This is a genomic window from Streptomyces sp. NPDC057474, from assembly GCF_042802555.1.
Lineage (GTDB): Bacteria > Actinomycetota > Actinomycetes > Streptomycetales > Streptomycetaceae > Streptomyces.
Genome location: NZ_JBHVDX010000065.1, coordinates 1 through 42,809, shown reverse-complemented (window position 1 = coordinate 42,809; position 42,809 = coordinate 1). Strand labels below are relative to the sequence as shown.

41 protein-coding genes and 2 pseudogenes are annotated in these 42,809 nt (G+C 70.3%); 31 read left to right on the top strand and 12 right to left on the bottom strand.

What is annotated here, in order from left to right:
* Positions 1–186: 186 nt before the first annotated feature.
* The 4 genes from ACFU53_RS20110 to ACFU53_RS20095 form a co-directional block, all read right to left on the bottom strand.
* Complete coding sequence (locus ACFU53_RS20110; protein ID WP_383993878.1) at positions 187–1,476, bottom strand: citrate synthase; 1,290 nt, start codon at positions 1,474–1,476, stop codon at positions 187–189.
* 263 nt (positions 1,477–1,739) lie between these two features.
* The gene (locus ACFU53_RS20105; RefSeq protein ID WP_383993875.1) at positions 1,740–4,004 is read right to left on the bottom strand and encodes an ATP-dependent RecD-like DNA helicase; all 2,265 of its coding nucleotides are present in this window, start codon (positions 4,002–4,004) and stop codon (positions 1,740–1,742) included.
* A gap of 39 nt (positions 4,005–4,043) precedes the next feature.
* The gene (locus tag ACFU53_RS20100; protein WP_383993872.1) at positions 4,044–4,238 is read right to left on the bottom strand and encodes a DUF397 domain-containing protein; all 195 of its coding nucleotides are present in this window, start codon (positions 4,236–4,238) and stop codon (positions 4,044–4,046) included.
* A gap of 8 nt (positions 4,239–4,246) precedes the next feature.
* On the bottom strand, positions 4,247–5,098 hold the full coding sequence (locus tag ACFU53_RS20095) for a helix-turn-helix domain-containing protein (RefSeq protein ID WP_383993869.1): 852 nt from the start codon (positions 5,096–5,098) through the stop codon (positions 4,247–4,249).
* A gap of 202 nt (positions 5,099–5,300) precedes the next feature.
* Between ACFU53_RS20095 and ACFU53_RS20090 the strand changes: the two genes are divergently transcribed.
* From ACFU53_RS20090 to ACFU53_RS20080, 3 genes are read left to right on the top strand one after another with little or no spacing between them, the layout of a single operon-like run.
* Positions 5,301–5,705: an ATP-binding protein gene (locus ACFU53_RS20090; protein ID WP_383993866.1), complete on the top strand. Its 405-nt coding sequence runs from the start codon at positions 5,301–5,303 to the stop codon at positions 5,703–5,705.
* A gap of 56 nt (positions 5,706–5,761) precedes the next feature.
* A complete protein-coding gene (locus ACFU53_RS20085; RefSeq protein ID WP_383993863.1) occupies positions 5,762–6,502 on the top strand; it encodes a VOC family protein in 741 nt (246 codons plus the stop codon).
* A 34-nt stretch (positions 6,503–6,536) separates the two neighbouring features.
* A complete protein-coding gene (locus ACFU53_RS20080) occupies positions 6,537–6,701 on the top strand; it encodes a hypothetical protein (RefSeq protein WP_383993884.1) in 165 nt (54 codons plus the stop codon).
* Here ACFU53_RS20080 and ACFU53_RS20075 read toward each other — a convergent pair.
* Positions 6,694–7,185, bottom strand: a complete 492-nt coding sequence (locus tag ACFU53_RS20075; RefSeq protein ID WP_383993860.1) for a hypothetical protein — start codon at positions 7,183–7,185, stop codon at positions 6,694–6,696. The two genes, ACFU53_RS20080 and ACFU53_RS20075, sit on opposite strands and share 8 nt — an antisense overlap.
* A gap of 218 nt (positions 7,186–7,403) precedes the next feature.
* On the opposite strand from ACFU53_RS20075, the gene ACFU53_RS20070 reads away from it, so the two are divergent.
* The 15 genes from ACFU53_RS20070 to ACFU53_RS20000 all read left to right on the top strand — a co-directional run bounded on the left by ACFU53_RS20070 (position 7,404) and on the right by ACFU53_RS20000 (position 27,401).
* Positions 7,404–8,444, top strand: a complete 1,041-nt coding sequence (locus tag ACFU53_RS20070; RefSeq protein ID WP_383993857.1) for a LacI family DNA-binding transcriptional regulator — start codon at positions 7,404–7,406, stop codon at positions 8,442–8,444.
* Entirely contained in the window at positions 8,441–9,982 is a 1,542-nt protein-coding gene (locus tag ACFU53_RS20065) for a sugar ABC transporter ATP-binding protein (RefSeq protein ID WP_383993854.1), read from the top strand. The genes ACFU53_RS20070 and ACFU53_RS20065 overlap by 4 nt, the downstream gene beginning before the upstream one ends.
* Positions 9,972–11,924, top strand: coding sequence for a substrate-binding domain-containing protein (locus ACFU53_RS20060; protein WP_383993851.1), 1,953 nt, complete (start codon positions 9,972–9,974; stop codon positions 11,922–11,924). The genes ACFU53_RS20065 and ACFU53_RS20060 overlap by 11 nt, the downstream gene beginning before the upstream one ends.
* A gap of 152 nt (positions 11,925–12,076) precedes the next feature.
* Entirely contained in the window at positions 12,077–12,976 is a 900-nt protein-coding gene (locus ACFU53_RS20055) for a ribokinase (RefSeq protein WP_383993848.1), read from the top strand.
* Positions 12,973–13,362 (top strand): D-ribose pyranase, encoded by a 390-nt coding sequence (gene rbsD / locus ACFU53_RS20050; RefSeq protein ID WP_383993845.1) that lies wholly within the window; start codon positions 12,973–12,975, stop codon positions 13,360–13,362. The genes ACFU53_RS20055 and rbsD overlap by 4 nt, the downstream gene beginning before the upstream one ends.
* Positions 13,363–13,783: 421 nt before the next feature.
* Entirely contained in the window at positions 13,784–14,116 is a 333-nt protein-coding gene (locus ACFU53_RS20045) for a hypothetical protein (RefSeq protein ID WP_383993842.1), read from the top strand.
* Between the two features lie 32 nt (positions 14,117–14,148).
* Positions 14,149–14,460: a pore-forming ESAT-6 family protein gene (locus ACFU53_RS20040; RefSeq protein WP_086763262.1), complete on the top strand. Its 312-nt coding sequence runs from the start codon at positions 14,149–14,151 to the stop codon at positions 14,458–14,460.
* Between the two features lie 80 nt (positions 14,461–14,540).
* Positions 14,541–14,846 carry a hypothetical protein gene (locus tag ACFU53_RS20035; protein WP_078935760.1) on the top strand — a complete coding sequence of 102 codons (306 nt, stop codon included), beginning with the start codon at positions 14,541–14,543 and terminating at the stop codon, positions 14,844–14,846.
* A 16-nt stretch (positions 14,847–14,862) separates the two neighbouring features.
* Complete coding sequence (eccD, locus tag ACFU53_RS20030; RefSeq protein WP_383993837.1) at positions 14,863–16,251, top strand: type VII secretion integral membrane protein EccD; 1,389 nt, start codon at positions 14,863–14,865, stop codon at positions 16,249–16,251.
* A 16-nt stretch (positions 16,252–16,267) separates the two neighbouring features.
* Positions 16,268–17,614, top strand: a complete 1,347-nt coding sequence (locus ACFU53_RS20025) for a hypothetical protein (protein ID WP_383993834.1) — start codon at positions 16,268–16,270, stop codon at positions 17,612–17,614.
* 64 nt (positions 17,615–17,678) lie between these two features.
* On the top strand, positions 17,679–21,707 hold the full coding sequence (gene eccCa, locus ACFU53_RS20020) for a type VII secretion protein EccCa (protein WP_383993831.1): 4,029 nt from the start codon (positions 17,679–17,681) through the stop codon (positions 21,705–21,707).
* Positions 21,704–23,125, top strand: coding sequence for a DUF6177 family protein (locus ACFU53_RS20015; RefSeq protein ID WP_383993829.1), 1,422 nt, complete (start codon positions 21,704–21,706; stop codon positions 23,123–23,125). The genes eccCa and ACFU53_RS20015 overlap by 4 nt, the downstream gene beginning before the upstream one ends.
* Before the next feature lie 128 nt (positions 23,126–23,253).
* On the top strand, positions 23,254–24,465 hold the full coding sequence (locus tag ACFU53_RS20010; protein ID WP_383993826.1) for an ABC transporter substrate-binding protein: 1,212 nt from the start codon (positions 23,254–23,256) through the stop codon (positions 24,463–24,465).
* 43 nt (positions 24,466–24,508) lie between these two features.
* On the top strand, positions 24,509–26,281 hold the full coding sequence (locus ACFU53_RS20005) for an ABC transporter permease (RefSeq protein WP_383993823.1): 1,773 nt from the start codon (positions 24,509–24,511) through the stop codon (positions 26,279–26,281).
* The gene (locus tag ACFU53_RS20000) at positions 26,274–27,401 is read left to right on the top strand and encodes an ABC transporter ATP-binding protein (protein ID WP_383993820.1); all 1,128 of its coding nucleotides are present in this window, start codon (positions 26,274–26,276) and stop codon (positions 27,399–27,401) included. The genes ACFU53_RS20005 and ACFU53_RS20000 overlap by 8 nt, the downstream gene beginning before the upstream one ends.
* A gap of 90 nt (positions 27,402–27,491) precedes the next feature.
* On the opposite strand, the gene ACFU53_RS19995 is transcribed toward ACFU53_RS20000, so the two are convergent.
* Positions 27,492–27,911: a helix-turn-helix transcriptional regulator gene (locus ACFU53_RS19995; protein ID WP_383993817.1), complete on the bottom strand. Its 420-nt coding sequence runs from the start codon at positions 27,909–27,911 to the stop codon at positions 27,492–27,494.
* 115 nt (positions 27,912–28,026) lie between these two features.
* A pseudogene (locus ACFU53_RS19990) lies at positions 28,027–28,197 on the bottom strand (ATP-binding protein); the annotation flags it as partial.
* 15 nt (positions 28,198–28,212) lie between these two features.
* On the opposite strand from ACFU53_RS19990, the pseudogene ACFU53_RS19985 reads away from it, so the two are divergent.
* From ACFU53_RS19985 to ACFU53_RS19970, 4 genes and pseudogenes are all read left to right on the top strand, one after another.
* Positions 28,213–28,509, top strand: a pseudogene (locus ACFU53_RS19985) (Scr1 family TA system antitoxin-like transcriptional regulator); the annotation flags it as partial.
* Positions 28,506–28,706, top strand: a complete 201-nt coding sequence (locus ACFU53_RS19980) for a DUF397 domain-containing protein (protein ID WP_383993814.1) — start codon at positions 28,506–28,508, stop codon at positions 28,704–28,706. The pseudogene ACFU53_RS19985 and the gene ACFU53_RS19980, both read left to right, overlap by 4 nt.
* 7 nt (positions 28,707–28,713) lie before the next feature.
* A complete protein-coding gene (locus ACFU53_RS19975) occupies positions 28,714–29,709 on the top strand; it encodes a helix-turn-helix domain-containing protein (protein WP_383993811.1) in 996 nt (331 codons plus the stop codon).
* A gap of 131 nt (positions 29,710–29,840) precedes the next feature.
* Positions 29,841–30,221 carry a hypothetical protein gene (locus tag ACFU53_RS19970; RefSeq protein ID WP_383993808.1) on the top strand — a complete coding sequence of 127 codons (381 nt, stop codon included), beginning with the start codon at positions 29,841–29,843 and terminating at the stop codon, positions 30,219–30,221.
* Between the two features lie 51 nt (positions 30,222–30,272).
* Here the strand turns inward: ACFU53_RS19970 and ACFU53_RS19965 are convergent, their stop codons facing one another.
* The 5 genes from ACFU53_RS19965 to ACFU53_RS19945 all read right to left on the bottom strand — a co-directional run bounded on the left by ACFU53_RS19965 (position 30,273) and on the right by ACFU53_RS19945 (position 34,235).
* Positions 30,273–30,665 (bottom strand): hypothetical protein, encoded by a 393-nt coding sequence (locus tag ACFU53_RS19965; protein ID WP_383993805.1) that lies wholly within the window; start codon positions 30,663–30,665, stop codon positions 30,273–30,275.
* Positions 30,662–30,943 carry an Arc family DNA-binding protein gene (locus tag ACFU53_RS19960; RefSeq protein ID WP_383993802.1) on the bottom strand — a complete coding sequence of 94 codons (282 nt, stop codon included), beginning with the start codon at positions 30,941–30,943 and terminating at the stop codon, positions 30,662–30,664. The genes ACFU53_RS19965 and ACFU53_RS19960 overlap by 4 nt, the downstream gene beginning before the upstream one ends.
* A gap of 141 nt (positions 30,944–31,084) precedes the next feature.
* Entirely contained in the window at positions 31,085–31,882 is a 798-nt protein-coding gene (locus ACFU53_RS19955; protein WP_383993881.1) for a sugar phosphate isomerase/epimerase family protein, read from the bottom strand.
* A gap of 38 nt (positions 31,883–31,920) precedes the next feature.
* Complete coding sequence (locus tag ACFU53_RS19950) at positions 31,921–33,081, bottom strand: dihydrodipicolinate synthase family protein (RefSeq protein WP_383993799.1); 1,161 nt, start codon at positions 33,079–33,081, stop codon at positions 31,921–31,923.
* Positions 33,078–34,235 carry a Gfo/Idh/MocA family protein gene (locus tag ACFU53_RS19945; RefSeq protein ID WP_383993796.1) on the bottom strand — a complete coding sequence of 386 codons (1,158 nt, stop codon included), beginning with the start codon at positions 34,233–34,235 and terminating at the stop codon, positions 33,078–33,080. The genes ACFU53_RS19950 and ACFU53_RS19945 overlap by 4 nt, the downstream gene beginning before the upstream one ends.
* Before the next feature lie 235 nt (positions 34,236–34,470).
* Here ACFU53_RS19945 and ACFU53_RS19940 point away from each other — a divergent pair, with 235 nt between their 5' ends.
* From ACFU53_RS19940 to ACFU53_RS19900, 9 genes are all read left to right on the top strand, one after another.
* The gene (locus ACFU53_RS19940; protein ID WP_383993794.1) at positions 34,471–35,514 is read left to right on the top strand and encodes a LacI family DNA-binding transcriptional regulator; all 1,044 of its coding nucleotides are present in this window, start codon (positions 34,471–34,473) and stop codon (positions 35,512–35,514) included.
* A gap of 422 nt (positions 35,515–35,936) precedes the next feature.
* Positions 35,937–36,134, top strand: a complete 198-nt coding sequence (locus ACFU53_RS19935) for a CsbD family protein (protein WP_383993791.1) — start codon at positions 35,937–35,939, stop codon at positions 36,132–36,134.
* 296 nt (positions 36,135–36,430) lie between these two features.
* Positions 36,431–37,426 carry an iron-containing redox enzyme family protein gene (locus ACFU53_RS19930; protein WP_383993788.1) on the top strand — a complete coding sequence of 332 codons (996 nt, stop codon included), beginning with the start codon at positions 36,431–36,433 and terminating at the stop codon, positions 37,424–37,426.
* A 210-nt stretch (positions 37,427–37,636) separates the two neighbouring features.
* On the top strand, positions 37,637–38,407 hold the full coding sequence (locus ACFU53_RS19925; protein ID WP_383993785.1) for a methyltransferase: 771 nt from the start codon (positions 37,637–37,639) through the stop codon (positions 38,405–38,407).
* A complete protein-coding gene (locus tag ACFU53_RS19920; RefSeq protein ID WP_383993782.1) occupies positions 38,388–38,621 on the top strand; it encodes a CDGSH iron-sulfur domain-containing protein in 234 nt (77 codons plus the stop codon). Before ACFU53_RS19925 ends, ACFU53_RS19920 begins: the two co-directional genes overlap by 20 nt.
* 15 nt (positions 38,622–38,636) lie before the next feature.
* The gene (locus ACFU53_RS19915) at positions 38,637–40,181 is read left to right on the top strand and encodes an FAD-dependent oxidoreductase (RefSeq protein ID WP_383993780.1); all 1,545 of its coding nucleotides are present in this window, start codon (positions 38,637–38,639) and stop codon (positions 40,179–40,181) included.
* Between the two features lie 180 nt (positions 40,182–40,361).
* A complete protein-coding gene (locus ACFU53_RS19910) occupies positions 40,362–41,168 on the top strand; it encodes a sugar phosphate isomerase/epimerase family protein (protein ID WP_383993777.1) in 807 nt (268 codons plus the stop codon).
* Between the two features lie 211 nt (positions 41,169–41,379).
* Entirely contained in the window at positions 41,380–42,312 is a 933-nt protein-coding gene (locus tag ACFU53_RS19905) for an MHYT domain-containing protein (protein WP_383993774.1), read from the top strand.
* A 148-nt stretch (positions 42,313–42,460) separates the two neighbouring features.
* Entirely contained in the window at positions 42,461–42,622 is a 162-nt protein-coding gene (locus tag ACFU53_RS19900; protein ID WP_383993772.1) for a hypothetical protein, read from the top strand.
* The last annotated feature ends 187 nt before the right edge of the window (positions 42,623–42,809 follow it).

Sequence of the window (42,809 nt, the reverse complement as noted above, 5' to 3'; positions counted from 1 at the left end):
GTGCTCGACCCTGCGGGCCTCCGCGCGTTCGCCCTCTCGACACAGGCGCGCCCCTTCGGCTCACTCGCCGTAGGGCGCCCTCTTCTGCCGTGGGACAAAGCAGTGGGCCTCAGTGGGACAGCAGTGGGCCCGTACGGACGGCTTTCCGTACGGGCCCCTTGACTACAAGTACTCAGCGCGCAGTGGTCAGCGGGCCTCGACCGGCACGAAGTCGCGCTCGACGACGCCCGTGTAGATCTGGCGCGGGCGGCCGATGCGGGAGCCCGGCTCCTTGATCATCTCGTGCCACTGGGCGATCCAGCCCGGCAGGCGGCCGAGGGCGAAGAGAACCGTGAACATCTCGGTCGGGAAGCCCATGGCGCGGTAGATCAGACCCGTGTAGAAGTCCACGTTCGGGTAGAGGTTGCGCGAGACGAAGTAGTCGTCGGAGAGCGCGTGCTCCTCCAGCTTCAGCGCGATGTCCAGCAGCTCGTCGGACTTGCCGAGCGCGGAGAGGACGTCGTGCGCTGCGGCCTTGATGATCTTGGCGCGCGGGTCGAAGGACTTGTACACCCGGTGGCCGAAGCCCATCAGGCGGACGCCGTCCTCCTTGTTCTTCACCTTGCGGATGAAGGAGTCGACATCGCCGCCGTTCGCCTGGATGCCCTCCAGCATCTCCAGGACGGACTGGTTGGCGCCGCCGTGCAGCGGGCCCCAGAGCGCGGAGATACCGGCGGAGATCGAGGCGAACATGTTCGCCTGCGAGGAGCCGACCAGGCGGACCGTGGAGGTCGAACAGTTCTGCTCGTGATCCGCGTGCAGGATGAGCAGCTTGTCGAGCGCGGAGACGACGACCGGGTCGAGGTCGTACTCCTGGGCCGGAACCGAGAAGGTCATGCGCAGGAAGTTCTCGACGTAACCGAGGTCGTTGCGCGGGTAGACGAACGGGTGTCCGATCGACTTCTTGTACGCGTACGCCGCGATGGTCGGCAGCTTGGCGAGCAGGCGGATCGTGGAGAGGTTGCGCTGCCGCTCGTCGAACGGGTTGTGGCTGTCCTGGTAGAACGTCGACAGGGCGCTGACCACGGAGGACAGCATCGCCATCGGGTGGGCGTCGCGCGGGAAGCCCCGGTAGAAGTTCTTGACGTCCTCGTGCAGCAGGGTGTGCTGCGTGATCTCGCCCTGGAAAGTGGCGAGCTCGTCGACGGTCGGAAGCTCACCGTTGATCAGCAGGTACGCCACCTCAAGGAAGGTGGAGCGCTCGGCCAGCTGCTCGATCGGGTAGCCGCGGTACCGCAGGATGCCCTGCTCGCCGTCGAGATAGGTGACGGCGGATTTATAGGCAGCGGTGTTGCCGTAGCCGCTGTCCAGGGTGACCAGACCGGTCTGGGCCCGGAGCTTCCCGATGTCGAAGCCCTTGTCGCCGACGGTGCTGTCGATCACCGGGTAGGTGTACTCGCCGTCGCCGTACCGCAGTACTACAGAGTTGTCGCTCACGTCATCCCTCACCGACGTAGTGCCTCATCTTCGAGGTGCCCTGACTGTCTCTACCATCCCCCAATTGGCTCTGGAGAGTGCACTCGGGGTCGACCATCGGGCCCATCGGCGGCACTGAGTGCCGCCAACTTGCTCATCCTGCCCCCTCCGTCCGACATCTGGAAGAGCTGTGTGACCTTTACGACTCATTTGATCGATCAAATTTCACTCACGGGGCGACGGGCCTTCACGAGAGATCCGCACAGGGCCCCGTCGAGACGTCCTCACAGGGCCCGTGGAGCGAGCCGGAAGTCCAGCGCCGTGCACCGCCGGCCGGCGGAGACCGTGCGGACCGCCTGGCCGATCGCCTTGCGGGAGCCGACGAGGACGACCAGCTTCTTCGCCCTGGTCACCGCCGTGTAGAGGAGGTTGCGCTGGAGCATCATCCAGGCTCCGGTGGTGACCGGGATCACCACGGCCGGGTACTCGCTGCCCTGGGACCGGTGGATCGTCACCGCGTAGGCGTGCGCCAGCTCGTCCAGTTCGTCGAACTCGTACGCCACCTCCTCGTCCTCGTCCGTCAGGACCGTCAGCCGCTGGTCGACCGGGTCGAGCGCGGTGACGACGCCGACGGTGCCGTTGAAGACGCCGTTCTCGCCCTTCTCGTAATTGTTGCGAATCTGGGTGACCTTGTCGCCGACGCGGAAGACCCGGCCGCCGAACCGCTTCTCGGGCAGGTCGGGGCGGGCGGGGGTGATGGCCTGCTGGAGCAGCCCGTTGAGGTTGCCCGCGCCCGCCGGCCCCCGGTGCATGGGCGCCAGCACCTGCACGTCCCGGCGCGGGTCGAGCCCGAACTTGGCCGGAATACGACGGGCCGCCACATCCACCGTGAGCCGCCCGGCCTCCTCCGTGTCGTCCTCGACGAAGAGGAAGAAGTCCTTCATGTTGTCGGTGACCGGGTGCTGTCCGGAGTTGATCCGGTGCGCGTTGGTCACCACGCCCGACTGCTGGGCCTGGCGGAAGACCTTGGTGAGCCGGACGGCCGGGATCGGGCTGCCGTCGGCCAGCAGGTCACGGAGGACCTCGCCCGCGCCGACGCTGGGGAGTTGGTCGACGTCTCCGACGAAGAGGATGTGCGCCCCCGGAGGCACCGCCTTCACCAGCTTGTTGGCCAGCAGGAGGTCCAACATGGAGGCCTCGTCGACCACCACCAGGTCGGCGTCCAGAGGGCGGTCCTTGTCGTACGCCGCGTCGCCGCCGGGCTTCAGCTCCAGCAGGCGGTGGACGGTGGAGGCGTCGGCGCCGGTCAGCTCGGCGAGGCGTTTGGCGGCGCGGCCGGTGGGGGCGGCCAGCACGACCTTCGCCTTCTTGGCGCGGGCGAGTTCCACGATCGAGCGCACGGTGAAGGACTTGCCGCAGCCGGGACCGCCGGTGAGCACGGCCACCTTCTCGGTCAGCGCGAGGCGTACGGCCGCCTCCTGCTCGGGGGCCAACTCCGTGCCCGTACGCCCCCTCAGCCAGGCCAGCGCCTTGTCCCAGGCGACGTCGTGGAAGCCGGGCATACGGTCCTGGTCCGTGCGCAGGAGGCGCAGCAGCTGGGCGGAGAGGGAGAGTTCGGCGCGGTGGAAGGGGACGAGGTAGATCGCGGTGACCGGGTCGTCGTGCTCGCCGTTCTGGCCGGGGACCTTCTCCCGTACGACGCCGGGGTCGCCGGAGTCCTCGTCCGGCAGGGCGAGTTCGGCCAGGCACTCGATGACCAGGCCGGTGTCGACCTGGAGGAGCTTGACCGCGTCGGCGATCAGCCGCTCCTCCGGGAGGTAACAGTTGCCCTGGTCGGTCGCCTGCGAAAGGGCGTACTGCAGGCCCGCCTTGACGCGCTCCGGGCTGTCGTGGGGGATGCCGACGGACTGGGCAATCTTGTCGGCGGTGAGGAAGCCGATGCCCCAGACGTCGGAGGCGAGGCGGTACGGCTGGTTCTTCACGACGCCGATCGAGGCGTCGCCGTACTTCTTGTAGATGCGCACGGCGATGGACGTGGACACCTCCACCGTCTGGAGGAAGAGCATGACCTCCTTGATCGCCTTCTGTTCCTCCCAGGCGTCGGCGATCTTCTTGGTGCGCTTGGGACCGAGGCCGGGGACCTCGATGAGGCGCTTGGGCTCCTCCTCGATGATCTGGAGGGTGTCCAGGCCGAAGTGCTGGGTGATGCGGTCGGCGAAGACCGGCCCGATGCCCTTGACCAGGCCCGAGCCGAGGTAACGGCGGATGCCCTGGATCGTGGCCGGGAGGACCGTCGTGTAGTTCTCGACCGTGAACTGTTTCCCGTACTGCGGGTGGGAGCCCCAGCGGCCCTCCATGCGCAGGGACTCGCCGGCCTGGGCACCGAGGAGGGCGCCGACGACGGTGAGGAGGTCGCCGCCGCCCCGGCCGGTGTCCACGCGCGCGACGGTGTAGCCGTTGTCCTCGTTCGCGTACGTGATGCGTTCGAGGACGCCTTCGAGTACGGCGAGCTGCCGTTCGCCCGGGGGGTTCCCCGCCTGTTGCGCCATGATCCGACGGTACAGCCAGGGGCTGACAGGGGTGGTGGATCAGTGGCGGGGGTGTGCCTTCAGGGCTTCGAGGAAGCTGGTGAAGGCGGGGGTGGGGAAGGTGAGGGTGGCCCGCGCTGGGGCCTTGGAGTCTCGGACTGCTGTGTGGGTGGGGGTGGGGGCTACTTCCACGCAGTTGTCGCCGTCGCCGTCGCCGGAGTAGGACGACTTTCGCCAGTTTCTGGGGACAGTCATGAAGTGCCTCACAGCTCCTTTGCCAGACGCCTGATGAATTCGCGCGACTGCTCAGGGGCGAGCGCCCTCGCTCTCACTTGTCGGAAGCGAGCGCGATATGTGGCCAGTTGGTCCTCTGCATCAATGTAGAGCGCACCCGTGGGGCCGTCTCGGATCACAGTGTCCAGTCTGGTCACGCTGCCGCCCACGTAGGTCATCGAGCTGCTGGCCCAGGAGAAGCCCTCCATGTCGAAGGGGACAACCCGCACATCGATGTGCTCCGCTTCGGAAACTTCCAGGAGGTGGGTGAGCTGCCCTCGTGCGGCGGCCCGGGTGCCGACCATGATGCGGAGCGCCGCTTCATGGATCACGGCGTCGAGGCGGATCGGCAGGGCTCCTTCGAGGACCGCACGACGCGCCATGCGATGGCGCACGCGCAACTCCAGTGCCTCTTCAGTCAGTTCGGGGACTCGTGTGGCGTGTACGGCACGGGCGTAGGCCTCGGTCTGCAGCAGACCCGGCACATACAGGATCTCGAGGCAGGACTGGAACCGAGAGTGATGGTCCAGCTCGGCCAGGTCCAGGAACGGCGCAGGAAGCAGCCCCCGGTACTCCTCCCACCATCCACGTGTCCGCTCCGTGGCCATCTTGACCAGGGCGTCGACGAACTCGATGTCCGTGCAGGCGTAGTGGCTTGTGAGGCGCCGGAGTCGTTGCTCACTGACACCCGTGAGTCCGGATTCGATATGGCTCATCTGGACGCGGCTCACCCCAAGCAGCGCCGCCGCCTCGGTCGCGTTCAGTCCAGCCGCGTCACGGAGTCTGCGCAGCTCCGTCGCCAGGCGCATCTGACGTGCGGTTGGCTCGCGCCTCAGAACCACTACTCACTCCTTGGTCCAACACTTCCGCCGACAGGCTCGTTCGGGGTCAGATTACGCGACCAGCTTGCTAGGGATGAATTGTTAGGTCTACCTTCAGTGATGCAACGCACACGCTACGGAAGCGCACCGCCCCGTCCTGCCATGACGTCTGCGGCAATGCCACCGTGCGCGGAACCCCCCTCGCCACCGGAGTTGATGACCCATGCCCGAAAACTGGGACTACACCCTCCAGATCCCCAACGACCTCAGAGCGGTGCCCATCTGCCGTCGCACCCTGCGGTTGATCCTCACCATGCACGGTCTCGTCGGGCTGGTGGACACGGCGGAGTTGCTCGCGACCGAGCTCGTGTCCAACGCCGTACTGCACACGAAGGGGCCCGCCGCACTCCGGGTGCGGCGGTCGGCGGAGGGCACGGTGTGGATCGGGGCGTGGGACGCCGATCCCGAACCGCCGCGACCGCCGGAGCCGTTGGAGCGGGTGGGCGAGCAGGAGGACGGGCGGGGGCTGGGTCTCGTCGTGGCCTGCGCGACGTACTGGGGCTGGATGCCGTCGGCCAGGTTCGGCGAACGGGGCAAGTACGTGTGGTGCGAGCTGGCGGCGGCGTAGGACCCACTTGGAGATGCGCAAGCGTCGTCGTAAAGCGGGTGCATAGGATCGCCGGCATGGCGCTGCGACCTGTTCATGTGAACGTAAAGGCTCTTGATGCCTCGGCGGTCGGCCGGTTCTGGGCGGAGGCGCTCGGCTGGAGTGCTTACAGCCCCGGAGTGACCACCTACGTCGGACCCGTCGGCGGCCTCGTGTGGCCGGACCCGGTCGCCGTCGGCATCGACGTCGTGCCCGTCCCGGAACGCAAGTCGACAACAAAGAACCGTGTGCACCTCGATCTCGCCACCACCTCTGCGGCCCATCAGGCGGAGTTGGTCGCGCGCCTTGAGGCTCTCGGTGCGACGCCCGCCCACGTGGGCCAGGGCGAAGTGCCGTGGACGGTCCTCGCCGACCCGGAGGGCAACGAGTTCTGTGTGCTGGAGCCCCGGGAGATCTACCGGGACACCGGGCCGATCGCCGCGGTGGTGGTCGACTGCGTGGATCCGCGGGCCATGGCCCGGTTCTGGGGTGAGGCGATGGACTGGTCCCTGCACGAGGTGACTGACGATCATGCGTCGCTGCGCTCCACCAAGGGTGGCGGCCCGTATCTCGAGTTCCTCCGCACGCCCGGCGTGAAGACCGTGCCGGACCGTGTCCATCTTGACCTGCTGCCGTACACCGGTGACGACAAAGCAGCGGAGGTGGCCCGACTGCGGGCCCTCGGCGCCACCGACCTCGACCTCGGCCAGGGCGACGTCCCGTGGACGTGCCTGGCCGATCCGGAGGGCCATGAGTTCTGCGTCCTCGCCCCGTCCTGACGCGGAGCCTCAACAAGACCCCGACACATGAGCCTTGTGTGCTCATGCGCCACACTCCGGAGGCTCCCGCCTGATCGCCCAGGGCAAGCACCACACCCAGGCCGTCCTCTGCCTCGCCGGACGCCGAGCCGACGTCCTCTTCGCGATGCTCCGCGACGGCACCTTCTACGCATCACGTCCGGCGGCCACGGTCAGCTGATCCGCGGTTCCGCCAGCAGCACCACCCGGTCGGACTCGACATCGAATCCCAGCACCGGATGGCTCTGGTCCCAGTCACCTTCGGGCGTCATCACCACCGGCTTGCCCAGTCGGCACCCGATCGCACGAAGAAATCCGCACAGCATGTCCAGCCGCTCCTGCCCCTGCAACTCCCTCAGGTCCACGTCGAAACCGATCTCGTCAGCCGACTCCAACCGAAAGATCGCCAACACATCCGATGCCGGCCAGACCCGCAGGTCCGCGCACTCGGCATCAGCAGGCCGCGACAGCACCTCCCCAGCACGCGGCAGCGGAACGACCACGCCACCTTCGGAGAACTCACTCCGCCAGCCACTCGCAACGACCAGATCTAGGACCGCTTGCCAATCCTGGACCGTAGTTCCCGTGACCCACACATCCGGAAGGCACCCCTCCCACTCAAGGTCGAAGAAGCCCTTGACGTCATCCCACAGCAGCTCGGACACCAGGCCATGCTGACCTCAGCCCGAACACAAACGCACCCGGATTTCCTTGACCAAACCCATAGGGGCACCACCGGTTGAGCGCCTGACCGAGGCCGGGCCCCCGTTACGAGTGCTCGGTCACGATTGGATTTCAGCCACTGTCGCCCTCTTGCCGCATCCACGTGTAATCGATTCCAATCCTCCTCGTGTAATCGATTCCACGAGGAGGTGGAGCGGTGATGGCCGGCATCAAGGATGTCGCGGCCGAGGCGGGGGTGTCGGCCGCGACGGTGTCGCGCGTGCTGAATGATCATCCTTCGGTCAGCGCGGAGGCGCGTGCGCGGGTGTTGGCCGCCGTCGCGGCGCTGGGGTATCGGCCGAACGCCGTGGCCCGGTCGTTGCGGACGGACCAGACGCACACTCTCGGGCTGGTGATCAGCGATGTGATGAACCCTTACTTCACGGAGCTGGCACGGTCCGTGGAGGAGGAGGCGCGGGCGCTCGGGTACAGCGTGATCATCGGGAACGCCGACGAGCGGCCCGAGCTTCAGGATCATCACGTACGGAACCTGCTCGACCGGCGGATCGACGGGCTGCTCGTCTCCCCCACCGACGGCGGCTCCCCGCTGATGCTGGACGCCGTTCGGGCCGGGACACCGATGGTGTTCGTGGACCGGTGGATCCCGGGGGTCGACGTGCCGGTGGTGCGTGCGGACGGGCGGGGGGCCGTACGGGATCTCGTCTCGCATCTGTACGGGCTCGGGCATCGGCGGCTCGCGATCATCGCGGGGCCGGCGGCCACCACGACCGGACGGGAGCGCGTCGAGGTTTTCAGGGAGGCTTTGGGCGAGCTCGGGCTGCCGCTGCCGGACGACTACATCGGGCAGGGCGACTTCCAGGCGGAGAGCGGGCGGCGGGTCACCGAGGGGTTTCTTGATCTGGCCGAGCCGCCCGAGGTCGTGTTCGCGGCCGACAACCTGATGGCGCTGGGCGCACTCGACGCTATCCGCGCGCGTGGAATGCGGGTTCCCGAGGACGTCGGGCTGGCCGCCTTCGACGACATTCCGTGGTTCGTGCACACCGATCCGCCGATCACGGCGGTCGCCCAGCCGACGGGCGAGCTGGGGCGGGCCGCCGTACGCGCCCTGGTCGACCGTATCGAGGGGCGGCCTCCGCAGTCCGTCACCCTCCCGGCACGTCTCGTCGTACGCCTCTCGTGCGGCGAGTCCCCCGCCCAGACCCCCATCGAGTCCCCCGTAACGAACAGGAGCGCGTCGTGAGCGACCCGGACGAGTTGCTGCGCATCGAAGGCATACGCAAGACCTTCCCCGGTGTGGTCGCGCTGGACGGCGTCGACTTCGATCTGCGCCGGGGCGAGGTGCACGTCCTGCTCGGTGAGAACGGCGCGGGCAAGAGCACGCTCATCAAGATGCTCTCCGGCGCCTACACCCCCGACGCGGGACGGATCCTGGCCGGTGGCGAGGAGGTGCGCATCCACGGTGCGCAGGACTCCGAGCGGCTCGGGATCGCCACCATCTACCAGGAGTTCAATCTCGTACCGGATCTGACCGTCGCCGAGAACATCTTCCTGGGGCGGCAGCCTCGCCGCTACGGGATGATCGACCGGAAGCGGATGGAGGCCGAGGCCGCCGAGCTGCTGGAGCGGGTCGGCGTGAAGGTGTCGCCACGCGCGCGCGTGCGTGAACTCGGTATCGCGCGGCTGCAGATGGTCGAGATCGCGAAGGCGTTGAGTCTCGATGCCCGCGTGTTGATCATGGATGAGCCGACCGCCGTGCTGACGACCGAGGAGGTCGAGAAGCTTTTCGCGATCGTGCGCCGGCTGCGTGAGGACGGGGTGGGCGTCGTCTTCATCACGCACCACCTGGAGGAGATCGCCGCTCTGGGGGATCGGGTGACCGTCATTCGCGACGGGAAGAGCGTCGGGCAGGTGCCCGCGACCACGCCCCAGGACGAGCTCGTACGGCTCATGGTCGGGCGGTCGATCGAGCAGCAGTATCCGCGGCAGCAGGGTGACGCCGACGCCGACTCCGGAGAGGCGTTGCTCGTTGTCGAGGGGCTCACGCGGGACGGGGTGTTCCATGACGTGAGCTTCGAGGTGCGGGCCGGTGAGGTCGTCGGCATCGCGGGGCTCGTGGGGGCCGGGCGTACGGAGGTCGTGCGGGCCGTGTTCGGCGCCGATCCGTACGACAAGGGGGCCGTGAAGGTCGCCGGGGCCCGGGTTCCCAAGGACGACGTCAGCGCGGCGATGACGGCCGGGATCGGGCTCGTGCCCGAGGACCGCAAGGGCCAGGGCCTGCTGCTGGACGCATCCGTCGAGGAGAACCTCGGTCTGGTGACCCTGCGGGGCGCCACCAAGGGCGGGTTCGTCGATCTCAAGGGGCAGCGGGAGAACGCGGCCCGGGTCGCCGAGCGGCTCGGGGTCCGGATGGCGGGGCTGCACCAGCACGTCCGCACCCTGTCCGGCGGCAACCAGCAGAAGGTCGTCATCGGCAAGTGGCTGCTGGCGGACACCAGGGTGCTGATCCTCGACGAGCCGACGCGTGGGATCGACGTCGGCGCGAAGGTCGAGATCTACGAGCTGATCAACGAGCTGACGGCCGCCGGTGCCGCCGTACTGATGATCTCCAGTGACCTGCCCGAGGTGCTCGGTATGAGCGACCGGGTGCTGGTCATGGCCCAGGGGCGGATCGCGGGCGAACTGGCTGCCGCCGAGGCCACCCAGGACGCCGTGATGGCGCTCGCCGTCTCCAACCCCATCAACCGCACCAGTGAAACGGAGGCCCCCCGTGGCCGCTGACACGCTCAAGAGCACTACGGGCGCGAGTGGCGCCTCGGGGCTTCGCCGGCTCCTGCTCGACAACGGCGCGCTGACCGCGCTCATCGTCCTCGTCGTCGCGATGTCGGTGCTGTCCGGCGACTTCCTGACGGCCGACAACCTGCTCAACATCGGTGTCCAGGCCGCCGTCACCGCGATCCTCGCGTTCGGTGTGACCTTCGTGATCGTCTCGGCGGGCATCGACCTGTCGGTGGGCTCGGTCGCGGCGCTGTCGGCCACCGTGCTTGCCTGGAGCGCCACTTCGGAGGGCGTACCGGTCTGGATAGCCGTGATCCTCGCGATCGGCACCGGTATCGCGTGCGGTCTCGTCAACGGCTTCCTCATCTCGTACGGGAAGCTCCCGCCGTTCATCGCGACGCTCGCCATGCTGTCGGTGGGGCGCGGTCTGTCGCTGGTGATCTCGCAGGGCAGCCCGATCGCGTTCCCGGAGTCGGTGTCGCACCTCGGTGACAACCTGGGCGGCTGGCTGCCGGTGCCGGTCCTGGTGATGGTGGTCCTGGGTGTCGTGACGGCCGTGATCCTCGGGCGTACGTACATCGGGCGTGCCATGTACGCGATCGGCGGCAACGAGGAGGCTGCCCGGCTCTCCGGCCTGCGGGTGAAGCGGCAGAAGCTGGCGATCTACGCGCTGTCCGGTCTGTTCGCCGCCGCCGCGGGCATCGTGCTCGCCTCCCGGCTCTCCTCCGCGCAGCCGCAGGCCGCGCAGGGCTATGAGCTGGACGCGATCGCGGCGGTCGTCATCGGCGGCGCCTCGCTGGCCGGTGGTACGGGCAAGGCGTCGGGGACGCTGATCGGCGCGCTGATCCTGGCGGTGCTTCGGAACGGGCTGAATCTGATGTCCGTTTCCGCCTTCTGGCAGCAGGTCGTCATCGGTGTGGTGATCGCGCTGGCGGTGCTCCTCGACACCGTGCGGCGGAAGGCGGGGGCGACTCCGGTTCCGGCGGGAGCCGGGGGTTCCGGGGACCGGCGGAAGCAGGCGGTGACGTATGTGCTGGCCGCGGTGGTCGCGGCGGCTGTCGTGGGCGCGACCTCCTTCCTGCACAGCGGGTCGTCGGCGGCGAAGAGCGAGAAGATCGGGCTGTCGCTGTCGACGCTCAACAACCCGTTCTTCGTGCAGATCCGGGCCGGTGCGCAGGACGAGGCGAAGAAGCTGGGCGTGGACCTGTCCGTCACCGACGCGCAGAACGACGCCTCGCAGCAGGCCAACCAGCTGCAGAACTTCACCAGCGAGGGTCTCGGCACGATCATCGTCAACCCGGTGGACTCCGACGCGGTGACCCCGGCGGCGAAGGCCGTGAACAAGGCGGACATCCCGCTGGTGGCCGTCGACCGCGCGGTCAACGGCGCGAACACGGCCGCGCTCGTCGCCTCCGACAACGTCAGCGGCGGCAGGCTCGCCGCCAAGTCGCTCGCCGAGAAGCTGGGCGGCAAGGGCGAGATCGTCATCCTCCAGGGCCAGGCGGGCACCTCCGCCAGCCGGGAGCGCGGCGCCGGCTTCGCCGAGGGTCTGAAGGCCTACCCGGGCATCAAGGTCCTCGCCAAGCAGCCCGCCGACTGGGACCGCACCAAGGGCCTCGACGTGATGACGAACCTCCTCCAGGCCAACTCCGACGTCGACGGTGTCTTCGCCGAGAACGACGAGATGGCCCTCGGTGCGATCAAGGCGCTCGGCTCCAGGGCCGGCAAGTCCGTCCAGGTCATCGGCTTCGACGGAACGGCGGACGGTCTGAAGGCCGTCGAGGCGGGCACGCTGTACGCGTCGGTCGCGCAGCAGCCCGCGGAACTCGGCAGGATCGCGGTGCGCAACGCGGTGAAGGCCGCCGGAGGCGAGAAGGTCGAGAAGTCGGTGATGGTGCCGGTGAAGGTGGTCACGTCGGAGAACGTGGCCGAGTTCAGCGGCTGACACGATGCGGTGGCCGGGCGGGGAGACCCGTCCGGCCACATCGGGCTTTTCGCCTGGGGCTTCGGGCTTTCCGCCCGTCGCATCGGGCTTTCCGCCCGTCGGCGTGACCGGCCACCGGGCGGTCTCAATCCACCTGCACAGGGAGATGGATCATGTACGACTACGACCTCCTGGTCGTGGGATCGGCCAACGCCGACCTGGTGATCGGTGTCGAGCGGCGGCCGGGGGCCGGCGAGACCGTGCTCGGCTCAGACCTGGCCGTGCATCCGGGCGGCAAGGGCGCCAACCAGGCGGTGGCGGCGGCCCGGCTCGGGGCGCGTACGGCGCTGCTGGCGCGGGTCGGCGACGACGGCAACGGACGGCTGTTGCTGGACTCGCAGCGCGCGGCCGGAGTCGACACGGCCGGGGTGCTGGTCGGCGGGGCGCCCACCGGGGTCGCGCTGATCACGGTGGACCCGTCGGGCGACAACAGCATCGTCGTGTCACCCGGCGCCAACGGGAAGCTGACCCCCGAGGACGTGCGGGCGGCCGAGGCGCTGCTGCGGGCGTCCCGGGTGGTCTCGGCGCAGTTGGAGATCCCGTTGGAGACGGTGGAGGAGGTCGTACGGCGGCTGCCGCAGGGGGCTCGTTTCGTGCTGAACCCGTCGCCGCCGAGGGAGTTGCCCGCCGAGGTGCTGGCCGCCTGTGATCCGCTGATCGTCAACGAGCACGAGGCGCAGGTCATCGTCGGGGGCGAGCTGGCGGGTTCGCCGGAGGACTGGGCGCGGGCGCTGCTGGCGCTCGGGCCGCGTTCGGTGGTCGTCACGCTGGGCGCGGAGGGTGCGCTGGTCGCGACCGCCGACGGCAGTGCGCGGGTGCCCGCCGTGAAGGTGGACGCCGTGGACACCACAGGGGCCGGGGACGCGTTCACCGCGGCGCTGGCGTGGAAGCTGGGGGCGGGCTCGGAGCCGGCCGAGGCCGCCGCGTACGCGGCCCGGGTCGGGGCCGCCGCCGTCACCAAAGCCGGGGCGCAGGTGTCCTTCCCGACCGCCGAGGAGGTCGCGGCGCTGTGAAGCGGGCCGGGATACTCAATCGTCATCTGGCGGGCGCCCTCGCCGAGTTGGGGCACGGGCACGGGGTGTTGGTGTGCGACGCGGGGATGCCGGTGCCGGAGGGGCCGCGCGTGGTCGACCTGGCGTTCCGGGCCGGGGTGCCGTCCTTCGCGGAGGTGCTGGACGGGCTGCTCGACGAGATCGTGGTCGAGGGCGCGACCGCCGCGCGCGAGGTCCGGGGCGCGAACCCGGAGGCGACGGTGCTGCTGGAGGACCGCTTCCCCGACCTGGAACTGGTCTCCCACGAGAAGCTGAAGGAGCTGTCGGGGGGCGCGCGACTGATCGTACGGACCGGGGAGGCGCGGCCGTACGCGAATGTGCTGTTGCGGTGCGGAGTGTTCTTCTAGCGGCGGGGTGTTCTTCCGGCGGGCGCTCCGGGGGTGCCCGGAACGTTTCGAGGGGCCCGGTCCAGTGGACCGGGCCCCTCGGCTTTCCCCTCCGTATCAGAACCCCCGCGATCCCCCCAGATCCCCCTCCGAGAAGTCCTGATGCCAAGTACGACCCGCGGAGTGCGGGGAGGGTTGCACGGTGTCTTGGAAGTTTTTTGGTATGCCAATTCCGGTCAGGGATTGAGCAGGGCGTCGATTCGGCCGAGTACCCGCAGGGCGGCCCGGCGTCATCCGTAACCTCTGGTGGCGGTCGGCCACAAGGCTGTTCGAATTATGTCCCGATGATGTCACTTCGCAGGCAAGTGCGTTGCGGGTGCAACGCGTTGTGGGAGAGCATGTTCGGGACGTAGGTGACCGGACACACGGGGGTGGACACGACGTGAAGTTCGACATGGGGTCGACGACCCTGGCGGACCTCGGGAAGAGCACGCTCGGATCGAGCGACGACCTCGGGACGCTGATCCAGCTGCTGATCAGCGCGGCGGAACCGCTGGAGGGCAAGTTCAACGGCTCGGGCAAGGTGGCGTTCGACTCGTTCAAGAACCGCGCGGACGAGATCACCGCCGATCTGAACGGCTCGCTCGCCGCGATCCTGGGCGGTCAGTCGGGCATGGACGACGCGTTCGGCACGGGTGACGTGGAGTCCCAGGACAACGCCAACCAGAACATGGGCCTGGCCAACTTCGACGCGGCCCGCTTCGGCGCCCGATAAGCCATCGAGAGCATCAGTAGGGGGACATCCACATGGCGCAGAACCAGGACCGCCGTTCGTACGACACCGGCGCCTCGGGCGAGGTGCAGACCGCGCTCGGCACGATCGTGGGGCAGTTGGAGCGGGTGCTCGGCGACCGTGACGCCGCCGTCAAGGCCGCGATGACCGAGTTCCAGGCCGACGGTGTCTCGGACGACTACCACGGCAAGGAAGAGCGCTGGAAGAAGGCCGCGGGTGAGGTCCGCGAGATCATCCGCCTGGTGCGCACCACGCTCGAACAGAACGACGGCACCGCGCAGTCCACGCTGTCCAAGGCGCGCGCGGCGGTCGACCAGATCGGCTGACGGAACGGATCGAGTGACAGAGCGCGGATCGGCTGACAGAGCGGATCGGCTGAGAGAGAAGTGATCGGGGTTCCGTAGCCGTGGCAGCGCAGGATTACGACAGCCAGTTGCTGGAGTCGGTGTCGGTGCGGCGTCGACGGCTGCGGGACGCCCTGTTGTTCGGGGCGCAGCGGCAGCGGCGCTCGGTGGACGAACGGATCGGGAAGATCTTCGCCGGGATCGTCATCGCGGCGGTGTTGTGCGCGGGATGTGTGGGGTGGTCTTTCGTGTCGAACCGCATCATCGGCAAGAGTCCGTACGGGGGTTCCGTGCAGCCGTCGGTCACGCCGTCCCCCTCTGTTTCCACAGCGGTTTCCACAGCCCCGACCAGCACTTCTACCCGGTGATAGGTTCGATCGCGTGATGTCTACGGGGACGTTGGGGCAGGCCACGGGCGGGGCGCGGACGGCGCTCAGCCGGGTCACGCTGGTGGGTGAGCGGCGGCGGGTGGACCTCGTGCTGCCGTCGCGGGAACCGGTCGGACTGCTGCTGCCGGAGATCATGCGGCTGCTCGACGACCAGGTCGGCGGGCGGCCCGAGTTGCGGCATCTCGTCACCGCGGACGGTTCCGCGCTGGCGCACGACAGCACGCTGGAGTCGGCCGGGGTTCCGGACGGCGCCGTGCTGCGGCTCGTCCGGGCCGAGGACGCGCCGTCGGCGCCCGTCGTGCACGATGTCACGGACGAGGCGGCCGAGGACCTCGACGCCCGCGGTCTGCGCTGGCGGCCGGCCACGCGCCGGATCACCGCCGGACTCGCCACGGTCGGCTGGGCGCTGGCCGCCGGGATGTTCGCACGGGCCGCGTACGAGCCCGGGGTCGTCGCCGGTGCGCTGCTCGGTGTCGCGCTGGTGGCCGCGGTCGTGGGTGCGCTGCTGGGGCGGGCCGGGAAGCGGGGCCTGGCGACGACGCTGATCGCGACGGCCGGTGCGCTGGGGCTGCTCGGCGCCTCGACGGTGGCGGAAGCACAGGAGTGGTCCGGGACGCCGCAGGTCGCGGCCCTGGCCACGGCCGGGGTGGTCACGCTCGCCCTGCTCGGGCTGTTCACCCCGCTCGGGCGGGGTGGGCTGGTCGGGGCGGGGGCGTTGGCCGGGGCCTCGGTGTGCTGGCTGGGGGTCGCCGGGGCCGTGTCGGGCGCGGTGTCGTTGTCGGTGCCGGAGCAGGCCGAGGTGGGGGCCGTTCTCGCGGTGGTCTCCGTGGTCGTGCTCGGGCTGCTGCCCCGGCTGGCGCTGATGGCGTCGGGGCTCTCCGGCCTCGACGACCGGCGTTCGGGCGGTGCCTCCGTGAGCCGCTTCCAGGTGTCGGCGGCGCTCACCGCGACGCACCGGGGACTGGCCCTCGCGACGGTCACGATGGCCGTCTCGGCGACCGCGGCCGGGGTGTTCGCGCTGCGGGCGCCCACCAAGTGGACCGTGTTGCTGGCCGTCGTGACCATGGTCGTCCTCGCGCTGCGCGCGCGGGCGTTCCCGCTGGTCGCCGAGGTCGTGGTGCTGCTCGGCGCGGCGGCCGTGCTCGCCGTGCGGCTGGTCTCGGCCTGGCTGGACCACTCCGGTGAGGCGGCCGGCCCGCTCGCCGTCCTCGTCCTCCTCGCCGTGCTTCCCCTCCTGGTGCTCGCCGTGCAGCCCGCCGAGCACGTACGCGTACGGCTCCGGCGCTTCGGCGACACGCTCGAATCCATCGGCGTCATCACCCTGTTCCCGCTGCTCATAGGGGTGTTCGGCGTGTACGGACGACTGCTCGACACGTTCGCTTAGGAGCTGGGGGCCGCACATGGCGCAGGCAGGGGACTGGCAGCGGGATGTGCTGCGCGAGCTGGGCCGACAGGAACCGGCCGGTGGGGGCGACGATGCCACCCCCGGGTCGCCGGAGGCTCCCGCCCGGCGGGCCGAGCCAACACTGAGGTTGGTGCGGTCGGCGCCGACGGAGCCGCCGGTGTCCTCGGCATCCTCGGCATCCTCGGCATCCTCGGAGGAGGCCGGGGACGACCGGCCTGTGCGGCCCGTGCCTGTGCAACCGCCTGCATCTGCTCCTGCTCCTGCTCAGCCACCCGTACCCGTACAGCCCACGCCCGTCGCACAGCCGCCCGTACAGCCCGCCCCCGTCGTGGACCCCCGGGTCGGTCCGCCGCCCGCGCCGACGGCTCCGGCCGCCCCCGCCCCCGCCCCCCGTGGCACCCGTGCGCCCCAGACCCCCATGCGGGCCCCCGACTCGGTCCCCACGATCGACCCCCGGCTCGCGCATGCGCTCGGGCGGCCGCAGCACGGGGAGTCGGTGGCTCGGCGGACGGGGCGTTCCCTCCGGAAGCTCACCTCCTCCGCCGCGCAGGACGTGGCCGAGGAGACGCGGATCGCGCGGGAGTTGCAGCAGCCGGTGACGACGGGACGGGTGATCGCCGTGACGTCGATCCGGGGCGGGGTCGGGAAGTCGACGACGGCCGCGCTGCTGGGGCGGACGTTCAACCACTACCGGCACGACCCGGTGCTCACGATGGAGGCGGACGCGGCGCTGGGCACGCTGCCGGTGCGGATGGGGGCCGACTCGGTGCGCTGGGCGGCGGCCGATCTCGCGCAGATCCTCAACCCCGCCATGCAGCTCACCGATGTCACCGGGTACTTGGTGCCGGTGTCCGACGGCGGCTGGCTGCTGCCCGGGAGTCAGGGCCGGGTCGGGGCCCCGCTGGACATCCGCACGTACCGCACGGTGACCCTCGCGCTGCGGCGCTACTTCGCGGTGACGGTGGTGGACTGCGAGACGCTGCCGGGCGAGGTGGCCCGTACGGCGATGGACACGGCCCACGCACGCGTGGTCGTCGCGCCGATGACCGCCGAGGGCGTCAACGGCACCCGCCAGGTCCTGGACTGGCTCGGCCAGTTGCCGCACTCCGCGCTCGCCTCGACTGTCGTCGCGCTCACCGCCAACTCCCCCGACGTCACGCTGGACCGCAAGACGGCCGTCGCCCACCTCAAGGAGTCCGGCGTCCACGTCGTCCCCGTCCCCTACGACCGCCACCTCGCCCAGGGCGGCCCCATCCGCACCGCCCTGCTGGGCCAGGAGACCCGCGACGCGGCGATCACGCTGGCGGCGGAGGCGATGACCCGGGCGGTGAGGATGCGATGAGCGACCACCAGGGACCTGCGACGACCAAGGCAGCCACGCGAGAGACACAAGAAGGGGTCCGTCCGTGACCCAGCAGTTGGTCCATCGGCCCGCGCGGAGCACCCGGCCGCTCGGGGCCGCCGGGGCCCGGACGATCGAGCCGCCGCCGAACCTCCCGGAGGGCAGGGCGGGGACGGCGGCGACGGCGTTGCTGCCGATGGCGGGTGTCATGGGTTCGGTCGTGATGATGACCGTGATCCGGAACAGCCAGTTCGCGGCGCTCGGCGCGATCGTGCTGGTCTTCGCGCTGCTCGGCGCGGTCGCCCTCTTCCTCTCCCAGCGCGGCAAGGCCCAGCGCACCCGGCGTACGCAGCGGGAGCGGTATCTGGAGTATCTGGAGGAGCTGCGCGAGGAGTTCGGGACCGACGAGCGGCAGCGGCGGCGGCTGGCCCGGGTGCTCGATCCGCCCCCGGAGGCGCTGTACGACCTCGTGCGCGACCCCGCCCGGCTCTGGGAGCGGCGGCGGCAGGACCCGGACTTCCTGCGGGTGCGGGTCGGCACGGGTGACGTGCCCGTGGCGGATCTGGCCATCGGGCAGAACCAGGGCGGGGTGCTGACCCCGCCGGACCCGTTCATGCTGAACGAGGCGCGGGCGCTCCTGGCCCGCTACTCCGTCGCCAACGACTGCCCGATCACCGTGCCGTTGGACCGCGCGGGCAACGTCAGCGTGGTCGGCGACCGGGAGGGCGTCCTGCGGGTGGCCCGCGCGCTCCTCGTCCAGGTCGCCGTCTCGCACGCGCCGGACGACGTGGCCGTGGCGCTCGGTGTGCCGGGCGAGCGGCTGGCGGACTGGGAGTGGGCCAAGTGGCTGCCCCATGTGCTGGACGGGCAGGAGCACGACGGTCCGGTGGCGGCCCGCCGTATCGCGCCGAGCCTGCCGCAGCTGGCCCGGCACTTCCGGCACGAGCTGGGCCGGCGTGCCTCGTACGCGGCGGAGGTGCGCCGGGGGCTCGCCGACCGCAAGGCGCTCCGGCTGGCGTCCCGCATGCTCGTCGTGAGCGACGAGTACGGGGAGACGGCCGCCGAACTGCCCCGTCCCGACACGGCGGTCGGGCTGCCCGACATGGGTGTCACCGTGCTGCACCTGTTGGAGGAGCAGGTGCACGAGCCCGACCAGGTGTCGGTGCGGATCACCGTGCGGGGCGACCATGTCGTCGTGGAGGACCTTCGCGATCCGCAGACGCATCCACATACGGCCGGAGAGCCCCCCACGGCCGCGCACGGCACCTCCGACCATGTCACCGCCGCCGGCGCGGAAGGCCTCGCCCGGCTGCTCGCGCCCCTGCGGCTGTCCGCCGAGTCGGCCGCCGAGGGCACCCCGGTCACCGGACCCGTCGACTTCCCCGGCCTCCTCGGCATCGACGACCCGGCCGCGCTGAACCTCCACGACCTCTGGGCGCCACGCCATGAGCGTGAATTCCTGCGCGTGCCCATTGGCTTGACGGACCGTCATGAGCCTGTGCTGCTCGACCTCAAGGAGTCCTCGGAACTGGGCATGGGCCCGCACGGGCTGTGCGTCGGCGCGACCGGCTCGGGCAAGAGCGAGCTGCTGCGCACCCTCGTGCTGGCGCTCGCCGCCACCCACTCCCCCGAGGACCTGGCCCTCGTCCTGGTCGACTACAAGGGCGGCGCGACCTTCGCCCCGTTCACCGAACTCCCGCACGTGGCAGGCGTGATCACCAACCTGGAGAACCAGGCGGGGCTGGTCGAGCGCGTGCACTCCAGCCTCGCGGGCGAGGTCAAGCGGCGGCAGCAGGTGCTGAAGGACGCGGGGAACGTGGCCGACATCGGGCACTACGCCGCCCTGCGCGCGACCAGGCGGCCCGACCTCGAACCGCTCCCCCACCTCTTCGTCGTGATCGACGAGTTCGGTGAACTCCTGACCGCCAAGCCGGACTTCATCGACCTGTTCCTGTCCATCGGGCGCATCGGGCGTTCCATCGGCGTCCACCTCCTGCTCTCCAGCCAGCGCATCGAGGGCGGCAAGCTCAAGGGCCTGGACACCTATCTCTCGTACCGGCTGGGGCTGCGCACCTTCTCCGCCGACGAGTCGCGGACCGTCCTCGACACGACCGACGCCTTCCATCTGCCGCCGCTGCCGGGCTTCGGCTATCTGAAGGTGGACACGTCGACGTACGAGCGGTTCAAGGCGGGGTACGTGTCGGGCGCCTACCGGGGTCCGGCGCTGGTCGCGCAGGAGGACGACACGCCGCTGGCCTGGCCGTATCCGACGTACAACACGCTCGACAGCGCATCCGCCACGCCCGAGGGCGCCGACGAGCCCAAGGCGACCAAGCGGGAGACCGGCCCGACCGTGATGTCGGTGATGGTGGACCAACTCGCCTCCGCCGCACGGCCGGTGCGGCGAATCTGGCTGCCGCCGCTGCCGGACGCGATCACGCTGGACGCGGCGGCCGGGCCCGTGCAGGTGGACGAGCGGGGGCTTCGACTGGCCGCCTCGCAGGGGCCGTTGCGGGTGCCGCTCGGCGTGCTGGACGATCCGGCGAAGCAGTGGCAGGGACACTGGGTGCTCGATCTGACGGTCGCGGGAGGTCACGCGGCGGTGATCGGCGGCCCGCAGTCCGGCAAGACGACACTGTTGCGGACGCTCGCGCTCTCGCTCGCCACGACCCACACGCCCGCCGAGGTCGCCATCTACGGGCTCGACCTGGTCGGTGGCGGGTTGTCCGCCCTCTCCGGACTGCCGCACGTCGGCGGGATCGCCGGGCGGGCCGACCGGGAGCGGGCCGCGCGGACGGTCGCCGAGGTGCGGACGATGCTGGTCGAGCGGGAGGAGCTGTTCCGCGAGCACGGGATCGACTCCGTCGACCAGCTGCGGCACCTGCGGGGGCAGGGCAAGCTGCGGGAGCTGGGGTCGACGGACATCGTGCTGCTCATCGACGGGTTCGGCGCGCTGCGCGACGAGTTCGCCGAGCTGGACGACACGGTCGTGGATCTGCTCAAGCGCGGCGGCGGCTACGGCATCCATGTCGTCGGGGGCATGCTGCGCTGGAACGACGTGCGGATCGCGACACAGTCGATGTTCGGGACGCGGGTGGAGCTGCGGCTCAACGACCCGAGCGATTCGAGCGTCGACCGCAAGCTCTCCGAGACCCTGTCGCCCGACACTCCGGGGCGCGTCCTGACCGACGGAAAGCTGTTCGCACAAGCGGCTCTTCCCCGCCTCGACGGCCGCCCGTCGACGGGCGACCTCGGTCCGGCGCTGGAGGACGCGGCCCGTACGGTCCGCTCCACCTGGCACGGTGAACTGGCCGCACCCGTACGGGTGTTGCCGACCCTGCTGCCGTCCGACCGGCTGCCGTCGATCGTCGCCGAGCCGAACCGGGTGCCGATCGGTGTGGACCAGGACGCCCTGGCGCCCGCCCTCCTGGACCTCTTCGGCTCGGACCAGCATCTGCTGATCCTGGGCGACAACGAGTGCGGCAAGACGAACCTGCTGAAGCTGGTCGCCGCGCGGCTCGTTGAGCGGTACTCGGACGAGGAGCTGGTCTTCGGTGTCTTCGACCCCCGGCGCGGGCTGCGGGGGGTGATCCCGGAGCCGTACCGGGGCGGGTACGCGCACAACGCGAAGCTCGCGGCGGGGCTGGCGACGGGCATCGCGAGCGAGCTGGAGAAGCGGATGCCGGAGAGCGCCGACCCGGACGCGCTGACCGACGAGCCCGCGTTCAAGGGCCCCAGGATCGTGATCCTGGTCGACGACTACGACATCCTCACCACCGCCGGGCAGCAGCCGCTGGCGCCGTTCCTGCCGTACGTCTCCTCGGCGCAGGACATCGGGCTGCACTTCGTGATCACCCGCCGGGTGGCGGGCGCCTCCCGGGCGATGTACGAGCCGCTGCTCCAGACGCTCCGCGAAACCGGTACGGCCGCGCTGCTCATGACCGGTGAGCGGAGCGAGGGCCAGCTCTTCCCCGGCCTGTACGCCTCGGCGCAGCCGACCGGGCGGGGCACGCTGGTCCGCCGGGGCCGGGCCCACCAGCTGATCCAGACCGCACTTTCCACGCAGGAATTTCAGGAGGGCCACCGCCCGTGACCAAGGACGTCATCGCCCTCACCCCGAAGATGCCCAACGTCTGGGCCCTCATGGCGAGTCTGTACGCCGGTGGCTCCGACCTGGACCTGTCGGCGGCGGCCGACGGCGCGGTCGTGCAGCTGCACGGGCCCGGTGGGCGTCCGCTGGTGTCCGTGGAGTCGCCGGTGCTGGTGCAGGTGCCCGGTGAGGCGGAGCGGCTGCTCGGGCAGGCCGTTCAGGCCCCGTTCTGGTGGACGGAGGCGCGGGCGTCCACGGCGGTGCCGGAGGCGGAGCAGCTCGCGGGGGTGGTGTGCGGGCGGCTCAACGCACTGCTGGGCGGCTCCACCTGGCCTCCCGAGGCGGCGAGCACGAAGGTGGTCGACGTGTCGGCCGTGCCGTCGGCGGGGTCGGGACAGCCCGCCGTGGACGTCGTGACCGAGCACGCGGCCGTCGTCCTCATCGACCGGCCGGTGGTGGCCCTGACCACCTGGCTCGCGGAGATCATGCGCACGGCCGTGGCGTCGCGGCGGTCCCTGCAGATCGTCACGCCGCCCCAGGTGCGGCTGACCACGGCGGCCCGTACGACGCTCGCGCGCGTCCCCAACCGCTGGGTCGTCCAGGACCCGGAGTGCGGGTACTACGACGGGCTGTCGGGGGCGGTGCTGCGCTGGCGGGACGGGGCGTTCTCACCCGCGTTCGCGGAGGACGGGACGGCGGCCGTGGCCACCGCGTTCACGCGCCCGGCGGACGAGGCGCCGGGACGGCAGCTGATCGTCGCCCTCCGTACCGCACGCCAGGCGGACGAGCGGCTGCTGCTGGGCGGCGCGCTGGAGGCGGCCTGGCAGGCACTGACAGGGACGGCACCGGCGGGCTGGGGTACGGCAGAGCCGGTCAACCTCCCTTGGTCGCCACGGCAGTTGACCGACCTGGCCCGGGAGCGGGCGCCCGAGCCGTCGCAGCTGATCGTCGTCGGCACGCCGGACCGGCCGGCCATGGCGTCGATCCGGGTCACCCGGACGACGAAGGGCGTGGAGGAGGACGTGGTCCTGACCGTCGGGTACGCGACCGGCGAGGAGCTGCCGCTGGACCGGATCGAGCCGCTGGCCGAGACGCTGGTCCGGGAGCACGGTCTGCGGACCATGCTGACCTCGGTGCGCGTGGCGCGCGCCGACCTGACGACCGCGCCCCGCCTGGAGGGGCCGCCGCTGCCCGCGACCTTCACGCTCGGCCCGGACGACGTGCACACCGTCGGGCTGGACCGCGCACGTCGGCCACCGGTCGAGGTCCGGGCGAAGCACCTCGGCCCGGCGGCCCGTCCGGCGCTGCACTACCCCCTCGGGGACGGCTCGGACGCGGACGCGTGGGGGCGGCTCCAGCAGCTCACGGCCCATCTCAAGGGAGATCATTACCAGCCATCCACCCCTGCCCGCCAAGGGTGACTCGCGTCACTGACACAACGACCAATACGAGCAGTACGAGCTCTGACCGGCGAAGGATTTACCGGCCTGACCTGGATCCCTAACCTCCCGGAAACAGCTGCCAGAAGGCACGCGCCAGGAGGAGAACCATGGCCAGATCCAGCCACCACATCGGCACCGGGTACACCCTCGGCCCCGCCAACGGACCGGCGTCCGTGTACCGGCGTCCCGTCCGGCGGCCCCTCGCGGCGGCGTTCGCCGCGACGCTCGCGCTCGGCACGCTGGCCGCCTGCGGCGGTGGTGACAGCGACGCGCCGAAGGTGGCGGAGAACAAGATCTCGGCGGGCCAGGTGCCGGACTACTACCCGGCGGACTACGCGGACCTGATCGAGGCGGCGCAGAAGGAGGGCGGCAAGCTCACCGTCTACTCGAACCTCGGCGACGAGAACATGGCGCCGATCGTCCGGGACTTCAAGAAGAAGTACGACTTCATCAAGACCGTCTCCGTCAACGAGCTGGACAGCGACGAGCTGTTCCAGAAGACCCTCTCCGAGAACGCGGCCGGCTCCTCCCCGGCGGACGTGCTGATCTCCAGCGCGGCGACCGCGTGGGCGGATTTCTCGGCCCGCAAGGACACGGTCCTGGAGTACAAGTCGCCGGAGCTGTCGGAGCTGGGCGAGAGCGCGGAGCTGCTGCCGAGCGTGTACTCGATGTCGCAGGACCCGATGACGATCGCGTACAACACGTCGCTGATGGAGACCCCGCCGACCACGCTGACGGACTTCGCGAAGATCGTGACGTCGGACGAGGACAAGTACAAGAACAAGGTGACGGTCCGTGACCCGGAGGGCTCGTTCGGCTTCACGGTCACGCGGGCGCTCACCGAGGGCAACCCGGAGGCGTGGAGCGACCTGGAGAAGATCCTTCCGCTGACCCGCCCGGAGACCTCCTCCGGCACCCAGCTGGAGAAGATCGTCGCCGGTGAGTACACGGCCGGCTTCCTGATCAGCGCCTCCCCCGCCTACCCCGTGGTCGAGGACAGCGCGGGCCTGGTGAAGATCGTCTTCCCGAAGGACGGCACGGTCGTCCTGCCGCGCGGCCTCGGTATCGCCGCCGAGGCGCCGCACCCGGCGACCTCGAAGCTCTTCCTGGACTTCGCCCTGTCTGACGAGGGCCAGCGCGCGGTCGCCGAGGGCGGTCTCGCCTCGTACCGCGAGGGTGTGAAGGGCGAGGGCCTGCACACCTACCAGGAGGTCGTGGACGCGGTCGGCGAGGAGAACATCATCCACGTCGAGTACAAGCCGGTCACGAAGGACGACGCCGCCGCCTGGCTGGAGCGCTTCGACGGACTGCGCAAATAGTCCGTAACCAGGCAGCCTCCAGGGACGATCGGAGTCAGAGCACATGTCAACCCTCACCCAGCCGCCCCGCACCCCGGCCGGCGAGTCACCCACGGAAACGTTCGAACCGCCGCACTACCGCCGTCCCCTCGGCATCGGACGGGACACGGTCGTCCAGTACGCGGTCCTGGCGTTCCTCGCCGTCCTGGTGCTGGCCCCGATCGTCCCGACCCTCTACCAGAGCATCCGCAACCGCCCGCTCTACGAGGCGGGCGGGGCCTTCACCCTCAGCGGCTACAGCGACCTCTTCACCAAGGCGGGCTTCGGTGAAGTCGCCCTGAACACCCTGCTGTTCGCCTCGCTGACGACGATTCTCAGCCTGGCGATCGCCATCCCGATGGCCATCGTGGTCGTACGGACGAAGCTGCCCGGTGGCCGGCTGGTCGCGCTGGCGATGCAGTGGCCGTTCTTCATCTCGTCGCTGATCCTGGGATTCGGCTGGATCATCATGTACGGCCCGGCCGGGTTCGTCAGCGTCAAGGTGCAGCAGGTCTTCGGCGGGGTGCCGTGGAACCTGTACTCGATCCCCGGCATGGCGCTCACGGAGGCCGTGGCGCTCGCCCCGATCGCGTACGTCTTCTGCGCCAACGCGCTGCGGCAGTCGGACGCGTCGCTGGAGTCGGCCGCGCAGGTCTGCGGCGCGGGGCCGTTCAGGATCCTGGCCCAGGTGATCGTGCCGCTGCTGCGGCCCCCGATCGTCTACAGCGCGATCCTCGTCTTCTCGGTCTCCATCGAGACGCTGAGCGTGCCGCTGCTGTACGGCCAGCCGGTCAGCATCGACGTCTTCTCGACCTTCCTCTACCACAACGGACTTCAGTCGGTGGACCCCGACTACACGATGCTGGGCGCCGCCTCCACGGTGATTCTCGTGGTCACCCTGAGCCTGGTCGCCGTACAGGCGAAGCTGCTGAAGGACGCGGCCCGGTTCGTGTCCGTGCGCGGCAAGGTGACCCGGCCGCGCAAGCTCGACCTGGGCTGGCTGAAGTGGGTGAGTATCGCCTGCATCTGGTTCTACGTGATCGTCGGCGCCCTGATCCCGATCGCGGGCCTGGTGATGCGGTCCTTCACGCTGGTCTTCACGCCGCTGCAGTCGCCGTTCAGGACGGTCACGACGAAGAACTACGCGCTCGTCTTCGACTCCGACAACTACGTGCAGTCGCTGTGGAACAGCCTCATCGTGGCCGGTGTCGGCTCGGTGGTGGTCAGCGTCCTCGCCGTCTTCGCGGTGATGGTGGCCCGCCGCTCCACGTTCAGGTGGGGCCGGGCGGTCGAGTATCTCGCCCTGATCCCCCAGTCCCTCCCCGGCATCATCATCGGTATCGGTTTCTTCTGGGCCTTCGCGCTCGCGCCGTTCGGGATGGGCTCGGTGCTCCAGGGCACGATCTACGCCGTCATCATCGCCTTCGGCATGCGGGCCCTGCCCAGCGCGTTCGGCTCGGTCGCCCCGGCGATCATGCAGATCGGCGGTGAGCTGGACAACGCGGCCCGGGTGTCGGGCGCCGACTGGCTGATGACCTTCTTCCGCGTCCTGCGGGCCCTGATCACGCCGGCGTTCGCCGGAGCCCTGGTGCTCACCTTCGTGATCATGCTCAAGGAGTACTCCCCGGCCGTCTTCCTCAGCTCGGCCGACAACAACATCCTCGGCACCACCATGCTCAGTCTCTGGACGCAGGGCAGGGCCGGATCCGTCGCCGCGCTGGCCACCCTCCAGATCGGCATCACCGCGGTCTTCGTCGCACTCGCGGGACTGCTCATGAAGGGAAAGCACCATGCCTGAGGTGACCGTCAAGAACCTCGCCAAGACGTTCGGCGACAACTCCGTCCTGCGCGATGTCACCTTCACCATCAAGGACGGCGAGTTCTTCACGCTGCTCGGCGCGAGCGGCTGCGGCAAGTCGACCACGCTGAACTGCATCGCGGGGCTCGAGCAGCCGACGGAGGGCTCGATCGCGGTGGGCGGGAAGCCGTTCGTGGACGCCGGGGCGGGCGTGTTCCTTCCCCCCGAGGAGCGCAACCTCGGCATGGTCTTCCAGTCGTACGCGCTGTGGCCGCACATGACCATCGCGAAGAACCTCGCGCTGCCGCTCAACATCCGCAAGGTGCCGAAGGACAAGCAGAAGACGCTGATCCACGAGGCCCTGGACAAGGTGGGGCTGGCCGCGCTCAGCGGCCGCTACCCGCACCAGCTCTCCGGCGGCCAGCAGCAACGCGTCGCCCTGGCGCGGGCGTTGGTGTACTCGCCGACGGTCCTGCTGCTGGACGAGCCCTTGTCCAACCTGGACGCCAAGCTGCGCGAGCAGGCCCGGGCCTGGCTGAAGCGGCTCCAGGAGGAGCTGGGCATCACGACCGTCTACGTCACCCACGACCAGGACGAGGCCCTCGCGCTCAGCGACCGGATCGCCGTGATGGAGGGCGGCAACATGATCCAGATCGGCACGCCGCACGAGATCTACGAGCGTCCTGCGGCGCCCGCCGTCGCCGCGTTCGTCGGCCGCTGCAACTTCCTCACCGGCAAGGTCGTCGGCCAGGACGGCACCCGCCACAGCGTCCGCCTCGACGCCACCGGGGACGTCGTGCACGTGGACAGCGACCGGCCCGTGGTGGTGGACGACTCCGTGACGGTGGCGGTCCGTCCCGAGCGCCTTGAGGTCGTCGCCTCGGCCGAGACACCGGCCGGCGTGAACAGGCTCAGCACCCAGGTCATCACCAGCTCCTACGTCGGCTCCCGCTACGAGTACGACGTCCGCCTCGGCGACCAGGTGGTGCAGGTGCTGAGCGGCAACGGGGGGCTCGCGGGCGAGGTGGCGCTGGTCTTCGACCCGGGGCACGCGCTTCTCTACGCCGACAGGGTCGAACTGCCGGAGGACCAGCGGGACCTGCTGACGGTCACGCCATAGCCATGGTGGCCCCCTTCTGACCATCCTCCCCTCCCCCGGTCCCCTGGAAGGCCGTTGAGCCCGGCCTTCCAGGGGACGCCTGTGTGTCGACTACGCGGAGTGACGGGGGTGTCCCAGGCCCGCGTCCCTCGCGAGGGCCGCTGCCTCGGTGCGGGACCGGGCGTGCAGCTTCGCCAGAACGTCGCTGACCCGATTGCGGATGGTCTTCTCGGACAGGGACAGGCGGCGGGCGGCGGGCGGCGGGCGGCGGGCGGCGGGCGGCGGGCGGCGGGCGATGGACGCGTTGTCCAGACCGCGGGAGATCAGGTCGAGGGTCTCGCGTTCACGGTCGGTGAGGTGAGGAAAGGGGAGGGGGGATCTCGCGGCGGGCGGAGCGGCGAAATGGGACAGGACGCGCTGGGCGATCCGGGGGCCGAAGACCGCTTCGCCGCGGGCGACACCGAGCAGGGCACGGGCAGCGCAGGTTTCTCGGGTGTCGTCGTCAGCGACCCCCGGTCCATGACCTTCCACGTGCCGGGGGAGTCACCTTTCGTATCCTCCTGGGAAGTGGTCCAGGACCCCGTCCTGGGACCTCTCCTCTTCCTCGACGGCTACAGCTATCTGCCCGGTAGCTGTGCCTCTTGGGTCAGCCCTGAGTCACCTGCGCCGGCAGGCGCTTGACCAGCGACAGCCAGCGCGGCAGGTCGATCTCGGCCAGGACGGTCTTGCCCGGCGGGTCCCGGTCCAGCACCTCCCAGCGGTCGGCGAGCGCGTCGACCAGAACCAGACCTCGCCCGTCCTCGTCCAGGGGGCGGGCCGGTCGTACGTGTCGGAGGTGACGCGCGAACTCATCGATCACGTACTGGAGGTCGCCGGGCTACGGAACATCGAGATTCAGGTCATGCCGCAGGTGCGGGAGACTCACGCCGGTCTCGATGGCCCCATGCAACTGCTGGAAACCACGGAAAACCACTGGTACGGCTACTGTGAAGGGCAACGAGGCGGCCTGCTCGTATCCGACGCGAAAGAGGTCAGCGTCCTGCAACGGCGATATGCCAGGATGCGATCACAGGCTCTCACCTCCGAAGACTCCGTGAGCCTGTCGCGGCGGATGCGAGGAAACCTATGAGCAGCTCCGAACCGACCTGGTGCAAGAGCAGTTACAGCGGCGGCGACGGCGACGACTGCGTCGAAGTAGCCGTGGCCGTAGCCCTCCCCCACACCCACACCATCCACATCCGCGACTCCAAGAACACCACCGGCCCCCTCCTCACCCTCTCCCCCACGGCCTGGGCCGAGTTCGTCCCGTACGTCTCCCAGGGCTGAACCCGGCATGATCGGAACGGTGTTCCAGAGCGACGACGTGCCCGTGGAGCACCGGTTCGACTTCTGGCGGGAGTTGATGCACCGGGCGATCGCGCCCAGCGAGATGAGCAGCGAGTTCGCCGACGACTTCTGGGCGCGGCAGCGGCTGATGGAGCTGGGGCCGGTGATGGTGTGGCCGACGGCGCATCTGGTGACCGGGTTCCGGCGTACCGAGAAGCTGGTGCGGCAGTCGGACCCGGAGATGTACCACCTGTCGCTGGTGCTCGGCGGCGGGCTGGGGTTCGAGCATGTGGGGCGGGCCGAGGCGTACGGTCCGAGCGACCTGTGGTTGAGCGACACGTCACGGCCGTACGAGGTGCACGCGCCGGCCGGCCTGGGCCGTCAGGTGATCTGGGGGGTGGGCCTGGACTTCCCCAAGGCGCTGCTGCCCCTGCCGCCGGCCCGCATCCAGCAGTTGCTGGGGCGACGGCTGGCGGCGAGGGAAGGGGTGGGCGCGCTGCTGACGGGGTTCCTCACCGGCCTGGAGCAGCAGGCCGACGTCCTCCAGCCGTCCGACGCGCCCCGACTGGGCACCGTCCTGATCGACCTGCTGTCCGCCTGGTTCGCCCAGGTGCTGGAGGCGGAGGACGCGCTGCCGCCGGAGACCCGGCAGCGGGCCCTGACGACCCGGATACGGGCGTTCATCCGGCAGAACCTGCACGACCCGGAGCTGACACCACCGGTGATAGCGGCGGCGCATCACATCTCGCTGAGCTATCTGCACCGGCTGTTCCAGGAGGACACCCCCGGTGAGACGGTCGCGGCATGGATCCGCGACCAGCGCCTCGAAGGCGCCCGCCGCGACCTGGCGGACCCCACCCTCAGGTCCACTCCCGTCCACACCATCGCCAGCCGCTGGGGCCTGGTCCGCGCCTCCGACTTCACCCGGGCGTTCCGGGGTGCGTACGGGGTGTCGCCGACGGAGTACCGCATGCGGACGGGGGACGCGGGGGCGCCGGGGTAGAGGCGCCGCCAACGCACCCGTGGACTCGTGGACAACGACAGCCCTATGCCTCGCCACGCATGCTGATCAGGCAGTTTCCGCACAACTCCTTGGCCAGGAGAGCGAGTCGAGTCAGTCCATCGAGGAGTCCCATGCTCACCTCCCATTTCTCCCGCACCGAGTGGTGGATCGCCGCCGCCGTGGCCGGTGTCGCCCTGACCGTGGCGATGGCGTCCCTGATCCCCGCGAGGAAGGACAAGTGGAAGGCGGCCCTGCCCGTCCTGGCCATGGCCCTCTTCATGGCCTTGGACGCTCCGTCCGAGGAGGAGGATGGGGATCCCATAGCCCTGATGCTGTTCACCGCCGCCGCGCTCGGCCTGGCGCTCATGCGCGTCGTCTTCGCCGGGTACATCAGGCGCCAGCAGGAGCTGGTGCGTGCGGGCCGGCCCGTGGAAGAAGTGAAGGCCAGGCACATCACCGTCTTCTTCCTGGCGTTCGCGGCGGTGGTGGCGGCCATGGCCCGCTTTCTGTGAGCCCCGGGCAAGAATCCCGGCCGCCCACCGCAACGGATTACAGCCCGTCCGTCAGCGAGTCAGGTCCATGACCCCGACCCCGAGCCCCTGATAGGCGTCCGGCTCCACCGTGGCGATCAGCGCGCCCATGGGGATGGTCTGGTTCGGTCTCGCGGCGTGGACCGCGGCCGAGGCGCCGTAGGAGACACCCGCGCGGCTCAGGTCGGCGATGGTGACGGCCACGGCGTAGTCGTCGTCCAGGACATGCAGTACGTCCACCAGTACACCCACGTGCTCCACCATGCCCGAACGTCGACGCTCGGCTTCCAGAAGGCACAGAACAGGCACCCACAGGCGAACGTCATCGCTCGCCGCCGCCGCGTGGACGAGACCGGAGACCTGCTTGTCGCCTCCCAATGCCAAGAGGGTCGGCGTGTCAAGGACATAGTGCTCGGTGTGACTCAACGGGACGACTCCGCTTCGGCGAGAGCGGCCCGGTGAGCAGCGGCGGCCTCCCGCATCTTGCGCCGCATCTCGGCGGACTCCTCGTCGGACACGTCGTGCCCGAACCGATCGGCGAGCAGGGCACGGGTACGTTCGGCCCGTTCCCTGATCTGCTCGGGAGTCAGCGTCTGCGCCGCTATGTCCTGCATCAGCGCACGAAGGCTCGTGCCGCGGGCCTCGGCCACGGCGGCGAGCTGGTCACGGACTTCGGCGGGCACGCGGATCATCACATCGGACATGCCGCGAGTATACGTGACGTATACGCTTCGCTCCTGGAGTCTCCCGCACAGCTCGCGCACCCGGTCCCGGCCCGATGGGCGGTCCGCCCTCTCCGTGCGGAGAAGGAGAGGGCGGACCGCCTCACCCCGGGCGGCGTGGCACTACGCCGCGTGTTCCACGAACCGCCGAGCCGTCTGCGCCAGCAGCTCCCGGCCGTCGCCCGCCCACAGCTCGTCGTTGAACAGCTCGACCTCGATGGGGCCGGTGTAGCCCGCCGCCTCGACGTAGGACTTCCATTCGCGCATGTCGATCGCGCCGTCGCCGATCTGGCCCCGGCCGGTCAGGACGCCCTGGGGCAACGGGGTGATCCAGTCGGCGAGTTGGAAGGTGTGGATGCGGCCGGTGGCGCCCGCGCGGGCGATCGCCGCCGGGGCCGTGTCGTCCCACCAGATGTGATAGGTGTCCACGGTCACGCCCACCTGGTCCGCCGGGAAGCGTTCCGCGATGTCCAGGGCCTGGGAGAGCGTCGAGACCACGCAGCGGTCCGAGGCGAACATGGGGTGCAACGGCTCGATGGCCAGGCGTACGCCGTTGGAAGCGGCGTAGGGGCCCAACTCGGCCAGCGCGTCCGCGATGCGTTCCCGCGCCCCGTGCAGGTCCTTCGAGCCGGACGGGAGGCCACCCGAGACCAGGACAAGCGTGTCCGTGCCCAGGGTCGCCGCCTCGTCGATCGCCTTGCGGTTGTCGGCCAGGGCCGCCGCCCGCTCGGTCGGGTCGATCGCCGTGAAGAAGCCGCCCCGGCAGAGGGTCGTGACCGACAGGCCCGCGTCACGGACCAGTTTGGCCGTGGCCTCCAGGCCGTGCGCCGCCACCGGCTCTCGCCACAGGCCCACGCCCTGGATGCCCAACTCCACGCAACCGGCGACCAGTTCGGGCAACGACAGCTGCTTGACCGTCATCTGGTTGATGGAGAAGCGTTCAAGTCCGGTACCGGTACTCACTGGGCCACTCCGTACAGCGACAGCAGGTTCTTCATACGGGTCTCCGCCAGTGCCGGGTCCGGGAACAGGCCCAGGCCGTCGGCCAGTTCGTAGGCGCGGGCGAAGTGCGGGAGGGAGCGGGCCGACTGCAGGCCGCCGACCATCGTGAAGTGCGACTGGTGGCCGGCCAGCCACGCCAGGAACACGACGCCCGTCTTGTAGAAGCGGGTGGGGGTCTGGAAGAGGTGCCTCGACAACTCGACGGTCGGATCCAGCAGCTCCCGGAAACCCTTCGCGTCGCCCGTGTCCAAGGCCCGTACCGCTTCCGCCGCCAGCGGACCCAGCGGGTCGAAGATGCCGAGCAGCGCGTGGCTGAAGCCCTGCTCGTCGCCCGCGATCAGCTCGGGGTAGTTGAAGTCGTCGCCCGTGTAGCAGCGGACCCCGACCGGGAGCCTGCGGCGGATGTCGATCTCGCGCTGGGCGTCCAGCAACGACACCTTGATGCCGTCGACCTTGTCGGGATGAGCGGCGATGACGGCGAGGAAGGTGTCCGTGGCCGCGTCGAGGTCCGACGAGCCCCAGTAGCCGTCCAGCGCCGGGTCGAACATGGGGCCGAGCCAGTGGAGGACGACCGGTTCGGCGGCCTGGCGGAGCAGGTGGCCGTAGATCTCCAGGTAGTCCTCGGGGCTCGTCGCGGCCGCGGCCAGCGCGCGCGAGGCCATCAGGATCGCCTGGGCGCCCGACTCCTCGACGAGCGCCAACTGCTCCTCGTACGCCTTGCGGATCTCCGGCAGCGAGGCCGTCGCCGGGCCGGTGAGCTGGTCGGTGCCCACGCCGCAGGCGATCCGGCCGCCTACCGCCTTCGCCTCGGCCGCGCTGCGGCGGATCAGTTCCGCCGCGCCCGCCCAGTCGAGGCCCATGCCGCGCTGCGCGGTGTCCATCGCCTCGGCGACGCCCAGGCCGTGCGACCAGAGGTGGCGGCGGAAGGCGAGGGTGGCGTCCCAGTCGACGGCGGCGGGGGAGTCCGGGGACACGTCCGCGTACGGGTCGGCGACGACGTGCGCCGCCGAGAAGACCGTACGGGAGGTGAAGGGGGCGCCCGTGGAGAGGGCCAGGGGTTCGGTGCGGGGGGTGTAGGGCTTCAGCAGCCCGTCCGCGCCGGGGAGGTGGATCGTCACAGCGAGATCTCCGGTACGTCGAGACGGACGCCCTCGGCCGAGGACTTCAGGCCCAGTTCGGCGAGCTGGACGCCGCGGGCGCCGGCCAGCAGGTCCCAGTGGTAGGGCGCGTCGGCGTAGACGTGCCTGAAGAACAGCTCCCACTGCGCCTTGAAGCCGTTGTCGAACTCGGCGTTGTCCGGCACCTCCTGCCACTGGTCGCGGAAGGAGTAGGTGGCGGGGATGTCGGGGTTCCACACCGGCTTGGGGGTGGCGGAGCGGTGCTGGACACGGCAGTTGCGCAGTCCTGCCACCGCCGAGCCCTCCGTGCCGTCGACCTGGAACTCCACCAGCTCGTCGCGGTTGACGCGGACGGCCCAGGAGGAGTTGATCTGGGCGATCGCGCCGCCGTCCAGCTCGAAGATGCCGTACGCGGCGTCGTCGGCCGTGGCGTCGTACGGCTTGTCCTGCTCGTCCCAGCGCTGCGGGATGTGGGTGGCGGTGAGGGCCTGGACGGACTTCACGCGGCCGAACAGCTCGTGCAGGACGTACTCCCAGTGCGGGAACATGTCGACGACGATGCCGCCGCCGTCCTCCGCGCGGTAGTTCCAGGAGGGGCGCTGGGCCTCCTGCCAGTCGCCCTCGAAGACCCAGTAGCCGAACTCTCCCCGGATGGAGAGGATGCGGCCGAAGAAGCCGCCGTCGATGAGGCGCTTGAGCTTCAGCAGGCCCGGGAGGAAGAGCTTGTCCTGGACGACGCCGTGCTTGATGCCGGCGGCGGCAGCCAGTCTGGCCAGCTCCAGTGCGCCGTCCAGGCCCGTCGCGGTCGGCTTCTCGGTGTAGATGTGCTTGCCCGCCGCGATCGCCTTCCTGATCGCCTCCTCGCGGGCCGAGGTGACCTGGGCGTCGAAGTAGATCTCGACGGTCGGGTCGGCGAGGACCGCGTCGACGTCCGTGGAGACGTTCTCAGGGTCCAGGCCGTGCTGCTCGGCGAGCGCCTTCAGCGCGTGCTCGCGGCGGCCGACAAGGATCGGCTCCGGCCACAGGACGGTGCCGTCGCCGAGGTCGAGGCCGCCCTGCTCACGGATGGCGAGGATGGAGCGGACGAGGTGCTGGCGGTAGCCCATGCGTCCGGTCACGCCGTTCATGGCGATCCGTACGGTTTTGCGCGTCACGGCCGTTTCCTTTCGTTGATGTGCGTTCGTTTGTGCGTACGCGTCCGGCGCCGCGTACGCCCGACGAAAGGTGAGCGTCCCAGCAAGCGCTTTCTATCTGATGAGAAGCTAGCCTCTGAGCAGCGGTCTGGACAAGACCGCGAGGGGGTCGAGTTGTTCGAGGGGGCGAACGGCGATCGCGGCCGTAAGGTTCCCCGACAGCCCGAACATCACGCGCACCGGAGGACGAGCAACGATGACTGTGACCCTGGCGGACGTGGCGGTCCGTGCGCAGGTGTCGCCCGCGACCGTATCCCGGGTACTCAACGGCAACTACCCGGTGGCCGCGTCCACGCGCGAGCGGGTGCTGAAGGCCGTGGACGAGCTGGACTACGTCCTCAACGGTCCCGCGAGCGCGCTCGCCGCCGCCACCTCCGACCTGGTCGGCATCCTCGTGAACGACATCGCCGACCCCTTCTTCGGGATCATGGCCGCGGCCATCCAGTCCGAGATCGGCGGGCCGGGCGGGCGGGCGGGCGGAGAGCGGCTGGGTGTGGTGTGCAACACGGGCGGCTCCCCGGAGCGTGAGCTGACGTATCTCACGCTGTTGCAGCGGCAGCGGGCCGCCGCCGTCGTGCTGACCGGTGGGGCCATCGAGGATCCGGTTCATCTGGCCGCCGTGGGCAACAAGCTGCGGAAGCTGGCGGAGGCCGGGACGCGGGTGGTGCTGTGCGGGCGGCCGCCCACGCCGGAGGCCATCGCGATCACCTTCGACAACCGGGGTGGTGGGCAACGGCTCACCGAGCATCTGATCGGGCTGGGGCATCGGCGGCTCGGGTACATCGCCGGGCCGCAGGAGCGGACGACGACCCGGCATCGGCTGGAGGGGCATCGGGCGGCGCTGGCGGCGGCCGGGATCGAGGACGATCCCCGGTGGACGGTGTACGGGCGCTATGACCGGCTCTCCGGGTACGAGGCGACGCTGGAGCTGCTGCGACGGGATCCGTCGCTGACCGCCGTGGTCGCCGCCAACGACACGGTGGCGTTGGGGGCTTGTGCGGCGCTGCGGGATTCCGGGCTGCGGATTCCGGACGATGTCTCCGTGGCCGGGTTCGATGATCTGCCGTTCAGCATCGACGCGGTGCCCGCGCTGACGACGGTGCGGTTGCCGTTGTCGGAGGCGGGGGCTCGGGCCGGGCGGATCGCCATGGGGCGGGAGGAGCCGCCGCCGGGTGGGATCGCCACGGTTCGGGGGGAGTTGATGGTGCGGGGGTCTAGTGGGGCGCCTCGGGAGTCCTGACGGGCGGGGTCGGTCGGGTCGGGAATGTCCCGGATCGGGTCGGGGGTGTCCCGGATCGGGTCGGGGATCTGCGGAGTCCGTGGCCCACCCCGTCACCCCCGCTCGATGCCACCCGAAGACCCCGTCGCCCTGGGAAACGAGCAGCACTCATGAAGGTCGCGCATTCGATGGAGGAACGTCAGTTCACCACCGAGAACCGACCCCACGGCCTAGGTGCACGAAACGAAACTGACCCCCCACACTCACTCCCGCTCACCAGAACACTCTTGAACACACTCCAGCGACAGCAGCTCCAGACCCCTCCCTGAGGGCGACCGGCACGACGACGGTTATCACGCACCGTGATTCTTCGGCGCGCGACAGTCACCGGACCGCCGTAGGTTGAGCTGGAAAGCCACCTCACCCCCCACCAAGGAGGAACCATGGCTGCCAAGGACAAGGGCAACATGGACAAGATCAAGGGCAAGGCCAAGGAGATGTCCGGGAAGGTCACCGGCGACCGCGAGCAGCAGGTCGAGGGCAAGATGCAGCAGGCCCGCGGCGAGGCCAAGAAGATGAAGGGCAAGGCGGAGGAGCACGTTCAGGAGACGCAGCGCTCGGCGAAGCGCGACCGCATCTGAGGTCGCGTACGAGAACGGCCGATGGCCGACGACCGACGTCACATGGCCGACGGTCCACGACCGACGACCGACGTCACATGGCCGACGGTCCACGACCGACGACCGACGTCACATGGCCGACGACCGACGGTGTCTGGCCGACGGTCCACGACCGACGACCGACGTCACATGGCCGCCGATCCGCGGTCGACGGCCAGTGGATGGGGGCTCCCGTGAGTGTGGGAGCCCCCTTCGCCATGAGCGCCGCGAGCAGGTGCGACAGGTGAGTACTCGCGTATCACGGGTACCCGGCGCGCATGGAGACCCAGGTGGCAGGACCGGCACTGCCGGAGAGCAGGGGCCGGGTTTCGGCTGCGGTCATGGAGTTTCTGCGGGGGGCGGGGGCGCCGCCCGACAGCCGGGAGATCGCCGGGGCCGACCCCTTCGGCGACGATCTCCAGCTCTCCCTCTACCTCTGCTACGAACTGCACTACCGGGGTTTCGCCGATGTCGACGCCGACCTCGAATGGGACCCGGAGCTGCTGCGCTGCCGGGCGGCCCTGGAGTGGCCGTTCCTCGAGACCCTGCGCGACCGGGCGACGCGGCATGTGAGCGCCAAGGAGGCGCTGGACGAGCTGCTCGTGGAACCGGCGGCCGACGACGGGGGCGGTGTCGGTGACTTTCTGCAGGACGAGGGCGAGCTGTGGCAGGTGCGTGAGTACGCGGCGCAGCGGTCGCTGTACCACCTGAAGGAGGCCGACCCGCACGCCTGGGTGCTGCCCCGGTTGTGGGGGCGGGCGAAGGCGGGGATGGCCGCGATCGAGTTCGACGAGTTCGGCGGGGGCCGGGCCGAGCGGGTGCACGCGCGCCTCTTCGCCGACCTCATGAGCGACCTGGGGCTCGATCCGGCCTACGGCCGCTACGTGGATGCCGCAGGTGCCGAAGCGCTCGCCCTGGTGAACCTGATGTCCCTCTTCGGACTGCACCGCGCCCTGCGCGGCGCCCTGGTCGGGCACTTCGCGACGGTCGAGATCACCTCCTCTCCCGGCTCCCGACGGCTCGCCCGCGCGATGCGGCGGACCGGAGCCGGCGCCGCCGCCGAGCACTTCTACGACGAGCACGTCGAGGCCGACGCCGTACACGAGCAGGTCGTCCGGCGGGAGGTCGTCGCCGGGCTGCTGGAGGAGGAGCCGCAGCTGGACGCCGACGTGGCCTTCGGAGTCGACGCCACCAACCACCTGGAGGGCGCCCTCGCCGACCGCCTCCTCGGAGCGTGGCGGGCGGGCCGGTCCTCCCTCCGCACGCCGGTCTGATGATCCGATCGGACGGCCGGACGACCACCAGGCGACCACCAGGCCACCACCAGGCCACCAGGCCACCAGGCCACCAGGCCACCAGGCCACCAGGTGACTGGACGGCCGGACGACGACCACCGGGCGACCGGATGACCGGATGACCAAGTGACTGAACGACCGTGACCGGCCGGCCGACTCACCGACCGACCGACCTGGAGGCCCAGCCCCGTGATCCCCTTCTCGCTGCCCGTGTCGCTGCCCGGCGTCTACACCCCGCAGGACGACACCGAACTCCTGGTCCACGCCCTGGGGCGCGAACCTCTCGCCCCAGGGGCCCATGTGCTGGACGTCGGTACGGGGACGGGAGCGGTCGCGCTGGCCGCGGCGCGTCGGGGCGCGCGGGTCACGGCGGTCGACATCTCCTGGCGGGCCGTGCTCAACGCCAAGGTCAACGCCGCACTGGCGCGGCTGCCGATGACGGTCGTCCAGGGGAATCTGCTGGCCCCGGTGTCCGGGCGGTCCTTCGACCTCATCCTGTCCAACCCGCCGTACGTGCCGGGCCCGGAACCGGTGCGGGGGCGTGGGCCGGGTCCGGGGCCGGGTGCGGCACCGAGGCCCGACGGGTTCAGCCCGCCGCGGGGGGCCGCGCGGGCCTGGGACGGCGGGTGGGACGGCCGTCTCGTGCTGGACCGCATCTGCCGGGACTCACCGTCCCTGTTGCGGCCCGGCGGGGTGCTTCTGCTGGTCCAGTCGGCCTTCAGCGACGCGGAGCGGACGCTCGCGCAGTTGCGGGCGGCGGGACTGCGGGCCGAGGTCGTCGACCACCGTCGGGTCGCCTTCGGGCCCGTCCTGCGGTCGCGGAGCGAGTGGCTGCGCGGTCGCGGGCTCCTGGGGGCCGAGGGGGACGGCGACGGCGACAGCGACAGCGGCACCAGTGACGGCGGCGAAGGCGACGAGAAGGAAGAGCTGGTGATCATCCGTGCCGAACGTCCCCGCTGAACGCCGCCGCGTCACCCTGCAACGCCCTGGCCCGCTGCTGGTCGAGGGGCCGGTCGAGGTCACGTTGGAGGACGGTACGACCGTGTCGTCGGACCGCTTCTGCGTGGCCCTGTGCACCTGTCGTCGCAGCGGGATCTACCCGTGGTGCGACACCAGCCACCGGCGGCGGGCCGGTGCCGACGCCGCTCGCCGCACTCAGCCGCCGCCCACCTGAAGGGACCCCGACGCCATGCAGCACGAGCAGGAGAAGCAGCACAAGCAGCCGGAGCAGCGGTCGTACTGGATGGAGAGCGCGCCGCAGGAGGGCGAGCACCCCGCGCTGGACGGGGATCTGATCGTCGACGTGGCGGTGGTGGGGGCGGGGATCGCGGGGATCAGTACCGCGTGGGAGCTGGCGCGGCGGGGGCGGCGCGTGGCGCTGCTGGAGGCGGACCGGGTCGCGGCGGGGGTCACGGGGCACACGACGGCCAAGGTGACGGCGTTGCACACGCTGATCTACGACCGGCTGCGGCGGACCCGGGGTGCCGAGGCCGCCGCGCTGTACGCCCAGTCGCAGAGCGAGGCGATCCGGCATGCCGCCGCGCTGGTGGAGGAGCTGGGCATCGCGTGCGACTGGGAGGAGGCGGTGGCCTATACGTACGCCGAGGACGAGGGGCGTGTCGAGGAGCTGCGGGCCGAGGCGGAGGCGGCGCGGGAGGCCGGGCTGCCCGCCGAGTTCGTGACGGAGACGGGGCTGCCGTTCCCGGTCGCGGGGGCGGTGCGGGTGGCGGAGCAGGCGCAGTTCCATCCCCGTAAGTACCTGCTGGCGCTGGTCGAGGATCTGGTGCGGCAGGGCGCGTCGGTCCATGAGCGGACGAGGGTGACGCGGCTCAAGGAGGGGGCGCCGTGCCGGCTGACGACCGAGGCGGGGTCCACGGTGACCGCCAAGGACGTCGTCGTCGCCACGCACTACCCCGTCTTCGACCGGGCGCTGCTCTTCACCCGGCTCTCCCCGCGCCGCGAACTCGTGCTCACCGCGCCGATCCCGGCCGACGCCGACCCGCACGGCATGTACATCACCCAGGAACAGCGCACCCGCTCGGCGCGGACCGCCCCGTACGGGGACGGGCGGCGGCTGCTGATCGTCACCGGGGAGCACTTCACGCCGGGCACCGCAGACGTCGACGAACGGTTCGGGCTCCTCGCGGACTGGGCCGTCGAGCGCTTCGGGCCGCTCGACTTCACCCACCGCTGGGCGACGCAGGACAACGACTCCACCGACTCCGTGCCGCTCGTCGGCCCCTTCCACGTGGGCAGCCGGCACACCTGGGTGGCGACCGGGTTCGGCGGCTGGGGCATGAGCGGCGGCATCATGGCCGGGCGGCTGCTGGCCGAGCAGATCACCGGGCACAAGGCGCCGTGGAGCGACCTGTACGACCCGCGCCGGGTGCTCAGCGCGGTGCGTGAGGCGCCGAGCTTCCTCAAGCACCAGGCCCAGGTCGCCCGCCACTTCCTCGGCGACCGGCTCAGCCCGGGCGGGGACACCTCCGTCGACGCCATCGCCCCGGGGGACGGCGCGGTCGTCCGGCTCCGCGGCCACCACTGCGCGGTCCACCGGGACGAGGACGGTTCGCTCCACGCCGTCTCCGCCCGCTGCACCCACATGGGCTGCCTGGTCGGCTTCAACCGCGCCGAACGCACCTGGGAGTGCCCCTGCCACGGCTCCCGCTTCGGCCCGGACGGGAACATCGTCCAGGGACCGGCGACGAAGCCGTTGGAGCGGAGGGAGCTCTGATCGCGGCGCGGGCAAGGACGCGCGCGACGACTTCGGCTGCCGGTGAGTAAGGGCTGGTCCGGCCCCCCCCCGGCCCACAGCCGACGAACACCCCCGGATCTCCCACCCGACAGCCGACCCGCGCCCCCACACCCCGGCGGGGTGACGCACATCGGCGGCCGACGTGTACGGTCCGAAGGCATGAAACTCGCGTTCTCCACCCTCGGTGTCCCCGGTCTCCCCATCGCCGACGTCGTACGGCTCGCCGTCACGCACGGCTATCACGGCGTCGAGTTGCGCGCCCATCCCGAGGAGCCGGTGCATCCGGGGATCGGGGCCGACCAACGGGCCGAGGTGGCCGCCGAGTTCAAGGCGGCGGGCGTGGAGATCCTGGGGCTCGCGGGCTACGCGCGGGTCGCGGCGCCGGGCGAGGACGGGCCCGTACTGGACGAGATCCGCGAACTCCTGGACCTGGCGAGGGACTTGGGTGCACCTTTCGTCCGAGTCTTCCCCGGCGCCGACCTGGCCGGCGGCCAGAGCACGGACGAGGCCGACGCCATCGCGGCCCGGCGGCTCGGTACGGCGGCGGAGGACGCGGCCGACCGGGGCGTACGGGTCCTGCTGGAGACCCACGACTCGCACCGCACCGGCGCCGACGCGATCCGCGTGCTCGGCCCCGTCGGCCACGGCAGCGTCGGCTCGCTCTGGGACGTGATGCACACCTGGCTCGGCGGCGAACAGCCCGCCGAGTCCTACGCCGCCCTCTCCCCCTTCCTCGGCTACGTCCAGGTCAAGGACATCGCCTCCCCCGACGACACCACCCCCCTCCCGCTCGGTGCGGGCGTCCTCCCGCTCGGCGAGTGCGTCGAACTCCTCTCCCGCAAGGACTGGGACGGGTGGCTCTGCTGGGAGTACGAGAAGCGGTGGTACGAGGGGGCCGCGCCGCTGCCGGAGCTGCTGGCGGCGGGCCGGGAACATCTCGGGCGACTCCTCAACGACGCCGCGTAAAGCTATGGCCTGAGTTTGAATCATCAAGCTCAGGCCATCTCCGTGGGGATTTTGACCGCGAATCAGTATCGAGTCACCCAAATCCGATCCCCCGACGAACAATTACCTACAGTAACTCTTGGAAAACGGAGCGCTGCAGCACGCGCCTACACGAGACTTACCTCCCGCAACCAGGAAGCTCAACTGGCCACATATCGGGGGGATTTGGCATATGCAAGGCACAGTCGACGGTTTCAGCTACGGTGCGGTCACCCCAGTGGCCGCCTATGTCATGGCCTGTCTGGGCGCGGCGCTCGGACTGCGCTGCGTCGTCAGGTCGGTCTACAACGAACAGTCCTGGAAGCCCGGTTGGCTGGCCCTCGGCGCCACGTCGATCGGCTGCGGCATCTGGACGATGCACTTCATCGCGATGATCGGATTCCGGGTCAGGGAGAGCGAGATCCACTACGACGTCGGGCTGACCGTGCTCAGCCTCGTCGTGGCCGTCACCGTCGTCGGCATCGGGGTCTTCGCCGTGGGCTATCGCGGTGTCAGCAGGTCCACGCTGTGCACGGCGGGGTGTGTCACGGGGCTCGGGGTGGCCGCCATGCACTATCTGGGCATGGCCGCCATCCAGTTGAACGGCTACATCCAGTACGACATCGCCGTCGTCGCCCTCTCCGTCGGCATCGCCATCATCGCCGCGACCGCCGCGCTCTGGGCGGCCGTGTCGATCCGGGGCTTCCTGACCAGCCTGGGGGCCAGCCTGGTGATGGGGGTCGCCGTGTCCGGCATGCACTACACGGGGATGGCCGCGGTGGGGGTGCATCTCCACGGCACGACCGGCGGCACGTTATCCGGTGAGTCGCCCACGTCGATCCTCCTGCCCATGCTCATCGGACCGATCATCTTCCTGCTGCTCGCGGGTGTGGTCGTGATGTTCGACCCGATGCTCGTGCTGGGCGAGGGCGACTGGGACCGGTCGGCCGTCCGGCAGCGGGAGCGGGAACGGGAGCGCACGGAACCCCAGCGGACTTGGCACGCCGACCGCCCCGACGTACCGCTGCAGCACCCGGACGACACCCCCGGCTCCCTCTTCGAACCACCGGCCCGCCAGGCCCGCCAGCAGCCGCAGAACACCGGCCGCCGCATCCAGCAGTGGTGAGCCGACTCCTCCACGCCCGAGAGAATCCCCCGCACTGCCACAGCCGTCGATCCGGCGGTGTCTCGAGGTCGAATCTCCTGGAAGCGGAGGAGACGTCGACCAGGCCGCACTGCGGCCGATCACCGGCGCGGACTAGGTGGTCCGCTCCATGCTCGGTGGATTCGGCAGGAACGACCTCCCGCTGACCGTCGCTCCCACCGTGGTTGCGATCCGCGTCGAGGACGCCCGCATCACCGGCCTGTACTACGTCCACAACCCGGAGAAGCTTCCCGAGTGGAGTCCGAGACCTCTCTCATGCGATGACCGTTGAAGGGGGGCTGAAGGGGGGCGGGGCGGGGCGGGGCCAGGGTCGTCGGGCGAGTGCGGGCAGGTGGGAACTGCGCGAGAAGCCCCGGTGGATGCCTAGATGATCAATTCCAAGGGATGCCTGCGGAGGGTGTGGGGTGGGCGGCGGCCGAAGCCACCGCGAGACGGTCAGGCGGCAGGCTGCCGGCCCT

Coding starts and splice junctions, on each gene's coding strand:
- ACFU53_RS20105 (WP_383993875.1), bottom strand. CDS start 4,004: ATGGCGCAACAGGCGGGGAACCCCCCGGGCGAACGGCAGCTCGCCGTA.
- ACFU53_RS20100 (WP_383993872.1), bottom strand. CDS start 4,238: ATGACTGTCCCCAGAAACTGGCGAAAGTCGTCCTACTCCGGCGACGGC.
- ACFU53_RS20090 (WP_383993866.1), top strand. CDS start 5,301: ATGCCCGAAAACTGGGACTACACCCTCCAGATCCCCAACGACCTCAGA.
- ACFU53_RS20085 (WP_383993863.1), top strand. CDS start 5,762: ATGGCGCTGCGACCTGTTCATGTGAACGTAAAGGCTCTTGATGCCTCG.
- ACFU53_RS20070 (WP_383993857.1), top strand. CDS start 7,404: ATGGCCGGCATCAAGGATGTCGCGGCCGAGGCGGGGGTGTCGGCCGCG.
- ACFU53_RS20055 (WP_383993848.1), top strand. CDS start 12,077: ATGTACGACTACGACCTCCTGGTCGTGGGATCGGCCAACGCCGACCTG.
- ACFU53_RS20040 (WP_086763262.1), top strand. CDS start 14,149: ATGGCGCAGAACCAGGACCGCCGTTCGTACGACACCGGCGCCTCGGGC.
- eccD (WP_383993837.1), top strand. CDS start 14,863: ATGTCTACGGGGACGTTGGGGCAGGCCACGGGCGGGGCGCGGACGGCG.
- ACFU53_RS20025 (WP_383993834.1), top strand. CDS start 16,268: ATGGCGCAGGCAGGGGACTGGCAGCGGGATGTGCTGCGCGAGCTGGGC.
- ACFU53_RS20010 (WP_383993826.1), top strand. CDS start 23,254: ATGGCCAGATCCAGCCACCACATCGGCACCGGGTACACCCTCGGCCCC.
- ACFU53_RS20005 (WP_383993823.1), top strand. CDS start 24,509: ATGTCAACCCTCACCCAGCCGCCCCGCACCCCGGCCGGCGAGTCACCC.
- ACFU53_RS20000 (WP_383993820.1), top strand. CDS start 26,274: ATGCCTGAGGTGACCGTCAAGAACCTCGCCAAGACGTTCGGCGACAAC.
- ACFU53_RS19980 (WP_383993814.1), top strand. CDS start 28,506: ATGAGCAGCTCCGAACCGACCTGGTGCAAGAGCAGTTACAGCGGCGGC.
- ACFU53_RS19975 (WP_383993811.1), top strand. CDS start 28,714: ATGATCGGAACGGTGTTCCAGAGCGACGACGTGCCCGTGGAGCACCGG.
- ACFU53_RS19970 (WP_383993808.1), top strand. CDS start 29,841: ATGCTCACCTCCCATTTCTCCCGCACCGAGTGGTGGATCGCCGCCGCC.
- ACFU53_RS19960 (WP_383993802.1), bottom strand. CDS start 30,943: ATGTCCGATGTGATGATCCGCGTGCCCGCCGAAGTCCGTGACCAGCTC.
- ACFU53_RS19955 (WP_383993881.1), bottom strand. CDS start 31,882: ATGACGGTCAAGCAGCTGTCGTTGCCCGAACTGGTCGCCGGTTGCGTG.
- ACFU53_RS19940 (WP_383993794.1), top strand. CDS start 34,471: ATGACTGTGACCCTGGCGGACGTGGCGGTCCGTGCGCAGGTGTCGCCC.
- ACFU53_RS19935 (WP_383993791.1), top strand. CDS start 35,937: ATGGCTGCCAAGGACAAGGGCAACATGGACAAGATCAAGGGCAAGGCC.
- ACFU53_RS19930 (WP_383993788.1), top strand. CDS start 36,431: ATGGAGACCCAGGTGGCAGGACCGGCACTGCCGGAGAGCAGGGGCCGG.
- ACFU53_RS19915 (WP_383993780.1), top strand. CDS start 38,637: ATGCAGCACGAGCAGGAGAAGCAGCACAAGCAGCCGGAGCAGCGGTCG.
- ACFU53_RS19910 (WP_383993777.1), top strand. CDS start 40,362: ATGAAACTCGCGTTCTCCACCCTCGGTGTCCCCGGTCTCCCCATCGCC.
- ACFU53_RS19905 (WP_383993774.1), top strand. CDS start 41,380: ATGCAAGGCACAGTCGACGGTTTCAGCTACGGTGCGGTCACCCCAGTG.
- ACFU53_RS19900 (WP_383993772.1), top strand. CDS start 42,461: ATGCTCGGTGGATTCGGCAGGAACGACCTCCCGCTGACCGTCGCTCCC.